Origin of the sequence: Candidatus Formimonas warabiya, from assembly GCF_002777255.1 — a bacterium.
Lineage (GTDB): Bacteria > Bacillota > Dehalobacteriia > Dehalobacteriales > Dehalobacteriaceae > Formimonas > Formimonas warabiya.
The window spans coordinates 2,768,086-2,825,756 of sequence record NZ_CP017634.1; the positions used below are offsets into that span (position 1 = coordinate 2,768,086).

Sequence of the window (57,671 nt, forward strand, 5' to 3'; positions counted from 1 at the left end):
CGACCGGCTGCTGATGGTGAACCACTTGCATCAGTTCCACTTCCCGGTGCAGCTGCCTTTTAGCGTCGCCCCGGTAAAACTTCGCTTCGTGACCCAGTTGCTCCAAAAGCCCCTTGTAGAAGTGCCGTGGGGTTAGCTTGGAATCGGAGATATAGAGCACCTTAAATTTTGCGGGGTTCAAGATTTCAGCGTAACAGCGGATGGTGGTTGTCTTTCCCGTCCCGCAGTCCCCGGTGATGACCGCAAACCACCGGCGTTCGGCGGCGTACTGCAGTCTGCCGAGCGTCTCTTCGAGTACAGGGGATTTATATAATTCCCCGGTCGGAATATCTCTGGAAAAAGGTACTTTCTCTAAGTTGTAAAAGGATTCAAACACGTCCTATTCCTCCTTTCCTACACGGCGAAAAGAGATAGCCTGGTTTTGACGGATTTGCCTTTCTTTATGCTTGAGTGTGGCTGCGCTTAAGAGCCTGGAGGAATCCACAGGCTTTACTCCCAAGTGCTCCGGCAATCCCGGACGCTTGCCGACACGTGCGCCGATGATCAGTTCTTTAGCTTGCCAGGGGGCATACCCTTGGTATTCGATCGTAAGTTCTGTAATATCCGCCGGATCATAGACGACATCCACGGTGCAGCCGATAAAATTGAGACCGACTTCATATTTTTTACTCATGAAGTTTATACAGCCGGACTTATCGACTTTCCGCCGTTCACTATGCAAGAAGGCGCTGGCTAAAACATCCGGCTCGATAAAGCGTAAAGGATGGCTGTCGCCTTGAAAGGCAGCCTGGGGGCTTAAGTTATTTTTTAAAGCGGTATGCGGTTTATTCTGGTAGCATTCAGAAAGCCAAATTTGAAATAATTCGTTAAGCCGGTCCAAGGTTTTTGGTTTTTCTAAGGCAGCTTCTTTCAAGAAAGAATCGACGGTCTGGTTGAATTTTTCAACTTTGCCGGTGGCCTCCGGCGAGTAGGGTTTGGCGTAAAGCAGGCGTATCCCCAGTTTGGAACAGGTCCGGGCCATCCATTTGGTCCTATATTGCTTACCGTTGTCTGTACTATTCCGAATTCGGAATAGTTTCGACTATGCCGAAGAAAAAACTATGCCGAAAGAATCCGGGGATGTCCTTACATCTGCGTTTCAACTCGAAACTTCGGCATAGTTTAGTAACTGCGATTTTGTGTCAACATCATCCTGTAAACAAATTTTTCAGGAGGTGTAGTAATGCACAAAACCAGGATCAAAAACCTAAAAGAGCTGACCAACGCGGTACTGACCGAAATGGGAAAGGCCCATTATTGCGACAGGTATATCAAACAAGTGAGAAGCACCTGCATGTTGCTGGAAAATATGGCTGACAGAATGGGTAAAAACACGCTTGACGACAAGCTTTCGCAAGCGTTTACCGACGATTCGTCGCATTTCAGGACGGGTGCGTACAGCGAATCCAGATTCAAGAGACACAGGCGGTGTATACACATTTTAAGAACATACCGGGACACAGGCACATCGGATTGGCCTTCGCTCCCCCATGGGCCTGTTCCCACCGGGTTGACCGCGCCGCAGTTCATTGAGGTGCATGCTTCATTCGTCCACCACATGAAGGAAGAAATTGGGCTAAAGAAGAATACGATCGACGGATACAAGCGCTTCGTTTATCACTTTCTCCTCTACTGCGAAGGGAACGGGTGCCACACAACAGGGGAAATTCAAAGCGGGGACGTTCTATCCTTTTTAGGAGTGTTGTGCAGGGATCGCTATCAACCCACCAGCATCGGCGCTCATCTTCCGGGCTTAAAGCTATTTTTTTCGATGAGCGAGTCAACGCGCCGACTTCTCGCGACCTTCCCCAAGGCCCCAAAACGGAAGAGGGAAATTATACCCGTGTTGGAAGAACACGAGCATGAGGCATTTGCGGAGTATCTGAAAACAGCAAACCTTTCAGCAAGGGACAGAGCTATCTGCTGGCTTACGTTCGAAACCGGTATGCGCGCCGTGGACATATGCAACTTAAAAATCTCCGATATCGATTGGGCAAACGATAGGGTTCATGTTACGCAACAGAAGACATCGAAGCCGTTAGAGCTCCCGTTGCGGGCCACATACGGAAACGCAATAGCAGATTACCTGCTGTACGAGCGACCATCATCAAACTCAATGCGACTCTTCCTTTCCAAGCAGGCTCCATTTAGACCCCTCTCCAGCCACGGTGCATACCGAGCAATCCTGTTGAACACATTTCGCGACGCCGGCATTTTTAAGCAGGGAAGGATCTGCGGCACAAGGTTTACCCGCCATAATGCAGCGTCCCATATGTTGAAAAACGGCGTCCCTCTTTACGACATATCGGCCGCACTCGGCCATGGTGACCCAAACAGCGTGGATACGTATTTAGCGACTGACGAGAATATGATGGCCCAGTGCTGCCTCCCAGGTCCTTGTGTGGAAGGGGGCGCGGACAGTGAATGACGCATCTACGGCACTTGACCGTCTGGCTGAGCAATTCCTCGCGTACAAAAGGGCGTTGGGGCGTAAGTACAAAACGGGTGAATATTATCTAAAAGCCTTTTTGACGTATGCTAACTCAAACAACCCAACCGCCCAAATCCCCACCAGGGAGCTTGTGTCCGGCTGGTGTGCCGGGGCGGTGGGCAATCCCGGCTGCCTGTACAACATGGCATGCGTTATCAGGGAATTCAGCAGGTACCTTGGCATGAGCGGATACGATAACGCGTATATCCTTCCGCCCAAACGGGGCGCGCGGTTGGAACCGCATCTGCCCCATTTCTTCGAGTCGGCCGAGATCAAGGCATTTTTTGAGCATTGCGATAAAATCCAAAAAAGGGGGGAATGGCCTGGGCGGGAATTGGTCATCCCAGCGATATTCCGTCTGTTGTATTGTTGCGGCCTCAGGTGCCGGGAAGCGCGTATGCTCCTGTACAATGACGTATGTCTTGACGGCAAGCACATTGATATCAAAGCGTCCAAAGGCTGCAGCAGGCGCATTTTCATCAGTGACGAACTGGCCGAGGTTTTGAAAAGATATGACAAGCGAATGTCCCGCATCATTCCTGACCGGGCGTATTTCTTTCCGAGGAATCAGCGTGAACCATACAAAGAAAGTTTTATCCCTGTAAACTTCAACAGAATTTGGAGGGGGGCACTCCCACATTTTCACTCGCCAATCAAGCCTCGCGCATTTGACTTTCGGCACCACTTCGCATATGCAAACCTGAACCGCTGGGCTGAGCAAGGCAAAGACGTCAACGTAATGTTGGCGTTTTTGATGAGGTATATGGGGCACGCAAATATTCAGAGCACACTGTACTATTTCCATTTTGTGCCCGAATACTTCGGGGCCTTCGCGCAAAAAGCGCAAGCGTTGGAATCCCTTGTACCGGAGGTGCCACATGAAGAACAGGACTGAAGACAGCGCCTTCTTTTGGAGCATTGCGGCTGAGTTCCTTAACAACTATCTTCCAGACGTCAGGAGGGCGAGTGGCAACACCGTGGAATCCTACAGGAATTGTCTAAACCGTTACGTTGACTATCTTGAGTCAGAAAAGGGCGCTAAGCGCAAAAACATCAGCTTCAAAATGCTTGACAGGGAAAACATCAAGGGATACATGTCGTGGATGCACAAAACCGCGCAACTCGCCCCAAAAACCTGCAACCTTAGGCTTACGGCATTGCACTCACTCTTGGAATACGCGTCACAGGAATGCACAGATATCACGCCTGTCTGCATAAGTTCAGGCACGATCAAAGGGGTAAGGCTGACGCAGGCACCCATTGAGTTCTTCGAACGGGAAGCCATGTCCGCCTTGATGGCAACTCCAGACATACGGAAAAAGCTTGAGCGAAGAAACCAGATGCTGCTCGTTTTTTTGTACGATACCGCAGCGCGCGTTTCGGAAGCGCTAAACGTCAGGTTGTGCGACCTGCACATAGACGCGTCCATACCCCATGTGACATTCTTTGGGAAAGGCCGGAAATACAGGAACGTCCCTCTGATGGATAGCACGATGGCGCATCTAAGGCGCTACCTTCGAGAGTTTCATAGGTACGAGCGTGAAAGTACTGGCGCGCCATTATTTTACGCCATGACACACGGGGAAGCGCATAGGCTATCCATTGATACCCCTGAGAAGATGATAAAAAGATATGCCAAAGAGTTGTCGGATACATGTCTGTCAATGCCGGGAAACGTTCACTGCCATATGATACGGAAAACCAGGGCCATGCATCTGTACCAGGAAGGTGTCCCACTGCCCCATATTCAGCAGCTTCTGGGCCATGAGGTTCTCTCCACGACGTCTGGTTTCTATGCTTTCGCAACGCTAGAGGCGCTTTCGAAGTCGTTGGAGAAGGCAAACCCTTCTGACATGAGCAAATTGTGGAAGGACAAGGAGTATTCGGAGAGACTTTACAGACTGTAGCAAAACTATGCCGAAGTTTCGAGTTGAAACGCAGATGTAAGGACATCCCCGGATTCTTTCGGCATAGTTTTTTCTTCGGCATAGTCGAAATAAACCGCCTCAGGCGCTCCCCATTTTTGGATGGCGTTTCGGAAACAATCCTCAACGATGGCCTGGTCTAAGGTTGGATAAAAGGCGCCATGTAGGACAAACCGGGTGGCGTCATCCAGAAAGGTGACTAAAAAGACTTGTTTCTTCGTGCCCCCCGGACCGATTGGCAGATAAGGACCGTACTTGATGTCGGAATGAATCAGCTGATTGCGAAAGCAGTGCTGGAATCTTCTAGACGCGCTGCCGCTTTCGGTATACATCCGCATTTGCCGGCTGCTGTAACCGCGCTCACAGAGTTTTTCTTGCAGGGTGGATCGTTTAATTTCTCCAGGTTTTACTCTGCCTTCCCATTCCAGGATCTGAATAATCTGAGCGATGCTGCGGCTGGGTACTTCCCGGCGCAAGAGTATAGCCTGGTCCAAAATAGCGGGCGCAATTACTTTAGATTCAAGTCTTCCCTTGCTTTTTGGCTTAAGCCCGGCGATTCCAAGACTAAGGTATCTTCCCAGATACCTGCGCAACGTCCTTTCTGAAATACCGGCTTTCTCACAGATATTGTTCTTAAGTTCCTGCACTTTTGCCGGGTCCAGTCCGCCTGCTAAAAGCGGCAGCACAAGCTGAACTCTGTTTAAGGCTATTTCTTCGGCTTTCTTCTGATCTTTCATCCGTAAACACTTCCTCTCTGGGCTTTTCTTCAAAGTCTAGCTCAAGGGTTTACGGACAAGAAGTCAGAACGGGTATGTAGCCATAAATTTGCATTGACAAGGGGACGGACAATTCTTTTAAGCCAACCGGGATCGCTTCCAACGTAATGTCCGATTCTTTGGTGGACAGACTGTGACAGGACGGACGGCTCTTTCACAGGATCCCCGCCCAGACGCAGAGATAAAGATCTAAGGCTTGCCAATAGATAAGGTAGCCGGCTATGAAACCATCTCTTCAACCGGTACAAGGTAGCGTTATCTGCAGCCGATTCTTCCTCTGTAAGCACTTTCTCAATGTCTGCAGAAGCATAACGCTTGTAAGGCACCAGACAATCCGGAAGTTCATGATGGATTCTGCTACAGCTTAAGCACCGAAGCCTGCGAATAATTAAAATCTTTGTTCCGCCATCGGGTGTATTTGATTTCCGCTTACGGCTTCCAATTACTTTATGATCATTACCGCAACAGGGGCAAGGGACAGATTCTGCACACCGGACATAAAAAAATGAGTTTGGGGATTTTCAATTAATTCATAATTTGTTACAATAACCATACATTGACTGGGGATGTCTCTGATGGTCTGCTGTAACAGATCACGTAAATTGGAGACATCCTTTTTCCTTTTCTGTAATATGGTCATTATATCCAGCAACTTCCGGTCAGGCAATACCGTCAGCTTTCGGTCTTTTTAGGCTAACGGAAACATTTAGCAAAGTGATTCTAAAAGGCTGAATATATCCCAATCTTGCACAATAGTTACTAAACGTCCTGATACCCCTCAAATATGTATTAACCGAAGTCTCTTTCATAGATTCCTTGCAAAGCCATATTAATTTTCCAATGGTGGCATCCGAATACCTGTTGTAGAGAAATAGAATTTGTCGGCTATCTCATTAAAATTTTAGACATAAAATAAACCACCTGACCTCTCAATTTTTACTTAAGAATCAGGTGGTCTAAAATGATGTTTCAAAAAAAAGAAAACCCTGAAACGCAGGATTTTCTAGGACTTGGTGGGCCATCACGGGCTCGAACCGTGGACACCCTGATTAAGAGTCAGGTGCTCTACCAACTGAGCTAATGGCCCATAAAATATGGCTGGGGCGGCTGGATTCGAACCAACGAAGTGCCGATTCCAAAGACCGGTGCCTTACCGCTTGGCTACGCCCCAATGAAATTATTTGGGGTGGATGAAGGGACTTGAACCCTCGGGTGCCGGAGCCACAATCCGGTGCGTTAACCGCTTCGCCACATCCACCGTATCAAAACTTCCGTGCCGCAAAAACAATATTAACAAACCAAAACTAAAATGTCAAGTCAACAATTGGAGCAAAATAAAGGGTCAAAAAAGCGCCTTCCAGCGCTTTTGCATTTTTCTGGCGCGCCTGAAGGGACTCGAACCCCTGGCACACGGATTAGAAGTCCGTTGCTCTATCCACCTGAGCTACAGGCGCATATAAAAAAACATCATGAAAATGATTGGAGCGGGTGATGGGAATCGAACCCACGTGACCAGCTTGGAAGGCTGGAGCTCTACCATTGAGCTACACCCGCACATTCTACGCTTCGACCGGACTGACAAAGACTAGTATAACTGAAACAGTTCCTTTGGTCAAAAACGATTTTTCCACCCCCAGAGACGATTCATCAGAATTAGGCATTCCATTCACCCTTTTACGCCTAATATCTCGTCCTTTCTAAGGATTTGAATTGCGAACTTTCCTGGCTGGAGGAAAAAATCTTTTTAATTTCCCATAAATTAAAGTATTTCCCGATCCAATCAGATTATACCGGACCTGATAACATTTTATGCAGTAAGGGCAGAGATGCTTTAAATGCTTTTCCCCGGTGGCTGATTAAATTCTTCTCTTCCATATCTAATTGAGCCATTGTTTTCCCGTATTCAGGCAGAAAGAACAAAGGATCATAGCCAAAACCGTTGGTTCCCGCCGGTTCCATAGCGATCAATCCCTCGCAGACCCCTTCACAAAAAGCCACTTGTCCGTCGGGCCGGGCTACGGCAATGGTGCAGCGAAACCTGGCTCTGCGACTGCTTGCCGGGACATTTTTTAACATTACCAATAATTTTTCATTATTTTTCTGATCATTTCTTTCCTCACCGGCAAAACGGGCCGAATAAACGCCGGGCAAACCTCCTAAGGAATCTACCTCCAGCCCTGAATCATCGGCCAAGGCCAATAATCCTGTTTCCTGCGCCGCAGCAAGCGCTTTCAGACGGGCATTATCCTGAAAGGTGGTGCCGGTCTCTTCCACCTGGGGAAGGTGGGGAAAATCACGCAAGGAAAAAACTTTCCAGGTGTAATCCCCTATTAAACTGACAAACTCGTTAAGTTTACCTATATTCTTGGTTGCTAAAAGGATTTCGCGCATTCATCTTCACCTGGTGATCCCAACTCCAAAATAAGCACTTTTTTTTGGGCATCAATCAGTTTATTGATCCCGTCTTCCGCCAGTTTCAGCAGCTGATCCATCTCATTTCTGGAAAAAGGATCTGCTTCTGCAGTGCCTTGGACCTCCACAAATTTTCCCGAACCGGTCATGACCACATTCATATCCACTTCCGCTTTGGAGTCCTCACTATAACATAAATCAAGCAACAATTCGCCGTTTACTTTTCCCACACTGGTCGCTGCCAACCAATCTGTGATGGGCAGCTCTTTCCAATGATACTCCTGTTTCAATTTGGTTAAAGCATCAACCAAGGCAATAAAACTACCGGTAATAGAAGTCGTTCTTGTGCCGCCGTCTGCTTGAATCACGTCGCAATCGATGTAAATGGTTCGTTCACCCAGTTTGGATAAATCGACCACCGATCTTAAGGACCGCCCGATCAGCCTCTGGATTTCATGGGTCCTTCCGGAAATTTTACCTTTTGCAGACTCCCGCACCGTTCTAATCTGAGTTGCCCTGGGAAGCATGGCGTACTCGGCAGTAACCCACCCCTGGGTACTCCCTTTTAGAAAAGGAGGTACCTTCTCTTCCACGGTAGCAGTACAGATTACTTTTGTCTCACCAATCTCTATAAAAACAGATCCTTCCGCATTCTTAATATAACCTCTGGATATTTTTACAGGCCTGAGCTGATCAGGCTGTCTTCCGTCTTCCCGCATGAACCCTGTCTCCTCTCATTGGGAGTATCTTTCCAAGCTTTAGTATAACATCAAAGATTCTCCTGGTAAAGCATGAGGAATAATGCAGAACCTGCGGCAGACTAACTATCGGTTAACTGAAAGGTTCCCACCGGGGGAACACTCAACCTCGCTAGTCTTTTTTATCCGCAGGTCCTAAATTTATTGTATCCTTTTTAAACATAAATATTTTAAAATAGTATATGTTGATACAATGTAAATTTTACCTGATTTTTAGCCCTTCCTGTGCCATAATTACCCGACCGTGAAAACCCTCCTCAGCTTCCCTCTTGATCACATTTAAATCATATTCCGGGAAAAAATGAGTAAGCATCAGCCGGCTTGCTTTGCTTTGAAAAGCAAGTTTTCCGGCCTCAGCCGCCGTTAAATGGCTGGCTTTGGCATAGTTCCGGTCTTTTTCCTGAAGACTGGCCTCGCAGATAACGAGGGATACCTGGCTGATAATATGGGGCAACTGTTCAAACCATGCTGTATCGGAAGTATATCCGTATTTTTTTTCTCCTTCCCAAACCACAAAACCATAGGTGACGATGGGGTGCCGGGTCTGGAAAGGGTGAAACTCCAACTGTCCCACCTGGAATTGAGATAATGCCTCTAAATCAATCAGTTCAAAGGCATCCTGACTTTTTTCTAAGGCCAGGAAATCAGGCTGAGGAGCAAAAGGGAGATATACTTTTAGCTTATCGCTCTTGCTCCCGGTTCTGAGAGCATACGCAATAGCATGGCGTAGGCAGTGGATATCCGCACAGTGATCCGGATGAAGATGAGATAGCACCACCGCATCAAGTTTACGAAAATCCAGATACCTTTGAAGCGCAGAAAATACGCCATGCCCACAGTCAAGCAGCACATTTATATCCCCGGAATTTACCAAATAGCCGGAACATGCTCCTCCGGCAGGAGGATACGGACCCCAACAACCTAAGACAGTGATTTCCACTAACATTCATTCCTTTCCCCGTACAAAATTGTCTGAAAGTCTCTGAAATGTTAATTGACATCAGCAGTTGGCATTGACCATTACGTGCGAGCATTCTTTGGCCTTTTTCCTTTTAATTTTCATTGTCCCCTTTCTTTTCATGAAACCTTTCCAAAAATGCAACAGCCCATAGCGCCGTTAAACTGAGGCTCTTTCGGAACAAGCACCTGTACTTTCAGTTCCCTTTGCACAATCTCTTTTATCGCCGGGTTAAAGGCAACGCCGCCGGTGAAGATCACGGGATCGCTGATCAGCTGACGCAGCATGGGCTTGACCCGGTTTACAATTGCCTGGTTAACTCCGGCAGCCAACCTGCTCACCGGTACTCCTTCAATTATTTTACCGATCAGTTCAGATTCTCCGAAAACAGCGCAAGTAGAGGAAAGTTCTACCGGGTCTTGATCATGTTTCCCTAATTCGTCCAAAGATATGCCTAAAACTTGGGCCATGTTTTCCAGAAACCTGCCGGAACTGGCGGCACACTTGTCATTTGTTTGGAAATCGATCATTTTCCCCTGCACCACTTTTACGACCTTGGTATCCTGTCCGCCCAGGTCCATTAAAGTAAAATTCTCACATCCGGTTTGAAAAGCCGCGCCCAACACATGGGCCTTAATTTCCGGAATCGCCGTGGCCCCCTCCACCTGAATGGTTAACCTGCCGTATCCCGTTGAAACGACTTTGGCGCATGGGGGGATGTGAAGTTTATCAAAATCAATGCGCAAATTTTCTCCCACCCGATGTCCATAGGTGCGGTAAAACTCAATGGTATCAAAACGGTAAAATTCCCAGCCCTGCTCCCCGTCCATGGCAATCTTCACATTTCTGCTGCCTAAATCGATCCCTAAAACCATCCCCTCACCTCACCATTTCCAGGAAGGCATCGATTCTCATTTTATTCCTGGCATCCAAAGGGCCGGGCCGGTCACCCTCCAGGCTCAACATAGGGCTATTTAATTTTGTCCGGAAGATGATATCCTCAATTTGGCGGAAGCAAAAGCTTTGGGTATAATGGATCAGCATATCCAAATCTCTTCGTTTACATTCCTGTCGAATATCGGCAACCCGATTTAAAACATGGTAAGGATACGTGTATTGGCGGTATTGTTCTAGTAAGTCCTCTGTATGAAAGGGCATAGAAAACTGCCGCTGCACCTCATTAAATACCACCCGGCCGCCTTTTTCCTCCAGATAATGGTAAAGATCAGTAATAATAGGGGGCACCCCCATAAAACCGATTCTAATTTTCTCTTGCTTCGGCGTTCTCTTTTTTGCTTCCCCAATGAAGTTTTCAGCTTCCTCCGCAAATGTATGGGGATTTCCATTAAAGTCACTGCAACTAACCTGGAAATAATGGTTTTCCCACCCGCTGACCAGGTTCTCCTCCCAGGTTAAACGGTCAATTTCCCACACAAGCCTTCGTACCTGATCCAGATCTTTCTTTGCCTTTCTTACCTCCTCCCAGCTAGTTCCTAACCTGTTCATTAATTTTTCTATTTGCAATTTCAACAAATCCTGATCCTGGTCAAAAGGAAAGGCAAAAGGAATAATTTCAATGCCTTCTAATTCCAGGGTTTCCATTAAAGCATGGGTATTGGAACAGTCCCCCTGGGTTACCGCAACCACTTTTTTAATATCGGGCACAGCTAAAACAGTTCCGTAAATCCCTTTAATCCACCCGCACAGATTGCGCGGATACCCGGCCATTTCTGCTTTTTCAATGGCCGCAGAGGTCTCCTGCCCCGTAATAAATACATTATTCAGATCTACCGGGATGCATCCTGCCGCATAAATGATTTCCACAGGAACGGTAGTTGTCATGCCAATTTTTTCTGTCAAATGATGCACCTCACCTTTATGTCTTAGAGTCCCCTTCTTAATATGTACCGATTTAGAAAAATAACTACCTGTTTTCGCTGCTTTGCTTATTTATTTAGTGAAAAGATATTTCTTTTAATTTCTATCCATTCGTCTCCGAAAAGAAATCTTTCAAGCCGTTGACAATGGATACGGCAACCTGATTTCTAAACTGCTCGTCCGAAAGCAAGACCTCCTCTTCAGAATTGGAAATAAAGGCTGTTTCCACCAGAATTGAAGGTACTGTGGTATACCTTAGTACCGCGTAGTTTTCTTCCCGGACTCCTAAATCTTTTCTCCCTAAACCCTCCAGCAGCCTGCTCTGAACCGCGGCGGCTAAACGCTGCCGGACTGCCCGCTGCTCCTCTAAACTGCTACCCACAGGAGCATAGAAATAAGTGGTAGTGCCGTTTAATGTCGCATTCAGGGATGCGTTGCAATGAATGCTGACAAAAACGTCGGCACATGCCTCATTGGCGATTTGGGGCCTGCCCTCCAAAGTCAGATTTTCCCTTCCCGGCCTGGTCAAAATTACGTTAAATCCCTCCCGGGTCAATAAATCGCCTACTTTTTGCCCAATGTCCAGCACCACATCACTTTCGTGAAGCCCGCCGGCGCCAATGGCCCCCGGGTCATAGCCGTCACCGGACTGGGAGATGCCATGGCCGGGATCGATCACAACGGTTTTTCCTGTTGGCCCGGAATAAGTCATATCACCAGAATAAGCAGTATTAATGGTAAGGGCACAGCCGTCCGGGCTCAAACCGGTCTGATAAGGAATCTCTTCGCTGAGATACACCACCAGCGCACTACAGTCTTTTTCCGCTTTGGCTTCTATCTTAGTAATGCCGCTTTCATCAATTGTTTCTGTATTTGAACCGTCCTTTAAAGCCCCGGCAAACTCCAAAAGGATTTTCGGCTCCCCGGCCAGTATCTTTTCAGAATACCCCAAGGGCTGGGTGCCCTGCACCGTAATTTTTATGCCCGAACCGGTTTTTGTCCAGTTCCAGCTGAGGGACTGGACATCGGTGCCTTCCGGCTGTCCCGGGGGAAGATCTTCCACCACTTCGCCCTGAATCCCCTGTTCCGCCGGGATATCGGTTGCTTCTTTTTCTGGGGCCGGCTCTACCAGCCAGCTTGCTATCCAGCCTTGACCTGTTGACCAGCTGATTTGATACCAGTCATTTTTTAGATCTATCGCTGTCACCTTCGTGCCCTGGGGAAAAGATGTTATTTTGGAAAAGGTTGTCCCTGGACCGGAACGCACATTCACCTGGGTTCCGTTGATCACCAATTCTCCTAATGCCGGATCTTTGGGGGATTCCGGATTTGACGACAGGAGTGCCGGTTTCACATAATCTTTGATCAGCCAACCGGTGGAACTATCGGACAGCTGAATTTTTAGCCAGCCCTCTTTTTCCTCAAGAACTGTGAACTGCTGTCCTGCCGTTGCCTGTCCAACTTTGGCAAAGGTTGTTCCCGGGCCGGATCTAATATTCAAAAGGCTTGTATCCACACTGACCGTTTGGGTCGCCAAAGCGGCCACGGGAGCGATGGCGCATATTATGGCAAACAGGATCAAAAACCAGAGCCTGAAAAAGCGGCCTTTTACTTTCCCTTTCATTATTGCCCTCCTAAAACCCACAAAATTCCAAAATAACTATTTCTCGCTTTTTTACGACTTTCCTCCTTAAAAATTCGAAATTTTGTATTTTTTGTATAAATACTAGAAAACTTGGCTTGCGCCAAGCCTCTGGTGACGGCGGAAGCCTTAGTTGCACTTATACTTTCAACCTTTTGAAACTTATAAATTCTGAAAGTACAAAAAAACTGAGCCTTTGGCCCAGCTTTTTTACCCTTATGCGGCAAGGATTTGTCTATAGGTGTTCCCGGATCCCGACAAGTCCTTTAGGATTTTCATATTTCTTGGTGCAATTTTGCTCCGTTATTACTTGTTTAGGATAATTTCCTCATTCCGTGCCATTGTGGTCGATACATCCAAATGACCGGCAATGGTTTCCACCGTTTGCCCATCAACCAATATTTGCACCTCTTTGACACTAGGAAACTGGGTGAGGGTATCGACGATGGAATAAACTGTCATTTCTTCACCGGTGGAACCTCCCGGATGATTCTTCACCAGTTCTCCGCTAAGGTCTACCACACATACCCCATCAGGGCGGACATTGATATCCAGGAGCTGGGTCCCTACCGGAATGGTAGGCAGGAGACCGGATTCCACACTCGGTCCGGCAATCAGTTCCTGCATGGCCGCCCTGGCAATGCCTTCTACTTTGGGGATGGTCCTCATTTCACATACCAGATGTTGTTGCGCCTCATCACTGAAATAAAGGGATATTTCTTTGGTCTCTCCGGAAAAAGTACCGTCCTGAGTCCCTGTCCCTTCGGGTTCTCCAGGATTTTCCGCAATTGGTGCCTCCCCGCCCTGTTTCCAGGCCTGAAGCCGATCGATAAGAGCACATCCTGCAGTAGCCGTAACCAAGATTACCAACAGTAAAACAAAACCGATGCCGAAGATATTTTGCTTCCCTTTGAGCAGCCTCATTTTGTTCTTCCCCTCCTCATACGACTTTCATTAATTTAATATGTGGATTTAATAATATGTATAGAGAAGGAGGAGTTTTTAGTACAAGGTTTTGAAAAAAAACAATAAAACTCTTGCCGCCGAACAAAAAAGCTTTACCCGCGATAGGTAAAGCCTTATTGTTCCACTCTTTTCACCGGTTGACCGTACATTTACAACGAATATACTTCTTCTCCCGATAATACTTTAATGTTGTTTTTTTGCAGGGCAGTTACGGCCTCGTCAATTTTTTCCACCCGAAAAATATTTAACGCTTCATGCCCTGATTGGCCTACAAAGGCATACAGGTACTCCAAATTAACACTCTCTTGATCCAATACTTCCAATACCCGGGCCAATCCACCGGGAGCATCAGGCATTTCAACAGCGATTACCTCCGTACTGCTCACAGTAAAGCCGTTTTCTTTCAAGGCTTGATAGGCCAGATCAGGCTTATCAACAATTAACCTGAGAATGCCAAAATCCGAAGTATCGGCAATAGAAAGTGCCCGGATATTCACACCGGCAGCAGCTAATAATTTGGTTACAGCAGCTAAACGGCCCCGCTTGTTCTCCAAAAATACGGATATTTGCTTAACCTTCATCTTGCATCCTCCTTTATTCAGACGAACGTATGCTCATTCCATGAGCCTGATAATTCATTGTCTCCCGTCTGGAGAAAAATGTCAATGCTAAATCACCCGTTTATCTGTAACTCTTTTTGCTTTCCCTTCACTCCGGGCCAGTGTTTTCGGTTCTACCAAGGTAACCTTGCAGGAAATTCCCAACACACTTTCAATTTCCTTTCGAATCACATGCTCCAGTTCCTCCAGCCGTTTGATTTCATCAGAAAACATTTGATCCGATACTTCCACCTGGACTTCCAGGGTATCTAAATTATTGATCCGGTCCACAATCAAATGGTAATTGGGCGTGGTATTGCCGATTTCCAAAAGGACACTTTCGATCTGGGAAGGAAAAACATTAACCCCCCTGATAATCAGCATGTCGTCACTCCGTCCGGTGATTCTGTCCATTCTGACATGGGTTCGTCCACAGGCACACTTTTCCACGTGCAGACAGGAGAGGTCTCTGGTCCGGTAACGAATCACAGGAAAACCTTCCTTGGTGATGGTGGTAAACACCAGTTCCCCCATTTCTCCGTAAGGAAGAGGCGCACCGGTTTCCGGATTAATAATTTCCGGAATAAAATGATCCTCCCAAACATGAAGACCGTTTTTGGCACCGCATTCCATAGAAACACCAGGTCCCATCACTTCACTTAAACCATAAATATCATGGGCGCTGATCCCTAATCTGCTCTCAATTTCTTTTCTTATCCCCTGGGACCAGGGTTCTGCCCCAAAAATTCCCACACGAAGTTTTATTTCATCCTTACTGATCCCCAATTCTTCCATTTCCTCCGCCAAAACCAGGGCATAGGAAGGCGTACAAGCAAGGGCGGTACTGCCGAAATCCCTCATAATCATAACCTGTCTCTTGTTATTCCCCCCAGAAGTCGGGATCACCGAAGCACCAACCTTTTCTGCCCCATTGTGGATACCTAGCCCGCCGGTGAATAAACCATACCCGTATGAGATCTGGATCACGTCCTGTTTGGTAACTTCTGCGCAGCCTAAGGACCTGGCGATCAGTTCGGCCCAGTTGTTCAGGTCCTGACGGGTATAGCCCACCACGATAGGCTTTCCTGTGGTTCCGGAAGAAGAATGGATCCGGACAATCTCACTTAACGGCACTGCGAACAATCCATAGGGATAATTATCCCGCAAGTCCGTCTTCACGGTAAAGGGCAGTTTTCTTAAATCCTCCAGGGATTGGATGTCCTCAGGCTCCACGCCCAGCTCCTGCATGGCTTTCCGGTAGTGGAGCACATTATGGTAACACCTTTCCACCATCTGCTTTAGTCGTTCCAACTGCAGTTGTTCCAGCTCTTCTCTTGGCATACATTCGCATTTTTCATTCCAATACATGCGTATCCCCCCATCACAAAACACTTATTATGATAAAAAACAGGTAAATTAAAAAAGCACTTTTCGTCTGAAGGGACGGAAAGTGCACCGCGGTACCACCCAAGTTGGTTAAAACCCACTCATTAAAGTACGGGATAACAGGTGCAAATAAAAAAACCTTTTGGCCTTAAGGACAAAAAGCTTATCACCACCTTACGGTTCAGCACAGCGTACTGCTATCCGATACCTGTTTTCTGTAACGGGAAAAATGCCCGACATAGGCTACACCTCGGAAAAAACGTCCGAGTTTCACCGTGCGGTTCGGGAGGGAATTTCGGTTAACTTAGCTTTAAGATGCTTTCAGTCTCCGGCACCTATTCCCTGTAAAAGTATCCATTAACTTACTTGTCTCCGTCATTACCTTTAATTTATGAAGTTAAAAACATTTTATCATAGAATTTTACCGCTTAGCAAGAAGGAAAAAGTAATTTTTTCACCTGCATGCTTAATTATACACGATTTAAGTTTCACAGAGATCATATGACTTCCCGAGGGACCCTCTATGATACCCTTGATGCGTTAGAGCATCCGATCTTTTTTATTTTATTTCTTGGCTCATTAAGTAATAGTCATGATATTTTTTCTCCGGCATTAAACCGAGCTCATCTTTCATGGTTTTTTCATAGGCTTGATACAATTTGATAAATGCTTCCGTATTGTGCGTATTCATGTAAAGCTCTAATAACATCCGGCAGCCTTCTTCTGTTAAAGGGTTATAGCGTAAAAGGCGCCTTAAAATGTTTTCTGCTTTGTTCATTTTATTTTTTTTCTGATAATAATCCGCCATCAACACCAATAATTCCTCATATTTTCGATCCAGATATTCTCTGATTTCATAAGCCCAAGAATAATCTTCCTCTTCCAGGAAACATCCCTTATACGATTCTATCACCTGGTGACATCGATCAATATTGTCCTCGTCAAGGGTAAGATTTTTGTGGAGAAAACGCAGCAACTCAATATAATCACAGGTCCCGTCATAAACCTCTAAACTATAATCTTCTTTCAGCAAGAGGATGGACCGGTCCACCCCAAAGTCCTCTAGATTCTTTCTTAGATAATACATGGTGACATAGAGGTTATTATGGGCTTTCTTCTCCTCAATACCGTGAAAAAGAACCGTGATCAATTCATTTTTGGTACACGTCTTTTCATGTTTATATAACAGATACAGAAAGAGTTCTTTTGTTTTATTGGTGCGCCATTTGAGAATCTCTTTCGTCTGACCGTTTTTGATGATTTCAAATTTACCAAAGCATTTAATAAAAATGGATTCCGTTGTTTTATGCAGTTCCCTTTTGATCGTGCATTGCTCCATGAGCCGGGCCATGGTCTTTTTAAAGCGTTCCCTGACAATAGGCTTTAAAATATAATCTACGGCATGCACATCAAAAGCCTGCAAGGAGAATTCATGGTGTGCCGTGACAAATACGATTTCCGTCTGTATGGCGATGTCCTGGATTTTTACGGCGAATTCCATCCCGTTGATGCCGGGCATATCAATATCGAGAAAAACCACATCCGGCTTTTTCGTTTCCATGAACTTAAGGGCTTCAATGGGATTCGTGTACATTCCCCAAATACTCACATCACGGTAACTGCTTAAAAAGTATTCTAATTCTTCCAGGGCAGGTATCTCATCATCTACCAACAGAACGGAAATCATGGTCGGCCTCCATTAGGGGTATTTCTATCAAAACAGTGGTCCCTTTACCAGCTTCGCTTTTGATGCTTAAGGTTTTTCCGTAGAGTTTTTTCAGCCTTTGATTGATATTTCTTAACCCCACCCCTTCTTGCGCCATATCACCATTCAGCAGGGACCTCAGCTTTTCTTCGGACATGCCGATCCCATTATCCCGAATATCGATGATGATGCTCTTTTCTTTTTCCGTAACGGATAAAATAATGGTCCCCCCCTCCGGTTTGGGGCGCAAACCATGAATCACCGCGTTTTCCACAATGGGTTGGACGATCAAGGGCGGTACGTTAATAGAAACATTTTCAATATGATATTGCACATGAAGCTTCCTGCCCCATCTGGCCTGTTCGATGGCAATATAAGATTGTACCAGGCTTATTTCTTTCTCCATGGGTACGGAATCTTCCAGATTGGTAAAGTCAAAGCAGCCTCTTAAATAATTGCTGAATTCCACCAGCAATAACCGGGCTCTTTCACTGTCCTTCCGTGAGATGGAGATAATGGTATGCAGGGCATTGTGGATAAAATGGGGTCGAATCTGGGAGTGCAGAAATTTTATCTCCGTTTTTATCGCCCGCTCCACAGATTTTTTCAGTTCGACCAGGGTTCGTACCCGGGCCCTCAATTCACCCGGTTCAAAGGGCTTGGCTAAAAAGTCGTTGGCGCCGGAATCAAATCCCATCAAGATGCTGTCGGTATAATTTCTTCCCGTTAACATCAGCACCGGTAAGATATAGCGGTCTTTTGTCTGCCGAATGATTCGGCAGACCTCGTAGCCCAACAGTCCGGGCAATACTAAATCTAATATCACCAGGCAAAGGTTGGGATTGGCCTGGATCATCTCTAAAGCCTGTTTTCCATGATGCGCTACAGCGATGGAATACCCTTCCCGCTTCAAGACACTCATGACCGCCTGAATGCTGGCATCGTCGTCGTCGACGATGAGAATTTCATCGGCCTTCCAAGTTAAATTCTCCGGAGGCTTGGACCAAACTAATTTAGGGTGAAAACGGGGAATGATCCCTGTGATTTCCCCATCTTCCTTCCTGATTCGGCCCTTGTAAATAGGCAGGGAAAAGCAAAACCGGGCCCCTTTGCTTTCCTCGGAGACTACAGAAATCTTTCCTCCATGCAATTCCACCAGGTGTTTTGTGATGGACAGCCCCAGGCCTGTACCACTGTAACTCCTGGTGCAGGGCCCCTCGATCTGATAGAAGGATTTAAAAATGTCCTCATATTTATCTTTGGCAATACCCCTTCCCGTATCTGCCACCGTGATTTTAACCAGGTCCTCCTCGACCCATAGGGAGGTGGTAATTTCTCCCCTTTCCGTAAACTTGAGCGCATTATCCAGGAGATTATAAAATATTTGTTTGATCCTATCCTCGTCTCCCCATACCGGGGGAAGGTTTTCCGGGACATGCCAGCGAAAAAGGATCCCCTTTTTCTGGTTCAGATGCTCAAAAACCACCATCATCTGTCGGACCAGATCCTGGAGCCGGAGACCTCTTTTGTTCAGTTTAATATCCCCATTCTTTAACTGGGAAACGTCCAGAATGTCATTGATTAAGTTTGACAGCCTCCGGGCAGAGATGCTGATCATGGCTAACTGCTCTTTTTGTTCCAGGGAAAGTTTTCCCGATACCCCTTCGCCAAGGGACTCGGCAATGCCAATGATGGCATTTAAGGGTGTTTTCAGTTCATGAGAAGTATTGGCTAAAAACTGATCCTTCAGTCTATCCAGGTCTAATAGTTTTTCCGAGCTTTCCCGCAGGGCTGCTTCGGCCTGCCGCTGTGCCGTTACATCCAGGATCGTGCCGAACATGCGTATCGGATGGCCTTCAGCATCCCGGTCCACCTCAATATCCACATTTACAATGCCCGCGCTGCCGTCAGGCCGGATGATGCGGTGTTCAATCTGCACCGGCTCCTTCCGGGTCAAGGCCTTTTCCACCTCTGCGTTCATCCGGGAAAGATCATCCGGGTGCACCAGTTTCTGGGCCGACTCGTACGTGACATCAAAATCGGCATCACCTGCATAAATGCGCCGGGTCTGGGGCGACCAGCACAATTCCTGCTTGGCGATATCCAGGGTCCAATAGCCCACTCCTCTGATGCGCTGAGCCCGCTCCAGCATCGCCATCGTCTCGCGTAAATCGCCCTCCATTTTTTTGCGCGTCCTAATATCTTTGAATAGGATGAGTACCGTGATCCCAAAAGAGATGAAAACACAAAATAGCTCTATCCGGGTGTGAAATAGGATGTAATTGAAGAAACTCAGCGCGCAAATGGTCAGAAGCGCAGCTCCTAACAATAATTTTTCCTTAGGAAGCAAATATGCGATTAAGTCCCTTCCCTTGATGGTCATGCCGTCACCCCTTCTGTGCAGGAAAAGAGATTATTAGACATACCCGCTTAGCTTTATTTGTTCTATAATTGGATAATACGACATTATTTGACAATTACCTTTAACAAAACTCTTCTTTTTTCTCCGACCGGATCCTACCCGCTTTTGGTCAAAAAAAACAGCCGGTAAAAGGCCGGCCGGCATCGTTTCTTTATTTTGGCTCCTTGTTACTTTAAGTGGCGCTTCTCATATTTTTTGTGCCGTCAAAGCTGAATATCATGGAGCGTCCCTCTAGAATCGTTTCTAAATGCACGGTTTTCCCCCACAGGTTGTAAACGTAGGGAAGGGTTTTTTCCAGGTAATAGGTATCCAGATCCACTCCTTCATGACGGTGCCGGATAAACAAATGCCCGTTACCCATATAATCTCCGTCTTCCACAACCAGATAGGGATTTCCCCCGTTTACCAGCTTGTTGACGATATCATCTCTTACCGTCTCCCAATCCGTATCCGTCACTTTCAACTGCTGTCCTTGTTTTTTAAATAAATAGAGATCCAATTCTTTGACTAAGTCCCGGGTGAGGTAGTTTCTGATGAAGGAAATATCATTTTCTGTTTCGCGCACCTCAAATATTTTCACCAATCCTTCGCCCCCCTGGCGGCCGAATTTTTCTCGCTCCTCCGGGGAAGGATGGTCCCACCGTTTTTCAATGTCCTCAAATATTTTCATACCCAAAAAATATGGGTTTAGCTGGGTGCGGCTGGTCTGCAGGACTCCGGCATGGAGCCGGGCAAAATCCAAAGCTTCTTCATCACCAAGGGCCATTTCCCGCAAGATCCTGGCATGCCACAAAGCGGCCCACCCTTCATTCATGATCTTTGTTTCCACCTGAGGCCAAAAGTAAAACATCTCCTCCCGCACAATCGACAAGACATCTCTTTGCCAGTCCTTCAAGCTATGGCTGTGCTTCATGATAAAGCCGATTAAATCCTTTTCCGGCCTGGGGGGGGTCTTTTCCTCTTCTTGAGGGGGGTCATCTTTTGCCGGCTCCCCAATGGCCCAAATATCTTCATAGGGACTTTCCCGCAGGGAGGATTTATTTTTGTTTTTATTTTTGTTTTTATCTTTGTCTTTTCTTTTTTTGATTTGATGAAAATCGATATGCTCCTGAATGGCCAGGGCCTGATCCAGCAATTTTTCCACTTCAAAACGGCCGTGTTCAAACTCGTATTCCCTCATGCGCTGGGCATTTACGGCCATGGTTTCCACCATATCCCGGTTCGTTTGGGCAAACCAGGCATTGTTCTTGAAAAAATCACAGTGGGCAAAAACGTGGGCAATCACCAGCTTATTCTGCACGAGGGAATTTCCTTCTAAAAGAAAGGCATAACAGGGGTTTGAGTTGATCACCAGCTCGTAAATGCGGCTTAAATTCAAATCATACATAGTCTTCATGCGAAAATAGGCCTTGCCGAAGCTCCAGTGGGTAAAGCGGGTCGGCATGCCATAAGCGCCAATGGTATAGAGGACATCAGCCGGACAAAGCTCAAAACGCATGGGAAAGAAATCCAAGCCGAACTTGGCCGCCTGTTGAGAAATTTCCTCAATCGCTTTTTCCAGTCGATAGAGTTCCGTGTCCACCGGTTTCTCCTTTCTCGGAAAAAAATTTTTTTAGAGCTGGATAAATCTCTTTTTTATTTTTAATGGTGACTGTAGTGAGATTTTCCGCCTGAATTCTTTGAAAAACAGAAAGCAAGGTGCTGTTTCGATAATAGGGACTGGCGATCTCTCCATAACCGAACAAATTGCACAGAGGCAGAATCTGGTTAATCAACCGGAGACAAAGTTCATTGTCCGAGGGCAGATTATCGCCGTCAGAAAAATGGAAAGGATAAATGTTATAGCGGTCAGGGGAATATCTCTGCTGAATCAAATCAAAAGCCAGTTGGTAGACAGAAGAGCATTTGGTACCCCCGCTTTCTCCCTTGGTAAAAAACTCTTCCTCGGAAACTTCTTTTGCTTGGGTATGATGGGCTAAAAATACGATTTCCACCTGATGATATTTGGTTCTTAAGAAGCGCACCATCCAGAAAAAAAAGGTGCGGGCAATATATTTTTCAAAGTTCCCCATACTGCCCGAGGTATCCATCATAGCCAAAACAACGGCATTGGATTCGGAGCTATACACAGTATCCCAGGTTTTAAAGCGCAGGTCATCTTTGATAATGTTATAATTGTTTGACCCTTCCCGGGCATTTCGCTTAATAGCTTCCAGGATGGTGCGTTTTTTATCGATGTTGCTCATAATGCCGGCTTTGCGGATATCCGTGAACCGGGTGGACACCACCTGGACATTTTGTTTTTCCTTTTGCCTGAGATTGGGCAGCTGCAAATCCGCAAAGACCATTTCCGCAAGCTCTTCAAAGCTGACATCGGCTTCGTAGTAATCGGCTCCCGGTTCCTCACCCGCTCCTCCGGTCCCCTGATCCCCGGAGGCGTCCCGGTCGGTCCCAATCACGTCTCCCGGCTTGCTCCCCCCTTCTCCCTGTCCGGCATGCTTCTGCTTATTGTAATTAAAGCGGAACCGGTATTCATCCAAAGTCCGGATGGGGAGCTTGGTAATTTTTTTGCCGTCGGACATGATCACACTTTCTTCACTGATAATATCGGCCAGGTTATTTTTGATGGCTTCTTTCACCTTTTCATTATGCCGCTGCTGGTCCAGTTCACCCTTCCGGTGCAGGGACCAGTTATCATGGGAAATGATCGAATGATCCGTCATCCCTCTCACCACTCTCATCGGTTTAGCAGGCTGCCGATATATTTCAAGGTTTCATTGGCACAAACGGGGCAGTAGCCGTGGTCACTGATCATTCTGGCCACAACCTCATTGATTCTTTTCAACTGTTCCGGATCCGGATTTTTTGCCGAAGTAGTAATTTTTACCACATCTTTCAGGTCCGCAAAGAGTTTCTTTTCAATGGCCTCTTTCAGACGTTCATGAGAATTGTAATCAAATCTTTTCTCCTTACGGGCATAGACCGAGAGCCGGATCAGAATCTCTTCCCGGAAGGTCTTTTTGGCATTTTCCGAAACACCGATCTGTTCTTCGACGGAGCGCATTAATTTTTCATCCGGGTCCATTTCTTCATCGGTAATGGGATCTTTTACCTTGACACTATTACAGTATGCTTCCACATTATCCAGGTAGTTCTCGAATAGTGCCCGGGCCGATTGTTCATAGGAGTAAACAAAGGCCCTTTGTACCTCTTTTTTGGAGAAATCATCAAATTCTTTCCGGGCAATGGCCAGGAAATTAAGCAGCCGCTCCTTTTCTTCTTTGGTAATGGACGGGTGCTGGTCCATACCGTCTTTCAGCGCCCGCATGATATCCAGGGCATTAATACACTTGGTGTCGGAATTGATCAAAGCGCTGGATATGCGATTGATCACATAGCGCGGATCCACCCCGCTCATGCCTTCTCCTTCGCTTTCTGTCTGCAGCTCTTTCAGGTCCTTCTGTTTGAAGCCCTCAATATCTTCCCCGTCATATAATTTCATTTTTTTCACCAGGTCTACGCCCACTTTTTTGGATTCCTTCAATCTGGACAAGACGGAAAAAACTGCCGCCGCCCGCAAGGCAAAGGGGGCAATATGAATGTCTTTTAAGTCACTCTGCCAGATCAGTTTTTCATATATTTTTACCTCATCGGTGACCCTTAAGTTATAGGGAATGGGCATCACCAAAATACGGGAGTGCAGCGCTTCATTCTTTTTGTTGCTGATAAAGGACCGGTACTCCGTTTCATTGGAATGGGCAATGATCATCTCATCCGCCGAGATTAAGGCAAACCGGCCCGCCTTAAAATTCCCTTCCTGGGACAGGCTTAAAAGATGATAGAGAAATTTTTCATCACATTTGAGCATTTCCTGAAATTCCATCAGACCCCGGTTGGATTTATTTAATTCGCCATCAAACCGGTAGGCCCGGGGATCCGACTCCGATCCATATTCCGTGATGGTGGCAAAATCAATGCTCCCCGTGAGATCGGCAATGTCCTGGGATTTGGGATCAGAAGGGCTGAAGGTGCCAATGCCCACCCGCTCTTCTTCTGAAAACAGAATCCGTTCCACTTCCACGTTTTCCACCTGGCCGTCAAATTTTTCCTGCACCATCATCCGGCAGGACGGGCAGAGGTTTCCTTCGATCCGGGTACCCAGCTCCTTTTCAAAATCTCCTCTTAAAGGACCGGGGATCAAATGCAAAGGCTCTTCATGCATGGGACAATTTTTGATAGCATAAACCGCCCCCTCTTCCGAACGAGTATATTTTTCCAGGCCCCGTTTCAGCATGGTCACAATGGTAGATTTTCCCCCGCTTACAGGCCCCATCAACAAGAGAATGCGCTTCCTCACATCTAAACGGCGCGCCGCCGAATGAAAATATTCCTCTACCAGGCGCTGAAGCACCGTATCCAAACCAAAAATTTCACTGGAAAAGAAATGATAATTTTTCCCATATGATGTTTCACCTACGCCGGCAGCCATAATCATATCATAAATACGGGTATGGGCTGTTTTTACCAGTTTGGGGTTCTTTTTTACCAACTCCAGATAGTCACGGAATGTTCCCTGCCACATCAAATTTTGCTGTTGGCGCCGGTACTCCTCCAAAGACTTTAGATAGTCCAATTTTTCCTCCCCCTTATTTTCAGTTGATTCCAGTCATGTTCCTTTCCCTTTACCTCTAACCGCCTTGTTATATTTATATGGTGTTCATGACCTAAAAAGAAGTTTTTCACACGATCCTTCTCCATACAGCATATTCCGAAACCCGGGATTCGGATCCTACGCTGAATCGAGGACTCCGGGGTACCAAAATAGCCCCCATTTTGTGATCGGTCAGAACTGCTTTGTGATCCATTAAATTGGGTACAATAACTGCGCATACCCGGGATCTGAAGGAGGTAAATACCTATGCTCACGGATCATGAGATCCACCTTCTCTCCACCGCTGTTGCGATTAAAGCTTCACCTACCAGCGATATCATACAGCTGACCGAAGAAGTGTTACAAAATTATCTCAAAGCAAAAAAAATCTTTACCGGTTCCCGTGTCCAATCGGAGGGATACGACGGTAACCTTGATTTTGATGATTTTTACCACTTTGATATGAAAAGCATTTAGGCAGACTAAATATCCCGGGTATGCCTTCTCTATTGAACAAGCACATAAAAATCAATAAAATAATTTTTTATAAAGGGGGATTGATGTCACAAAAATTTGGAGACGAACATAACCTGTACTATCAGAAAGGAAAGGGGGAGGGCTTTATGGGGTGTTGTAGACGAAGAGCACCGGTTCTTGCTGCAGAAACAGAAAATTGTCCGGTTTCTCCAGTCCGGGAAGACTGTTTCGAAGGCATAATCGACTTAATCATCATCCTGATTGTTCTTGAATTCCTGTGTTGCTGTGTTTTCTAAAGTACTTAAAAAATGGTTTAAATAACAGGGGCATCTTTTAAAAAGATGACCCTATTATTTTTTAATGGAGGTATATTTTCTCTCCCAAAATCCTTAAATAAGTATAATATTGCGCCAATTGGGTAAAAATGTAAATAATATTACAAGTTTATTAACTTGACTTCGGGGAGGTGAGTAAATGCCGTACATCTGCCCGCAATGCAAAAAGACAAAAAAATTGCCGGATTTTTGCTGTGGAACATCCATGGTTGCATCCGGGACATATTATTGTATGACCTGTGGAAATAAGTCCCTCAGTTCGGGAAATTGCTGCGGAAGCCCCATGGAGAAGTTGTAAATAAAGCGCCATTTGGCGCTTTATTTATTCCTTAAATTGAAGCAAGTTCTAAAACTTGGTAAGTGCTTTTCTTACCAAGTTTTAGAACTGCTAATACAGAGTGAGAACTGCAAATGCATGACTTAGTTGGCGTTTGACTCCCGCATATTTGGGGACATTCCGTTAGCGGTCAGGGGACACACCTCTTACAGAGGAATGTCCCCAATGAGTGTGTCCCCTGACCGCTGATGGCGGGAGTCCTACGCCAAGTTAGTCAGGTTAAAAATACAATTCCCATCCATGTTTAAAAATGTAACTTTATGACAACAATAAAGGTAAATAAAGTAGGAGGTTGCGCCATGAGCACCAAAGCATTACTAAAAACCTATATCAAACAAGGAAAAGAATATAAAAAAATGTTGCAGAAAGTTAACACAAACGGTAGACATACGTCAAAGATCAGTAAAATAGATGAAAAATTAAAAAAAGCCCAATGTGAATTGAGAAGTATGTACTAAAGAAGCCTATAAGGGCTTTTTTTATTGATATCCTTGATGTCCCGGTGTCTTTCACTGACATCGATGGCTCCATTGTTTGTTATCCCGGAAAATGACAGGCTACTTTGTGGCTGGGTCCGATTTCCTGAAGTTCCGGCTCTTGTTCCGCGCAAATACTTTTCGCTCTTCTGCACCGGGTGCGGAATCTGCATCCGGAAGGAGGATGCACAGGACTAGGGAGATCACCCGCCAAAATAATACGCTGTCTTTTTTCCTCTACATCCGGATCAGGTATAGGAATGACGGACAACAGTGCCCTGGTATAAGGATGAGCCGGAGTCTGATACAAATCCGCACACCGGGAAATCTCCACAATTTTACCCAAATACATTACAGCCACCCGGTTACTGATATGCTTTACCATAGCCAGGTCATGGGCAATGAATAAATAGGTCAATCCGAATTCCTGCTGTAAGTTTTCCAGCATATTCACTACCTGGGCTTGCACCGAAACATCCAGGGCCGATATGGGTTCGTCACAAATGAGGAACTGGGGCTCTACCGCCAAAGCCCGGGCAATGCCGATCCGCTGGCGCTGTCCCCCGGAAAACTCATGAGGAAAACGATTGCCGTGCTCAGGAAGGAGCCCTACTTTACCTAATAATTCATGGATTCTTTCCCTCCGCTCTTTACCTTTGGCCAGACAGTGGATGTCCAGGGGTTCTCCGATAATGTCCCCTACGGTCATGCGGGGATTAAGAGAGGCATACGGGTCTTGGAAGATGATCTGCATCTTCCTGCGCAAGAGAGGTGTCATCGCCCGCCGGTCTAAAATACTCCTTCCTTCAAACAGGACATTTCCTGACGTGGGTTCATAGAGCCTGATCATGGTCCTCCCTGTTGTGGTTTTCCCACAGCCGCTTTCTCCGACCAACCCCAGCGTTTCTCCGGGAAGGATATGGAAGGAAACCCCGTCTACCGCCCGGATCATTTGGTTCCCTTTGATGCGGAAATGTTTGCATAAATGTTGCACTTCCACCAAAGGATGCTTATTTTCCATGTGCCGTTGCCCCCTTTTCTACCGAAGGAGCCTGGGGGTGCTCCAGCCAGCATGCTACCCCGCGCTGGTACGCCAATTGGACAAACTGGGGTTCCTTTTCCCGGCAAATCACCATCCCGTAGGGGCACCGGGGAGCGAAAGCGCAACCGCCAGGGGGTTTAAATAAATCCGGAGGCTGGCCCCCTATGGAAGCCAGTCTTTGTTTTTTCATCTCATCCAAACGGGGTACCGATTTCAGCAAGGCCCAGGTATAGGGATGACGTGCCTGAAAAAACACTTCCCGCACCGAACCGGATTCCACAATTTTTCCTGCATACATGACGAGAATTCGTGAAGCCATCCCGGCCACCACACCCAGGTCGTGGGTAATCAGAATAATGGATGTGCCGGTTTGGTTTTTGATCTCCTTCATCAATTCCATGATTTGAGCCTGGATGGTTACATCCAGAGCAGTAGTAGGCTCATCAGCGATCAAAAGCTTGGGAGCGCCTGCCAGGGCCATCGCGATCATGACCCGCTGCCTCATCCCTCCGCTGCATTCATGGGGGTACTGCTTCACCCTCTTTTCCGGGTAAGGCAGCCCGACCAGGTTAAGCATTTCAATGGCTTTTTTCTCCGCATTCCGGCGGGATATTTTTCGGCCTAATGCCCATCCCTCCGTAATTTGCTTTCCGATCGTCATGGTAGGATTGAGAGCAGTCATGGGATCCTGAAAAATCATGCTGATTTCCCGTCCTCTCACCTTCTCCATGCCGTCTTCCGGCATACTGGTTAAATCCAATCCCTGAAAAAAGATCTTCCCTCTTTCGATCCGTCCCGGCGGATCCGGGATTAAACCCATGATCGCTTGCGCGGTAACGCTTTTCCCGCAGCCTGATTCCCCTACGATGGCAATAGCCTCTCCCGGGGACAGGTCAAAATTCACCCCGCGCACAGCCTGGATCTTGCCCCCATGGGTATGGAAGGATATGTGAAGTTCTTTTACTTCAAGCAAATTGTTCAACGCAATCCCTCCTTTAAAGGTCAGGGGACACACCTCTGTATCAGGCATTCCTATCCCGTCAGAGGAATGTCCCCAATTTATGTCAGGGGACACACCTCTATTCAAGAAGCAAGAAAAGAGATAAACAGTCTTGCCTCTTATCTCTTGCCTCTTGTATCGAAGGAATGTCCTCAATTTAAGGTCACTTGCGCAACCTGGGATCAAGGGCATCCCGCAGCCCGTCGCCAAAAACATTAAAGGCCAGCATAGTTACACTGATAAAAGTGGCGGGAAAGAACAACTGCCAGGGATAGGAGCGCATTCCCTGAATCCCTTCGTTGGCTAATGCACCCCAGCTGGCAATAGGCGCAGACACACCTAGGCCCAGAAAGCTTAACCAGGCTTCCGTAAAAATGGCGTCGGGAACAGACAAGGTGGCATAAACCACGATTGGCCCCAGCGTATTGGGGATGAGATGGCGGCAGAGAATTCTCCAGTTCCCTGCCCCCAAAGCCCGGGCTGCCGTCACATACTCCTGCTCCTTTAAGGCCAAAATCTGGCCTCTCACCAACCGGGCCATGGGCGGCCAATAAACCGCCCCCAGGGCAATAAAAATCGTTTTCAAACCCGGTTCCATCAGTACCATTAACAAAATCACATAAAGCAGGAAGGGAACGGCAGAGAGAATTTCTACGATACGCATCATGATTTCATCCACCCAACCGCCTGCCAGACCGGATATGCCGCCATAAACGGTGCCGATCAGGAACACAAGCAGTGCCGTGACGATGCCAATGGTGAGAGAAATCCGCGCCCCATACCAATTCCGGGTAAACAAATCACGGCCCAAGGCGTCGCTGCCAAACCAGTAGGTCCGGGCTTCCACCTGAAAGCCTCTCTCAGGCGCGATGGGCTGCGGGGAATAATCGACGACGTGAGATGTGCCGGTACCGTCCCTTTGGAGCTTCACATAAAAATGATATCCCGGGGGTTTGTTCTTGAGGGCTAATAACTGATCCGAATAAGAAAATGGCGTAAACCAGGGCCCGGTCAAAGCAAAAACCAGTAATATTCCCATCAGGATCAGGCCCGTCATGGCTAATTTATTTTCTTTCAACCGGCGCCAGGCGTCCTGCCCATAAGTAATACTCGGCCTTGCCATCATTTCCCCCTGGGCGGCATCAGGGCCGATCGGCCTAAAAAGGTCAGGAGAAAGCTGCTCCATGGGCTGTCACCTCTTTTCTTCCCCAAGCTTTACTCTTGGGTCAATCAAGGCATAGAGGATATCCACCAATAAGTTCATCCCCATTAAAAATGCGCTGTAAAATACCGTTGTGCCCATAATCATGGTATAGTCCCTGTTTTGGATGCTCGTGACAAAATATCTGCCTAGACCGGGAATATTAAAGATATATTCGATAATAAAACTTCCCGTAAAAATGGTGGCAACAAGAGGCCCAAGATAAGTGACCACCGGCATAACAGCGTTTCTTAGACCATGTCGGTAAATAATAGCTCCTTTCTTCAGCCCTTTCGCTTTTGCGGTCTTAATATAGTCCTGCTGCAAAACTTCTATTAAGCCGGACCGTATCAGACGGGCAATCGCCGCCATGGGCAAAAAAGACAAGGCCAGGGCAGGCAGAACCATTTGTCTCCAGGATCCCCACATGGCGGCAGGAAACCAGCGCAATTGATAGGAAAAAATATACATCAAAACGCAGGCCGTGATAAAGCTGGGCACGGAAAAGCCCAGGGTAGCGACAACCATAGCCAGGTAATCCTGAATTTTATTGTGCTTTAAGGCTGAGATCATCCCTAAAAAAAGTCCCAGGACGAGAGCCAAGCAGACAGAGACAAAGCCTAACTGGGCGGATACGGGAAATCCTTCGAAAATAATCTCATTTACCGTGCGGTTTTGAAATTTGAAAGAAGGGCCAAAATCAAATCTGGCCGCCCGGACCAAATAATCCCGGTATTGCACGAACAGAGGATCATCCAGGTGGTATTTTTCATTGATATTTCTTTCAATGGCTGCCGGCAGCTTTTTCTCCCGGGCAAAAGGCCCTCCCGGGAGCGCCTTCATGAGAAAAAATGTTAAGGAAACAATAAAAAACATGGCTAAAACCATCGCTCCCGTACGGCGCAGCAAATAGCGGGCCACATCTGTCCACCTCCCGGAATATGCCTTGCATAAAGAAAGCTTGGCTTACGCCGGTAATCCGCCTGCAAGCACAAGCTTCCCTCACATCCTGTCCTATAAAAAGATTATTTTTCTACATAAGCCCAGCGGAACTCCTGATAGGAGGACATGGTCGGGACAATCACACCCTTCACCCAAGGCTTATAAAGATTTTGATTGGTGTAGAAATAGATGGGCAGCACAGGCATCTCTTTCATTAAGATGGCTTCTGCATCATGCATCGCTTTGGAGCGTTCGGCAAGATCAGAACCGGACTTGGCTTTCTGAATCAATTGATCATACTCCGGATTGCTCCATCCTGTATAATAAATGGGCAAATCACTTGTGGCCCACATGTCCAAATAGGTCATGGCATCATTATAGTCCGGGGTCCAGCCCGCCCGGCCGATTTCAAAATCTCCTACGCGTACGGAGTTTTCATAAACACCCCATTCCTGGTTGGTCAGCTCTACAGAAATGCCCAAATTGGTTTTCCACATTTCTTGCAGGGCTTCCGCAATCTTTTGATTTGATTCCGAAGTGTTATACAAGATTTTCAGAGCAGGGAAGCCCTTGCCGTCCGGAAAGCCTGCGTCGGCCAGCAGCCTTTTTGCTTCGGTAACATCTTCTTTAAAGTAATCTCCCCCGTTCTGGCGGAAATCTCCCCCATTTACATCCACCACCGCATAGGGAACAAGCGCATAGGCAGGTTTTTCAAAAGCTTGGGTTACGTGATCAATCAGGTTCTGGCGGTTAATCGCCAAAGACAAGGCTCTGCGCACCCTGACATCCCCCAGGGGTTCCACATCCGTGTTGAATGCGTAGAAGTAGACCCCCAGGTCTGGATAAATACTGGCCTTTTTCTCTTCCAAAAGACGGCTGATCTCTGGGAGGGGAAGAGACTCTGCAATATCGATCTGGTCCGTATCGAACATGGTCAGCTGGGTATCCTCCGACTCCACCGTCGTGATCACCAGTGTCTCAAGCTTCACATCATCCGCCGCCCAATAATTTTCATTCTTTTTGAGCACTAATTGCTGCTGATGATCCCATTCCACCAGTTTAAAAGGACCATTGCCCACCAGACTTTCAGGCGCAGTATGCCAGTCTTGATTCCCTTCCACCACTTTTTGATCTACCGGATAAAGGTTGGGAAAGGAGGTTAAGCTTAAGAAATAGGGCGTCGGTGCTTTTAATTTTACTTCCAGCGTTTTATCGTCCAGCGCTTTTACGCCCACGTCATCAGCCTGGGCTTGTTGGGCGTTATATTCTTCTCCATTCACTAAATAATACAACTGGTAAGCATAATAATTGGCCATTTCCGGATCCAATAATCTTTTCCAGGCGTACTCAAAATCATGGGCCGTTACAGGATCACCATTGCTCCACTTGGCGTCTCTCAAATGGAAGGTATATGTAAGTCCGTCATCACTAATGTCCCACCTTTCGGCCATCCCGGGAATGGGCTGCTGTTTGGCATCCAGCCGGACCAAACCCTCAAACAAGGCCATTTGGATCGTGCTTTCCACCATCCCGGTGGCGGCCGCCGGATCAAGGGTCTCCGGTTCCGCACCTACATTATAGGTAATTTTTTGTTCTACCACCTGATTGTCTGAGGTCTCCGGAGTTTTACCCTGACTGCCGCACCCTGCCGTGAAAAGAGCTGCTGAAAATAAAGCCATGCCTAAGATGAACCAAAATTTTCTTTTCAACAAAAATTACCCCTCCCTCATTAAATGGATCTTGGTTTCCCCTCAGCTGAATAATCGTGATATAATTACCACAATTTTCTTTATTTTTTTACACACCCAGATTATGTTCGGCAAAAAATCACAAATTCCTGCCAAATTATCACTTGATGTAACATCATGATCCGGTATCCAGGTAATGAACGGCGCTTAAGGCAGCCACCTGTCCCTCGCCCACCGCTTTCGCCAATTGAAAAGGTTTTCCGGTGCAGTCTCCGGCGGCAAACAATCCTGGTAAATTGGTCTCCATGTTTTTATTCACTTGAATGGCGCCATCCAGTGCTTCCAGCCCCGGCACCAAACGTCCCGGCGACACCACCTCCCGAAAGAGGAAAACGCCGTCTACCAAAACCACGCCCTGGTCGGTCACAATCCGGTCGGCAAAACCATTTCCCCCGATCTCCACCGGTTTCGCATGATTGACAATGACATTTTGGGGCAGAGAGGACAAATCACCCTGGAACATGGGAAACAAAAGCACTTCTTGGCAAATTTCCGATAGATACTTCACCTCATCCAAACCGTCTTTACTGTATACCAGCATGGCTACCGTCTTTTTTCGAAAAAGGGGGCCGTCACAAGTGGCACAATAGCTGACACCTTTTCCCACGTATTCTTCCTCGCCTTTCAGGGCCTTGGCATAATCGATTCCAATCGCTACAATCACCGTGCGGGCACTGATATCCTCACTTCCGCATTGTACCGCGTACCCTTTTTCAACCGGGTACACCGCATCCACCCTTTTTTGTTCAACACGAATCCCCATATCTTGCACATGGCGGAGAAATTTTTCCCGCAGTTCCTTTCCCGTAAGGTGAAATTCTCCTAAATAGTTATCGATCCAAGGAGAGGTATGCATTTTCGGTGCACAAAAGTTTGTTCCCAATAAAATAAATTTTTTCTTTCTCACCTGGGCATTGAGCGCAGCGGACAATCCTGCCGGGCCGCAGCCGATAATGGCCATCTCATAGCTTTCCTGATTCATCGGAACACCTCCAGCCTTTTTTCTGGTAAACAAAAGTATTTTTTCCCTTTTTCTCTCGTTTAATCTCTGGTTGTCTTTCCTTACTTTACCCTGGCGAGACAACTTTTTGATGTATAATTCCCAATGAAAAATCCTTTTCCTTTTTTTATCGTCATATTTTTTATTTTTGTGATCATCAATAAAAAATAAGCCCAAAAAAGAAAGGACTACAAGAGAAAACTTGTAATCCTTTCCAGAGGTCACGATTTAATTTTTCAATTATTTCTCCTCGTACAACCCGCTTCTGTGGGCAGTCAAATATTTCATGCAAAATTCATCCTTGCCCAGTAAGGCCTGGGACGCATAAACAAAGCCCATCATGGTCTTATCCAGGGGATCCAGGATGTAGCCGTCCATGCCCATGGTCATGGTCTGGATCATGAAGACCTGGTTCAAGATTTTCCGGTTGGGTAAACCGTAGGAGATGTTGCTTAAGCCGCAGATGCCGTGAACTTTGGGATATTTTTGCTTGATCCCATAGATGGTGTCCAGGACTTCTAAACCGGCTTTGTCTCCCGTGCTCACCGGTTTCACCAGGGGATCCAGGTAGATGTCGTCTTCCGGTACCCCGGCGGCAACCATGTCGCCCACCAGCCTGTCGGCAATGCGGAGCCGGTCTTGGGCAGTTTCCGGCATCCCGGAGTCATCCATGCACAGGCCGACGATCTTAGCTTTGTACTTTAAGACAAAGGGCAGGACAGTGGCATAACGTTCTTTTTCTGCAGTGATGGAGTTAATCATGGGCTGGCCGTGCTTGCACAAGGAAAGTCCTACTTCCAAAGCCTTGGGGTTAGGACTGTCAATGCATAAGGGGGCACTTACCTGGGACTGCACGGTTTCTACCAACCAGGCCATGGTTTCTTCTTCATTGAAAACCATGGTGCCGCAGTTCACGTCTACGTAATCGGCGCCGGCATCTACCTGTTTCCGGGCCATGGCTTTGATGAAGGCGGCGTCTTTGTTCTCTACCGCCGGTTTGATCGCTTTCCGGCTGGTGTTGATCAGTTCTCCTACGATTAACATATTTCTCACTTCCCATTCCATTATTATATTTGGCATCCCAAAATGGGACATCGGGCTGTCCCCTATGTGATCCAAAAATACCCTCTAGTTTTATTTCCCTACTGCCAGAACCTGCTCCACCAAATCCACAACTTCCGTGGCATCCATGGCAAAACCATCCGCTTTGATGACATGAGCAAAGTCTTTTGTGGCAGGTCCTCCGCCGATAATCACCTTCACCTGATCCCTGAGACCATTCCGTTCCAGCTCCCTGATGGTTTCCGGCATCATGGGCAGCGTGGTTGTGAGCATGGCCGACATGGCCACAATCTCCGGCTGATAATCTTCTACCGCCAGGATAAAATCTTCCGGTAAAACATCCACTCCTAAGTCAATTACATCTAATCCGGCCCCCCGCATCATCATGACTACCAGGTTCTTACCAATATCATGCAAATCCCCCGCTACCGTTCCAATTACCACCCGCCCCCGAAGCGCCTGCTGCGGAGCCGATAAAATCGGCTTCAGCACATAAAGTCCCGCGTGCATCGCCCGGGAAGCAATTAAGACATCTGAGATGTAAATCATATTTTGCTTAAACTTGTCACTGATGACCTGCATCCCGGGTAAAAGACCTTTTTCCAAAATAGTCATCGGTTTAATGCCGTTTTCGATGGCGATTTGCGTCAACATCTTCACCCTGTTTGCCTGCCCATTCAGCAGTGCCTCCGTAATCAAATCAAGTTCCTCGGCCACCCGCGTGTACACCTCGATTTCTGTATTGTCACTATCGTCATAAAGCATTTTGTTTAAAGCGGCTGGGGGTAACCCCCTCTACTTTCTTGAAAACCCGGGTAAAATAGCCGGGATCTTCAAAACCGCTTTCCTCCGCAACCTGCATCACGTTGAACTGGGGGTTTTTTAGCATTGTTTTGGCTTTTTCCACCCGCACCTGGGCCAGATATTCCATCAAGGTACAACCGAAATTCTGTTTAAAAATTCTACTCAAATAGCATGGGCTGAGATACACGGCCTGGGCAATCTCATCAATGGTAAGCTTTTGGCGGAAGTTTTCCCGGATGTAATCCGCTGCCTTTTGGGTAGCCTGAAGGTTCTTCTGATCTTTGGATATTTCGATGTGGTCCATGTAGGTTTTGAGCATATTTTTTGTCCAGAGGCATATTTCATCTGAATCCTTTTTGTCCAACAGTTCCCGATACGATCTGGCGTTCAACTGCAAAACGTCATTCAGATCCGCGCCCCCGTCCACGGCAGCTCGGGAAATAATGACCAGCAGTTCGATAATCCTCGTCTTGAGGGTGTCAATATCCTCCATCTGTTTGCCGATAATATCGGCCAGTAAATGATCCAGCAGGTGCAGGGCTTCCTCCTGTTCAAAATTCCGCACTTTGGCTTTTAGTTCATATTCTTTCTCCAGGGAATAAAGACGCAGCGACCTGGACTCAATGGTACGGATTGCTACTTCCGCCCGTTTCCGGGCTTGGATTTCTTCTGCCAGCCGGGCCTGCTGGGAAGCGATTTTCCGTCTTTGCTCCAGAACGGTCAAACCACTTTTCATGATTTGGTTCGCCACGACAAATAATAAGTCCGCCGCTGCCTGCACTTTTTCACTGGACATGACATCCAGCTGGGCGGCGGCCCATTTCACGCCGGAAAAGTCTACGTCCAGCCCCTTCACCATTTCTTCAATTTCTTCCAGAAAGTAATCTTCCGGATCCCACATTAATACCTGGCCGCAAATGATGGAACCCACATATTCGTCCAAAAGAATAGGAGCGGCCCAGGCAATGAGCCCGGCATGGCACCGGAAGATATAAGGCTCTCCGTATTTTGCCGCTTCCCGTCCCGCCCGGGCGTATGAGCGGCGGCATTTATCAATGCCGGTGCCATCGGACCGGATCATCTGGCAGAAACGACAATCTTTGATCTCCTTTTCCGGGGAAACAAGGGTATTCCCTCCTATATCCACCAGAACCGCTTTTAACCCGGTAGATTTGGAAAAAGAGGATAACATTTTTTCCAAAAGATCCTTCTCAACTAACTTCCCCAACCATTGAGATTCCTCTATGACCATACTTTCCTGAACCACGTTGGTCACCTCCAACTTAGGTTTCCACATTGTTCAAATAGTAAAAGAGCTATTTTTCGTCCCTTCTTCGCATCGGTCCGGAAATTCTGTCAAAGGATACAACAATTGTCATTTTTTATATTATAGCAAAAAAAACTGGTAATTTTAAACTATTTTTTGGATTAGGGAGTTTACCAGTTATGATCAATGTGATTCAGCGGCGCATCAGGTTCTCTTGTCTCTTTCCTTAAGCGCCACTGAATATTGCATCTTTTATTTGTTTTAAAATACAGGTAATTTTCCCCCGCACCTCTCCTTACATGTCATATTTTTGGGGGTCAAATTTTTCTGTCGTATTGTTCTTGATCATCTCCGCCGTAAATTTAGCTTCATCATCAGGAACCGTGGACAACTGCTGCGCTAAAATATCCAGATATTTTACTTCCCGGTCGCTCACCATCAGTTTCCCTGACTGAATCCCTTCCTTCAGTTTTTCAATCGTAGCCGCGGCAGCGATCTTCGTTCTTTCAAAAGCAGTTTTCCCCTGCACAATCTGCTTGCTGATATCCAGAACCACAGCAGGATCCAAAATATAGGCATGGGGATCCAGATTGCTATCGGAGGCCACCATCACATCCCGATAGTCAAATGCCTTCCCCTGGTCTGTAAAGGTGTTAAACAGCCGGCAGTCATAGATCAGCTGTTCCATATAAACGGTAGGAGCCATGCCGCCCAGCATTCTCTGGTGTTCCACCGATTCATTGCTCCAGCAGTCACAAAGCGCGCCCACAATGTTGCCCACTTCGCTGGAATGGGCACAGGCACTGGTTCTTCCTTCCATGGAGATCGGCGTTCCGGTAATCGCTTTGATAAATACGCCTTCATAACCACAGTCTTTATCCGGCCCAACAGCGCCGCACTCCACGGCAACCATGGTGCGCACAGCCGCCATCACTCTGTCCACAGCGGCAAAAACCCGGGGAATAAAGTTTTTTCCCGCCAGTACCATGGCCGTATTGGCAAAACCACAAGCCGTATCCCCGGAGGGGACGGAATCGGTTTCTTGGGCAATCTTCACAATATTAGTCCAAAGAATTTCCATGTCTTTCGCGCCCACCACGCCCAAAGCAAACAGGGCCTTAGGCAGGTCGCAATTCATGACGGCGTCGTCATGAAGATTTTTGCCCCCTACAGACTCGATGGCGAGCAGGTCAGCCCCTGCTTCCCCGGATCCGCGGAAGGTCTCCATTACCTTATCCCAGTGTTCTCCATGATACATATGCACCAGATCTTTTCCTTCCCGAATATCCACGGGAGTCAGTCTCAACAGGCTCTTCAGGCCTTGACCCTCATATTCCCGCATGGTTTCTTTCACCACTTTGGCCACATCGATTCCCCATTGGGGATGAAACGTATGGGGAGGAAGGAGTTCAATTTCCACGATAATGCCGGGAGCGCTCAACTCTACAGCTTTTGCGCAAGCACCGGAGATCATGTCCTGATACTGGGCCAGTACCCTCTTCATGGTCGATTCATTGATCGTCATGGGGGGCAAGGTCACATTAAGCTCAGGATAGACGGTTCCGCCCCCGATGACCATGCCGTTTTTGAAGGCAACCGGTTTTTTCGCATATCCATAGACAAATTCACTTAAATCCTGGTAACTGACTGCGTCAAATGTAGTTTTTGCCATCATATTCCCTCCCAAAGATTTTATTTTTTAAGATAACAAATGATCCACCAACTCGGTAGCTGAAGCCGCATCCGGGGCAAAGCCGTCTGCCCCGATTTCATCCGCAAAATCTTGGGATATAGGAGCTCCCCCAATCACCACTTTTACTTTGTCACGCAGCCCTTCTTCTTTGAGCACCTCGATGGTATCCTTCATGGCAAGCATCGTCGTGGTCAAAAGAGCGGATAGGCCCACAACCTGGGCATGATGTCTTTTCACGGCAGCGGCAAAATCTTCCGGCGTGGTATCAACGCCCATGTCAATCACTTGATAGCCGGCACTTTCAAACATCATGGCAACCAAGTTTTTACCAATATCGTGCAGGTCCCCTTTTACGGTTCCGATCACCAGTGTTCCTTTGGAAGCAACTTCCCCGCCCAGCAATAAAGGCTTTACCAACTCCATCCCGGCATTCATAGCCCGGGCGGACATTAATACCTCCGGTACAAACATTTCGTTATTTTTAAAACGTTTTCCCACCACATTCATACCCGGAATCAAGGCATCATTAATAATCGCCCCCGGAGCCAGCTTTTCTTCAATCGCTTTTGTGGTCAATTCCTTTACTTTCTGATCATTCCCTGCGATTACCGCATTGCTTAAATCTTCTAACTTAACCACATCATTCCCTCCTTTACTTATCGTCCCAAAATTAATTTGCTAAAGAATAAATAAACAATTTCACTCCTTTCCCGCGAAAATGAGAGCATGGTGAACAACTTCATTGCCTTCTATTATTCTAAAAATCGGCTTAAGTTCCTAGGGAAGATCTTGCTATTCCTTGACATATCTTAACTTTGTCAAAAACGTAAATTACTGGAGAACCCTCTTTCCTCTTCCCGGGTCTTAACTGCACAGAAAAGTGCTATTTTTGATAAGAAAATCTATGGCGCTAAGGTAAAAATAACCTTATCATGAAGAGACAAGTTGTTGGTGAAAGGCCCATGAGACGAAGATGATAAGACTTGACACCTGATAAATGGGCAATTTATGAGGAGGGGAGTTTTAAATGGTTAGACTGGATATTGTTTCAGGTTTTTTGGGGGCCGGAAAAACAACATTTATCAGAAAAGTGATGGAGGCCTGTATCAGCCGCCGGGAAAAGATTGTCCTTGTGGAAAATGAATTTGGCCAGGTCAGTATCGACAGCGCCTTGCTAGAAACAGAGCACGTGAAGATCTATGAGCTGTTGCAGGGATGCGTATGCTGTACCTTGAAAGGGGATTTTTTTCAAACAATAAAAAATATCCTGCCCCAAAAACCGGACCGGATCATTTTTGAACCGTCGGGAATTTTTATTTTTAACGAGATTTTTGATCTCTTGAAAGATCCTGAGATTTCCTCCCAATGCTGTATCAACTCCGTGACGACAATTGTGGACGGCCAACATTTCTTCCAACAGAACAAGCGCTTTTCCCCTTTCTTTGAAAGCCAGATCTCCCATGCATCCACCTTAGTGCTGAGTAAGACACCATCTTTGAGCACCAAAGAAATCAAAGAGATCAGCGATGCACTGCGCCAACAAAACGATACGGCTTCCCTGGTCACCAAAAGCTGGGATGACTTTCTCTGTCATGAAATCATGCTGATCTTAGACGGCAATATTAAATATGCCCTTCCTAATTTATTGGACGAGATACCGGATTGCAGCACAGGGCATGGCCATCACAAACATGAATTTGAATCGGTAGGAGTCCGGACGGCAAAAATATTTGAGATCAGGGAGTTGGAAAATATCCTGGGCCAGTTTCCCCAAGCCCAGTTCGGAAATATCCTGAGGGGAAAAGGCATTATCAAAACGCCCGATCATTGTGTGGAATTCAGTTACGTCAATGGACAATATCACATATCCCAAAGCAAATCAACCATAGCAGGCATGGCCAGCTTTATCGGCATGGGCTTGAAAAAAGAAAAACTGCTCGCCCTGTTTGGATGACCCCTTTACTCTTTTTTTGCACATATCCAAAATATCACCTCATCCCTGGAGCCTCAAAAATCCTTTTTCCCAAAAACGAGGATGATCAGCAGGAAAAAAATCCATAATGTCAAATTTCTAAGAAATCTTGATAAAAATGGTACTTACTCTCCCGAACTCGTTGTGGAGAAAAAATACTGGAGAGAGGGCTTCCTGAAATGAAACCTGAAAAGATGATCAGAGATATTACCGGGAATACCGAGTCCTTCAACTTGGAGCACCGGGTGTTTAATATGTTCTCTTTTTTGTTGATCATAGTCTGTCTATTTTCCGGTGTGATGAATTATCTCCTGTCCTTGAATACGCCGGCTGTTTTGGCCCCTTTATTATACGGCATGGTCCAAATATATCTCTATTATCTGTCCCGGTTAAAACAGCACTATGAAATATCCGTTTTGGCCACCCTCATTTTCGCCATCTTTATTATTTCACCGACGATGTGGTTTTTTAACGGCGGCAGCTATGGCGCTTCTCAATATTCGATCATCGTCCTGGGCGCTGTCATTGCCGCCATTTGCACACGCCGTAAACGGGTTGTTTTTTTGTGCTGCTTTTTACTGGTGCTTTCTTCCCTGGTCACGCTGGAATATTATTTCCCCGGCACCATCCAATATTACCATTCTGCCCATGCCCGCTATCTTGATTTGTTAGTCGGCTTAAACAGTACCACCATTGCGACCTATCTGCTTTTTCTTGTTTACTCCGACAACTACCGTTCCGAGCATGAAAAAGTGCTAGAATATTCCAAAAAACTGGAAATCATGGCTGTCACGGACGGACTGACGGAATTATATAATCACAGCTACATTTTTTTACGGTTGGAGGAAGAAATAGCAAAAGCCAAAAGATATCAGAGGAAATTGTCCATTATTATGCTGGACATCGATTTCTTTAAAAAGCTCAATGATACTTACGGCCATCAATTTGGCGACCACGTTTTGTCCCGGATTTCCAAATGTTTAAAAGACAATTTGCGCACCACGGATATTATCGGCCGGTACGGGGGTGAGGAATTTTTGATCATCGCTCCGGAAACCGGCTCCCCGGAAGCCTTTGTGGCGGCAAACAAATTAAGGAAGCTGATCGAAAATATTATTTTTTTTCACCATGTCCAGGTGACCATCAGCATGGGCATCGCGGAATGGAAAAATGATACCTCTCAGCAATTGATAGAAAAAGCCGACAAGTGCCTCTATATGGCGAAAAAGCACGGCCGAAACAAAATTGAAATGCTGGATCACTAGGCCACAATATCCCTGAATATCAGAATAATTAAAGCCTGCAAACCCTTTGTTTGGGTTACAGGCTTTTTCTTTTCTATTCCCACTCAATCGTGGCCGGCGGTTTGGTAATATCATAAACCACCCCGGTTTACTTGCCTTGCTTTATTTACACGTATTATAATACGTGTTATAATAAATCAACAGGAGGGAATGAGGATGAAGTCATACTCTTCCAGAGAAATTATAAAAATATTAGAAGATGACGGATGGTATGAAGTCGGATGTGTTGGCGATCATCACCAGTTTAAGCATCCAACAAAACCTGGAAGAGTAACGGTAACGCATCCCGTCAAAGATATACCGATAAAAACTCTAAAAAGTATTATGAAGCAGGCAGGCATCATACTAGAATAAGCTCAAAGGAGATTGATTTGTATGAAAGATTATTATATTTTTCCTGCATTATTTGAATATGCTAGTGACGGCATATCTATTGAATTTCCTGATTTACCAGGTTGTCTACCTTGTGCCGGGAACACAGAAGAAGCAATTAAAAATGCGAAAGAAGCTTTAGCGCTTCATTTATGGGGAATGGAGCAGGACAATGAATTAATTCCCGAACCAACACATATTCATGAATTGCATTTTTCCGGAAATCAAATTCCTGTTTTAATTGAAGTTGTTATGCCTGTATACCGTGATGCAATAGAAAATACTTCTGTAAAAAAGACTCTAACTATTCCCCAATGGTTAAATCAATTAGCCGAAAAAAATAAAATTAATTTTTCCCAAACTCTCCAAACAGCCCTAAAAAAGCAGTTAAATATTGTGGATCACCCGCGTAATATTAAAAAGCAGCCTTAATGGCTGCTCTTTGTTTCACGAGACCCAGGCTTTGCACTGTTGCCACATACATGCATCTTCGGCTTCTTTATCGATAAATTTTTGATATAAATATTTTCCTTTATTTATAAAAGGTAATACTTTATTTCATCAATAATTTCTTTGATATTGGCTAATAATAGTGCTATAGTACACCAAGAGGTGATTATATTGACGAACGCACAGAAGATTAAGATGGCGCTTGCGTTCATTGGTAAAAGCGAAGCATGGTTAGCAAAAGAAATCGGCTCAACGCCACAAGCCTTTAACCAGCGAATGAAAACAGACAAATTCTCAACAGTGGAGCTTGAAGGGATCGCCAAAGTGCTGGGAGCTGTTTATTCTTCCTCTTTTGAGTTTCCTGACGGGACAAAAATATAATAGGGGGATGGCAAAATGACCATATATGATAAAATCGACCGTTGCCATAAGGCGATTCGTGAGGTGCGCCCCTTTGAGGGGCATATGCTGAAGCAGTTGAAGGATTACTATCGCATTGGGCTTACATGGTCAAGTAATGCCATTGAGGGAAATACCCTCACCATGAGCGAGACAAAGGTGGTGCTTGAAGACGGCCTGACAATTGGCGGTCGGCCTCTCCGGGATTTTTACGAGACGGTGGGCCACGGGGAAGCCTACGATTTTATGCTTACCCTGATTGGAGAGCGACACATCACTGTGAAGGACATCAAAACCATGCATCGTCTATTCTACAAAAACATTGACGAGGTAAATGCCGGTACATGGAGGAAGGAGAGCATTATCGTCTCCGGCTCTGAGTATGTGTTCCCCAGGCCAGAGGAGATTGAGGAGCAAATGCAGAAACTAGAAAAATGGGGAAGGGCTGAACGGAACAATTACCATCCCGTAACCTTTGCCGCGCTGCTGCATCTGAAGTTTGTATCAATTCACCCATTCATTGACGGCAACGGCAGAACGAGCCGTCTGATCATGAATTTGGCGCTGATACAAGACGGTTATCAGTTGGCAATTATTCCCCCTGTGCTCCGTCCAGAATACTACGACACCATCAGGCAGTATCAGAATATAGGTAAGTCGGAGCGGTTCTGTAACTTCATTGCCGAGCGGGTGTACGAAACGCAGAAGGAGATCATGCGGTTGCTGCATATTCCTTTTCCTGAAATGGTATCGGATAAACAAGCGGGCATCCTTCCGAATGATCTTCATTCCCTGGAAAATGCCTCAAAAGCAGATAAAAATCCCGAAAACCCGGAATAATGGTGCCATTCTGCTGCCATAATCAATAATTAATGCCTGCGAACCATTTGTTTATCTGGGTTACAGGCTTTTTCTTTTCTATTCCCACTCAATCGTGGCCGGCGGTTTGCTTGTAATATCATAAACCACCCAGTTGATTTCGCGTACTTCGTTTACCCGTTGATATTATTGGACTTTTCTTAGTGGTGGTTTAGATTTCCCACCGAATATAATGGACTAAGAAAACTAGACAACAAAACAGCCTGATTTAAAGTGTATAATGAGGTATGCGAAAAACATTTACAGGAGAATTTAAAGCCAAGGTTGTACTGGAAATTCTAAAGGAAGAAAAATCCATATCCCAGCTTGCTGCCGAATATGAAGTACATCCAAATCAGCTGTCTAGTTGGAAGAAAGAAGCAATTGAAGGGCTCCCTCAGATACTTGCAGATGGACGCAGGAAGGATGACGAAAAAGAAGATCTAAAAAAGCAAGTGCAAGATCTGTATACCCAGCTTGGAGAGGTCACCGCCCAATTCAATTGGCTTAAAAAAAAATCTGGGATCGACCCTGCCAAGAAGTGAACGGATTGCCCTTGTAGATTTTGACGATCCCGAAATGTCCGTTTTTGTGCAAGCTCAAATGCTTTCTCTCAATCGGAGCAGTCTTTACTATAAACCAGTTCCACCATCAGAAGAGGAAATTCGGCTTAAGCATGCCATTGACGAAATTTATACTAAATCACCCTATTTCGGTTCGAGAAGTATTACGACGGTCTTAAAACGAGAGGGACACTTGGTTAGTCGGTCAACGGTTCAAAAATATATGCGTGAAATGGGCTTGGTTGCAATACATCCTGGTCCTAACCTCAGCAAAAGAAACCATGAACATAAGGTTTATCCATACCTACTTAGAAATATTACCGCCAGTTATCCAAACCATATTTGGGGAACTGATATTACCTATGTCCGCTTACGACGCGGCTGGCTTTACCTTGTAGCATTTCTGGACTGGTATTCACGTTACGTGGTTTCATGGGAATTAAGTGATAACCTTGAAGTTGATTTTGTTCTTTCCGCATTGGAAGCAGGTCTAAAAATCGGAAAACCTGTAATTGCCAATAGCGATCAGGGTAGCCAATTTACATCCAGACGATATATAGATACGCTGATAAATAGTAGCATCCAAATTAGCATGGACGGAAGAGGCCGGGCATTAGATAACATTTTCACAGAACGATTATGGAGATCTGTTAAGTACCAAGAAATATATATTAATGATTATGCAAGCCCTAGAGAAGCCAGGTATGGTATTGGAAGATATCTTGAAAGCTACAACACATACCGGCCACACCAAGCATTGAAGGAACTTACTCCGGCAGAAGTTTACTTTAAAAAATGACTTCTTAAAACCCTGGAAGGGCTCTGCCCCTCCAAACCACCCCGCCCTCGCCGGGAGGCAACCGGTCTGTTATGAACAGACCGGAAACAAAAGGGTCTTGCTGATCAACATGTCAAGGGCAAGCAGCTTCGCTGTCGGCAAAGCCGACCCTTGACATAATATCTAATCCAGTGGAAATAATTAACGGAATTACCAATACGTTTTTAAATAAACTTACAATTATATACAATTATCAAGGAGCGAAAGGTGGTGTGAATACACCTTAAACAGGGTCAAAAAATTGTCTTGACAAAGTAGTCCACCATAGAATGGCGGTTAAGATTGCCAACTTTTAAGAATATTATACCACTAATCTTTTGTTGTAAATTAAGCAGGTTACTCAATTCACGAATCAGATTTTTTGATAGATTTCGTTCTCTCTCAAGGCCAAAAGCGCCCTCCCTTTCGGTGGACACTTTTACACTTTAAAGATTATCTTTTTAATATGCTTACTGTTTTAAGTCATACCAATAAGCAGAAATCATTCCATCTTTTGCAGTGTAAGTCACTGATAGCACATCATCATAGAAAAAATAATCGTCATCATCAGATTTTGTACCATATTTATCTGACCATACTACTATAGTTGCATTACAATTATAATATTTACCACATTCATAAGCCATCTGTCCCAGAACTTCCCAAATTGCATCTCTTTCTTCCTCATTCGCATTTACCAAAAAGTCAATATCTTCTTGATCATTTATGTAAATGTATATATAAGGATACCTAGAATAATAATCACTTGATATGCCTATATAATCCATTCTTGCTTTATCAATAATTAGAGTATGCTCACCAATTTGCACCTCTTTGGGAATATTTTCATCCACATATTGGTCTAATTTTATAATGTTTTGTTTTGTTATTTCTACCGTTCTTGTTATTGAATTCCAATTAACATTGGCATAAGCTATTTCTGCAACAAAACGCAAAGGTACATAAGTTACCTCATTAATAAATTGAGGAGCTACGTCCAAATTAACTGTATAGCTTCTGTTTACAAGCGCTTCTTTATTGCCTATTTGCATTTCTAAACAAGTCGGCAGTTTCCCAGAAATATGTTGCGTTTCAATACTTTGCGTGGAAGAATCATATTGTACATAAAAATCAAGCGCTTCAAAAATCTTACGCATTGGGATCAATACTTTTCCATTAGATTCAATAGGTTTTGCTTCACCAGAAAAAAATGTCAATTGCTTTCCGTCTATAGTAATCTTAATATCCTGTGTTGCATATGCATAACTGCTAAAAATAAAGGTAATACCTAAAACTAGAATAAGTGAAAGTAATTTTTTAATGATAAGTATCCCTCCCTTATAAAATAGATAAAGATTAGTGTTAAAAACCCTTCTACTAAACATTTTTTTAATATCATTTTTTTGTTTAGGCAAATCAGTTTATACTCTAAGTTATCCCCCTTTTATTTCCACATCAAGCACCAGACTCCTTCAATATAAAAAAATACCTCATTTCATTTATAATAGCTTGTCCAACATTTTACATTTGTAAGGGTGTAGCTGAATTAGCGAAATAGTTTTTGCCGCTCAAAGGATGTTATTGGCAATTAGTGGAATATAATGGTGTTATAGTTGTTCCCTTTTATTTTAATTAGTAAATGTTTCTGAGGGATGATGATAAATATTTGGAGAAATCAACTTGTCAAGAAAATATAAAAGGAAACTAGAAATCTTTAAAGATCTTCAAGAGGATAATTTTCTAGATAAAATTTTAGACTATAAACCACCAAAGCCAAGATTAGAAGGATGGATTTGTCTTATCATTGGATTAGCATTTCTTCTGTTTGTGATTTTTACATTTATGGTGGTATTAGACAGTTAAAAATAGACAGCCAAGAAAAAATGCACAAGCAAAAGCTTCACAAGAAACATAAACATTGATATTTGATTTTTTTGAAATATCTCGATTTGTCTAACAGGACTTTTATAAATGAATTTTCTGAGATTTGGCTTATGGCAAGCGGAAAATTGATATGTGGTACCTAAGAAGATTTTTGAAGGCTTGTGGGGCTAATTTGGGAGAGGCTGAATAATAATCCGTGTAAATGTCAATAATCTCCATATAAACAAAACGGAGGTTATTAAAATGAGACAGTCAAAAAACATTCTCACTGAAAAGGAAATGGAACTGGTAAGCCTGCTGATGCAGGACTGCCAAAGCACGGGAGATATTCAGTCAAAATTAAAACGTCTTTTTGCCGGAACAATCGAACAGATGCTGGAAGCCGAGATGGAAGAGCACCTGGGTTATGAAAAAAACAGCATTGAGGGGAACAATTCCGGCAATAGCCGCAACGGCTACAATCACAAGACGATCATAAGCGATTATGGAGAGAGTGAAATTGCCGTGCCCCGGGACCGAAACGGCGAGTTTGAGCCGAAAGTCCTCGAAAAGCGGCAGACCAGGACGGATGAAATCGAGCAGAAAATCATGGCTATGTATTCCAAGGGGATGAGCCAACGCGACATTGAGGACAATCTGCGGGAGATTTACGGGGCGGAGATATCGCAGATGCTGATTTCCAAAATAACGGACAAAATCCTGCCGGAAGTGAACGAGTGGCAGAACCGGCCGCTGGAGTCGGTCTACCCGGTCGTCTACTTTGACGGGATTATGTTCAAAAGCCGCAAGGACAGCCAGATCATCAAGAAATGCGTCTACTCGGTGCTGGGCATTGATATGGACGGCCAGAAGGACATCCTGGGCATCTGGATCAGCGAAAACGAGGGCGCAAGCTTTTACGCGTCAATCTGCTCCGATCTGAAAAAGCGCGGCGTGCAGGATATTTTCATTGCCTGCCACGACAACCTAAAAGGACTTGGCGAAGCCATAAATGCGGTTTTTCCAAGGACAGAGCAGCAGCTTTGCATAGTCCATCAGATCCGCAATTCCACTAAATTCGTGCAGTACAAGGACAGGAAGGAAATCTGCACTGGCCTGAAGAAAATCTACGGTGCAGTAAACCTTAACGATGCAGAGTATGCAAAGGAGGAATTCAGGGAACAATGGGACAGGAAGTACCCGTCCATTCTGCGCTCCTGGGATGCCAACTGGGCAGAGCTCACCACGTTTTTCAGCTATCCCGAACAGATCCGGCATTTGATTTATACGACAAATGCGGTGGAAGCGTACCACAGAATGGTACGGAAATTTACGAAGACAAAATCCATTTTCCCCACCGACGACTCGATCCGGAAAGTGGTATTCCTGTCGGCTAAGGAAATCACAAAAAAGTGGACTCAGCCGTCAAGGGACTGGGCAATGGCATATAGCCAGATTATGATATTCTTTGCAGACAGGATTACGGCGTAAGGTCTTGAGGGCTCTGCCCTCAAACTCCCGAGGTTTATCCGCTCAGGGCTTACCGATGAACAGAAAAACGGCGAACAATAAGGATCGCCGTTCATCGTATAAGCCGCAGCAGGCGTTGGGGCGCTCCTCAGCGTTGCCCGATTTATGCTGCAATAATATTATTGTCAAATCTTTGGATGATTATTCCATTTACACTAAAAAATATTCACACCCATTTGGAAGGATTATGGGCATGGAAAAGGGTAGGTATTGGTTCCTACTCTTTTTATATTTTCATTTATTTGATTTTAATTCAATTCTGGTTTTATTATTGCCACTAAAGTTTTCTAATGCACAGAACCCGTCAAAGTTATAACGCAAATCCTCTCCATACAGATTATAGTAGTGATTGACCATTTTAAGCGTACTGTGCCCTAAAATCTTTTAAGGGAAAAAATATTTCTACCATTTAATATCCGCATTTTGACAGATGTGTGTCTAAACAAGTGAAGAGAATATCTATTTACCCCTCTTTTTTACAATATTTCGTTATCCCCATTTGCAAGGTTGTTCTTGGCAAATACTGCCCGAAATTCATTATTTGCATTGTTTTACATATTGATCTCTTAAATCCAGGTAACACAAGTTTGCCTCCTTCACCAATGTTTTTCGTTTTAAACCATCTTTTATCTTCATTCTTTACTAACTCCTATTATTTTTTATAAGTTGGCAAACAAGGATTGATGGTTAAGACTTCCCAAAAATTGAGTAGAAATCTTAACCACCAAAACCTTTAAAACCTATTAAAAATCCTTAAATATCAACATTCCTAAGTTTTCCCTTATTCCCACTCAATCGTGGCCGGCGGTTTGCTGGTAATATCATAAACCACCCGGTTGATTTCCCGTACTTCGTTCACAATCCGGGAAGAAATTCTCTCCAGTAAATCATAGGGTAACCGGGCCCAGTCTGCGGTCATGGCATCGTCACTGGTCACGGCGCGCAGCACGATAGGATACTGGTACGTCCGCTCATCTCCCATTACCCCTACGCTTTTCATGCTGGGAAGCACGGCAAAGGATTGCCAGATCTCCCGGTACAGCCCCGCCTTTTTTATTTCCTGAAAAATGATCTCGTCGGCTTCCCGGAGCACATCCAGTTTCTCCTTCGTGACATCCCCCAATATGCGAATCGCCAGACCCGGTCCCGGGAAAGGCTGGCGCCAAATAATATCTTCCGGCATGCCCAATTCCAGACCGAGCAGGCGCACCTCGTCTTTAAACAAGGTATTTAAAGGCTCAATCAGCTTAAACTGCATATCTTCCGGCAATCCGCCCACATTGTGATGGCTCTTGATCACCGCCGCTGTCTTGGTCCCGCTTTCGATCACGTCCGCATATAAGGTACCTTGGACCAGGTAGTCAATCTGGCCCAGCTTTGCGGCTTCTGCCTCAAAGACCCGGATGAATTCGGCGCCGATGATTTTTCTTTTTCTTTCCGGGTCCGACACAGAGGCTAATCTGGTCAAAAATCTTTCCTCTGCGTCCACATATCTTACATTCATCTGGAACCGGCCGGAAAAAGCCTCTTCCACCTTTGCCCTTTCATTTTTCCGCATCAATCCATGGTCCACAAAAACACAGGTGAGCTGGTCACCAATGGCCTTGTGTACCAATACTGCCGCTACGGCGGAGTCGACACCGCCGGAAAGGCCGCAGAGAACTTTTTTGTCACCTACCAGTTCCCGGATTTTTGCCACTTCTTCCTCAATGAAGTTTGCCATCGTCCACTCTCCGGAGCAGCCGCACACGTCATAAAGAAAATGCTTCAGTATTTCCATTCCTCGAGGGGTATGTTTTACTTCCGGGTGGAACTGGACCCCGAACAGCTTTTTTTCCAAGTTTTCCATGGCGGCAACTGGCGAGTGGGCCGTTTCTCCTGTTACGAGGAAACCCAGGGGAGGAGCCTCTACATAGATCCCATGACTCATCCAGCATTGCATTTCACAGGCTAGATCTTGAAACAGCCGGCCCCTGGAAGCAGTTTTCAGTTGGGTCTTCCCATACTCCCGGGATTCGGCGGGTTTTACGACTCCACCCAAATCATGGGCCATTAACTGCATGCCGTAACAAATCCCCAAAACCGGAATGCCTAATTCATAAATCTCCCGGTCAACTCTTGGCGCCCCCTCCACATAGACGCTGGAGGGTCCCCCAGAAAAAACAATCCCTTGGGGCTGTTTATTCTTAATCTCATCAAGAGGGGTATCATAAGGGATCATTTCACAATATACATTGCATTCCCTGATCCGGCGGGCGATCAGTTGGTTGTACTGTCCCCCGAAATCCAATACCAGCACGAGCTGATGGTTTTTTTTATTCTCTTCAGACACGTTCCATCTCTCTCCTTTATCAGAATTCAACTTTTTTCCAGCAAGACTAATCTTTTTGATATGCTTCGGGTTTCAATACCGCTACATAGGGAATATTCCGGTACTTTTCGTTGAAGTCAAGGCCATATCCTACCACAAATTCATCCGGAATATCATAGCCGTTATAGTCTGCCTCCAATGCTACCTTACGCCGGGAAGGCTTGTTTAAAAAGGTACATATTTTTAAACTGGCCGGCTTTCTGGCCTTTAAAATCTTGACCAAATAACTTAAGGTCAGTCCGGTATCAACAATGTCCTCCACAATCAGCACATTTCGACCTTCAATGTTGGTTTCCAAATCCTTTAAAATGCGCACGGCTCCGGACGACTCTGTGGATTTGCCGTAGCTGGATACCTCCATAAAATCAATCTGCAAGGGCAGCTTGATTTTTCTCACCAGATCACCCATAAAAACCACAGATCCTTTTAAGATTCCCACAACAAGTATCTCTTTGCCTTGATAGTCCTGGGAAATGGCTTCACCCATTTCCTTGATTTTTGACTTTATTTCTTTTTCCGTCACGAGTACCTTTTTCAAATCTTTTTTCAAAGCGAAGCCTCCCCAAGTTTTTTAAGCTAAGCTGATGTAGTTCGGTAAAATTGAACCAAATTCCTGCCCGGTATGAAAAATTTGTATCATCAAAGACATATTATCTTTCATTTCTTAGTAAATATATCTTGAAGTATCAAACAAGGGGGAAAAAACATGCCCGAAATCAAAACAACATGGAAAAAACATCTTCGGCCCAGAAATATTTTAGGTCTGATCTTCATTATATTAATTGCCCTTTCCATCACGGTATATTTACAGTCAACCATGAAAATTGTTCCCGAGGAAGTGCTGCAATCTTCCATTTCCAACACCTTAGCCGCCAATGCCTACCGTTTCCATACCAAATCTACCATTACCATCGAGGGCGAGAATAAGGTGTTCAGCGATATCAGCGGGGAAAGAGCCGATGCCGACACCTTTCATGTGACCGGCTCCATGCTGGGAACCAGCATTAATGTTTTCCAGATCAAGGACACCACTTACCGGATGGATCCGGTTACCCAGAAATGGATTATTACCGAGAACAATTCCCTGCTTCGGGAATCCTTGCTCATGGCCGAACTCAATCCCCTGTCCAATTTTTATTTTAAGGAATTGATCTCCGCTACCTATTTGGGAAAAGAAAAAATAAACCGCCGGAATATGTACAAAATAGAATGCGTGCCCCGGATCCAAAACAAATGGCTGGATGGGTATTTTAAAAACCTGAAATATACCATTTGGATCGATAAAAAGGACCGGTTCATCAAAAAGGCTCAGGTAACGGCCCTGTCCAAAGAAAAAGAATCCAGCAGCCTTACCGTAGACGTAGAATTGTTTGATTATAACAAAAAGATCGAGATTAAAGCGCCGGTGCTATAAATGGGAGCCGATGGAATTAAAAAATGAGCAGCCATCAAGGCTGCTCATTTTTTAATTCCTTTACATCATTCCCGGAGGCATGCCGCCGGGCATTCCACCAGCATGGGCTTCTTCCTTTTTGGGAATATCGGCCACTACGGTTTCCGTTGTCAGCAGCATGGCAGCAATGGAAGCCGCATTCTGCAGGGCGGAGCGGGTTACTTTCGCCGGATCCACAATACCGGCTGCAATCATATCTTCAAATTCCCCGGTAGCAGCATTAAAGCCAATCCCTTTTTGGGCAGCTTTCACTTTTTCTACAACGACAGCGCCTTCCGCACCGGCATTATAGGCAATCTGCTTCAGAGGCTCTTCCAAAGCTTTCTTAATGATGTTCACTCCGGTCAGGACATCTCCTTCGGCCGCAACAGCATCCACAGCATCAAGGACATTAATTAAAGCGGCGCCACCACCGGATACAATGCCTTCTTCTACAGCAGCTCTCGTTGCGGATAAAGCATCTTCAATACGCAGTTTCTTTTCCTTTAATTCGGTTTCCGTAGCAGCACCAACTTTAATCACGGCTACGCCGCCGGCCAATTTGGCCAACCGCTCCTGAAGCTTTTCCTTATCAAATTCAGAAGTGGACTCTTCATACTGTTTTCTAATCTGGGAAACCCGGGCCTCGATATCGGCAGAACTTCCTGCCCCATCAATGATCGTGGTGTTTTCTTTACCAACTTTTACCTGACGGGCTTTACCCAGCATATCCAGGGTCACGTTTTCTAATTTTAAGCCTACTTCTTCAGAAATAACCTGTCCACCGGTGAGAGTGGCAATGTCACCTAACATCGCTTTCCGGCGGTCACCGAAACCGGGGGCTTTCACGGCGACACAGGTAAAGGTGCCTCTTAGTTTATTTACGATCAAGGTAGGCAGCGCTTCCCCTTCTACATCTTCTGCCACAATCAGCATTTGTTTTCCGGACTGAACCACTTTTTCCAGCACAGGCAAAATATCGGCAATGGCGGAAATTTTCTTGTCGGTAATCAGTATGTAGGGATCATTTAATACTGCTTCCATTTTATCGGTATCCGTGATCATATACTGGGAAATATATCCTCTGTCAAACTGCATCCCTTCTACTACTTCATGGGTGGTTTCAAAAACTTGGCTCTCTTCAACGGTGATAACCCCGTCGTTGCCCACTTTATCCATGGCATCGGCAATCAAAGTGCCGATTTCCGGATCGTTGGCAGAGATAGAAGCCACCTGGGCAATAGCCGCTTTATTTTCTACTTTTCTCGCATTCGCTTTTAATTCCACGAGTGCAGCAGCCACAGCCTTCTCAATCCCTTTTTTCAGGAACATGGGGTTGGCTCCCGCGGCCACATTTTTCATACCTTCCCGGATAATTGCCTGGGCAAGGAGGCAAGCGGTGGTGGTACCGTCACCGGCCACATCGTTGGTTTTGGTAGCGACTTCTTTCACCAACTGGGCACCCATGTTTTCAATGGGATCTTCCAATTCGATTTCTCTGGCAATGGTGACACCGTCATTGGTAATCATGGGAGAACCAAACTTCTTTTCCAATACAACATTGCGGCCTTTGGGGCCAAGGGTTACTTTTACGGCATTTGCTAAAGCATTAACCCCTTTTTCCAGGGCATGACGCGCATCTTCCCGAAAAACGATTTGTTTTGCCATTTCAATTTTCCTCCTCTACGAAAATTATTTCTCAACAATGGCCAGAATGTCACGATCACCGTTTAAAATTAAATATTCTTCCCCGTCCTTTTTCACTTCGGAGCCGGAATACTTGGAATAAATAACCCGATCGCCAACTTTTACTTCCAGAGCAGCCCTGCTGCCATTCTCCAATACTCTTCCCGGACCAACTGCAATTACTTCTCCTTCTTGCGGTTTCTCCTTTGCAGTATCGGGCAAAACAATGCCACTCTTGGTTTTTTCTTCTGAAGCCAGTACTTTGACGACCACACGGTCTCCCAACGGTTTGATGTTCATTGCTGTACCTCCTTCATTCATATAAATTAATTTTAACTTTTTATTGTTAGCACTCACCTAAGACGAGTGCTAATATCCAATAATTATAATATAAAGGGCAGCATAATATGGCAACCTTGTAATCTCCCCGTTTTTGGCTAAAATTAGGCAATTACATAAATAATAGCCATAATATCTTCGTTTTTCTCGTCAATTCTTTCATTATCATTTGTGACTATTCAGGAAGAATTACCCTCCTCAAAAGTTATTTCCACTTGAGGCTCGGTTTATGCGCCTCAAGCAAAAAATTCCCAAGAAACCCCACTAGCAGTCGTCTTTTGATACTGATTCCGGGTACCGGTTAGCAAAATCCGGAAGACACTATCCCCCCAAGGCGGACATCATTCTCTCCTGAGAACCTAAATGATGCTGATCCGGTTTTAAACTAATTACCTGCTGGACAATCCTTCTGAGCTTTTCTTCACTTTCTCCGTCTCTCAATAAATCAAAACAATTGACATAATTTTCTCCATGGAGGCAAGGATAAATTCTGCCGTCAGCAGTCAAGCGGATCCGGTTGCACCTATGGCAAATATGCTTGCTAATGGCACTGATAAATCCCACTGTCCCTTTAAATCCTTCAAACTGCCAGACTTGGGCCGGACCACTTCCGGTAACCTGGGCCGGGGCCAGCAGTCCAATTTTTTTCATCCGCTCCATGGTTTCATCTGTACTTACAAAACTGTCCTTGCCCCAGATCGTGCAGGTCCCTACAGGCATCAGCTCAATAAAGCGCACATGCAGGGGCAAGTCTTTGGTCAGGCGGGCTAAGTCTGTTACCTCGTCTTCATTAAATCCCCTTACCACAACGGCGTTAAGCTTTACCGGGTCCAGTCCCGTCTCAAGAGCAGCATGGATTCCCTCAAAGACTTTCTTCAAATCTCCCCCCCGGGTAATCCAGGTGTACTTTTCCGCGTCCAATGTATCCAGGCTGATATTTACCCGGGTAATCCCCGCCTCTTTTAACTGGGCAGCCACCGGTTTCAGCAACTGGCCGTTTGTGGTGATGCTAATTTCCTTGAGATTTAGCAGGCTTAACTTTTCAATAAAATGCAGCAGTCCTTTTCTTACTAAAGGCTCCCCCCCGGTAATCCTTACCCGGTCGATGCCTTCCTCAACAAAAACTTTTACCATCCGGTGCAGTTCTTCCCAGCGCAAGATATGCTCATGGCTTTTGAGGTCCACTCCTGTTTCCGGCAGACAATAGCGACAGCGTAAATTGCACTTGTCCGTAACGGATATTCTTAAATAATTGATCTTCCTCTGATACCTATCCATTAGCATGTTCCGTTCCCCCATCTCATTTTCCGCTATCCCGTAAATTCTTCCTCCAGGTACCCTCTCTGACGGGCAAATGTTCCCTGCCCCATGGGCTTCACCGCGCTTTATCGCCATTATACCACCGCTAATGCCTGCATGGGCACTGGAAAGATAGGCCAACCCTTTTTCTCTAAAAGATTCCCTTTGATATCCTCACACCTGTCATGACTTCCGGTTACCGGATTCGGTCTGGGGCGGTTTATCGGCTATCTTCCTAGAAAACCCTTTCATACTTAAAAACATCCCAACTGGCATTCTCTTATTTTTATCCCCAATTCATCCGCGGCAGCTCCAATAAGGAGTAAAGACACCCCTAATTCTTTTCCTAAAGCATGGGCCTCTGCACAAATCAGCTTGCCGTCTTTAGAAGCCTCCTTGACTGCCTCAAGTATTTCCTGTGGTATTTTTTCCATAGACTTAACCTCCTTTTAAATGTTAGGGGACACACCTCTATTTTGGGTATTCCTCTCCCGTCGGAGGAATGTCCCCAATTTATGTTAGGGGACACATGTTCCAAATTATAAAAAACACCCGAAAGGGTGTCTTCATTTACCAAGTTACTCCTTTCCAAGTACGGAGACAATGCTGTTTCCCGCATTACCCGTTGGCCGAGGCCAGCCCTATTAACCCAGCGTCTGCCTTTAGAGTTAATAGTTCGGAGGTTAGAGTTATTCTACATTTATCCGTAAAATCCTTTAATTACATGTTTCCTTTCCCAAGCACGGTCCCATTCCTGCTAATCCGGGCAAAATAATGGTAAAAGTAGTTCCTTTCCCTACCGTGCTCTCTACCTCAATCCGTCCGCCATGGTCACGGATGATGCGGAAACTGACCGAAAGCCCCAAACCGGTCCCCTCTTCCTTCGTCGTAAAAAAAGGTTGGCCAATCTGTTCCAGAGTATCCCGGTCCATGCCTACTCCGGTATCGGAAATAACAATGCGGGCTTCATTGAAATGAAAATCATAGCAGGTTTTTACCTTGATCATGCCTTCCCGGGGAATGGCGGCTAAAGCATTGGAAAACAAATTGATCAGCACCTGTTTGATCTGGGATGCATCCAACGTGATCAAAGGCATCTTCATCCCATATTCTTCTTCAATGGCCACATTTCTCAAAATTGCTTCACTGTTTACCAGCAGCACCACATCCCGCACCAAGCTGTTTAAATCTTTCTTTTCAAATTTGATTCCGGCCGGCCGGGCCAGCTGGAGAAACTCCCGAATAATGGTATTTACCCGCTCGATCTCACTAATGACAATACCGGTATAGGTACATATTTCATCATTGTCCCGGTTCTTTTCCTGCAATAATTGGGCAAAACCTTTTACTGATTGGAGCGGGTTTCGAATCTCATGGGCAACACCGGCAGCCATTTGTCCCACCGTAATGAGGCATTCGTTCTTTTGCACCTGTTCTTCCAGAAGTTTGGACAAAGTAAAATCAGAAAAAGTAAGTAATACACCGGCTGTTTTATTCCCCTCCGCTTTCAGAAGAAATGTCGAACATTTCATCGTCCCCGGGTGGCCGCTGATCACCGCCGCCAATTCCACTCCATCATATGAAATGCCCCGGCCTAAAGTATCTCCCATCAGAGAAAAAAGAGAATGCTGATGCTCCAGAATTACTTTTCGATGCTTTATCTCCTGATAATGCTTTCCCAAAGCCTGATCCCTTTTTATGCCAAGAAATTCCTCTGCCGCAGCATTCACAAAAGTAATCACACCTCGGGCATCCGCGCAGATCATACCTAGGGAAACATAATTTAAAACATTGCTGAAACACTGTCGATACCTCTTTTCCCTTTTCGTGAGGTACCGGGATATGAAATAGCGCAGCAATAACAGTACTGCCCCCCAAAAAACAACCAAAAGCAAAGTTAAATAACTGCTCCTTACCAACCCGATCATCCCCCTGGAGCTGATCCAATTTTCCCTTATCCTATTCGCGTAAGTTGGATTTATTCCTTTAGTAATAATCCTACACAATTCGGGAAATAGAAAGACCAACACTTAATTTGAGGGTTTTTGGTGTTTGGAGTCAGTTAAGGAAAGTCACCTTTGCCGGTAATACTCCTTTTCTTCCGTGAAAACGGCATCCATGGGAATATCATATTGATCCGGAATCAAGGCCTCTACCATCTGTAATTCAAAGGCTACGGCGATTTTAGGCGTATTTTCTTTTAACTGGGGTAAAAAGCGATCGTAATATCCCACCCCATATCCCAAACGATTACAAGAGAGATCAAAGGCCACACCGGGCACGATCACAAAATCTATCCCACCGGGCCCCACCGGACGTAGTTTTTCCGGCTTCGGTTCTAAGATACCCCAGGTTCCCGGCTGGAGGTCCTCCTCTATACTTTTTAATTCAGATGGAATCAAAGCCGTGCGACAGGCATCACAC

The 57,671-nt window shown here is 45.7% G+C and carries 50 protein-coding genes, 5 tRNA genes, 3 pseudogenes and 1 riboswitch (2 of these 59 only partly in view); of the genes and pseudogenes, 14 read left to right on the forward strand and 44 right to left on the reverse strand.

What is annotated here, in order from left to right:
• Window positions 1-376, reverse strand: the start of a protein-coding gene (locus tag DCMF_RS12795; RefSeq protein ID WP_148134783.1) for an ExeA family protein. It extends 425 nt beyond the left edge of the window; 376 of the gene's 801 nt are visible here — the first part of the coding sequence; the start codon lies at window positions 374-376; the stop codon falls past the left edge of the window.
• 3 nt (window positions 377-379) lie between these two features.
• The gene (locus DCMF_RS12800) at window positions 380-1,021 is read right to left on the reverse strand and encodes a Mu transposase C-terminal domain-containing protein (protein ID WP_148134784.1); all 642 of its coding nucleotides are present in this window, start codon (window positions 1,019-1,021) and stop codon (window positions 380-382) included.
• A 201-nt stretch (window positions 1,022-1,222) separates the two neighbouring features.
• Between DCMF_RS12800 and DCMF_RS12805 the strand changes: the two genes are divergently transcribed.
• Genes DCMF_RS12805 through DCMF_RS12815 form a run of 3 tightly spaced genes read left to right on the forward strand, consistent with a single transcriptional unit; the run spans window position 1,223 to window position 4,437 of the window.
• Window positions 1,223-2,467, forward strand: a complete 1,245-nt coding sequence (locus DCMF_RS12805) for a tyrosine-type recombinase/integrase (RefSeq protein WP_148134785.1) — start codon at window positions 1,223-1,225, stop codon at window positions 2,465-2,467.
• Complete coding sequence (locus DCMF_RS12810; protein WP_148134786.1) at window positions 2,460-3,425, forward strand: tyrosine-type recombinase/integrase; 966 nt, start codon at window positions 2,460-2,462, stop codon at window positions 3,423-3,425. The genes DCMF_RS12805 and DCMF_RS12810 overlap by 8 nt, the downstream gene beginning before the upstream one ends.
• Window positions 3,409-4,437 (forward strand): tyrosine-type recombinase/integrase, encoded by a 1,029-nt coding sequence (locus DCMF_RS12815; protein WP_148134787.1) that lies wholly within the window; start codon window positions 3,409-3,411, stop codon window positions 4,435-4,437. Before DCMF_RS12810 ends, DCMF_RS12815 begins: the two co-directional genes overlap by 17 nt.
• Window positions 4,438-4,508: 71 nt before the next feature.
• Here the strand turns inward: DCMF_RS12815 and DCMF_RS12820 are convergent.
• The 21 genes and pseudogenes from DCMF_RS12820 to DCMF_RS12920 form a co-directional block, all read right to left on the reverse strand.
• Window positions 4,509-5,192 (reverse strand): annotated as a pseudogene (locus tag DCMF_RS12820) (helix-turn-helix domain-containing protein); the annotation flags it as partial.
• Window positions 5,193-5,233: 41 nt separating this feature from the next.
• A pseudogene (locus DCMF_RS29680) lies at window positions 5,234-5,692 on the reverse strand (DUF6431 domain-containing protein); the annotation flags it as partial.
• Window positions 5,693-6,242: 550 nt separating this feature from the next.
• Window positions 6,243-6,318, reverse strand: a tRNA-Lys gene (locus DCMF_RS12830).
• Between the two features lie 8 nt (window positions 6,319-6,326).
• A tRNA-Gln gene (locus tag DCMF_RS12835) sits at window positions 6,327-6,402 on the reverse strand.
• A gap of 11 nt (window positions 6,403-6,413) precedes the next feature.
• A tRNA-His gene (locus tag DCMF_RS12840) sits at window positions 6,414-6,489 on the reverse strand.
• Window positions 6,490-6,608: 119 nt separating this feature from the next.
• Window positions 6,609-6,685 (reverse strand) — tRNA-Arg (locus DCMF_RS12845).
• A 26-nt stretch (window positions 6,686-6,711) separates the two neighbouring features.
• Window positions 6,712-6,785: transfer RNA gene (locus tag DCMF_RS12850), tRNA-Gly, on the reverse strand.
• 231 nt (window positions 6,786-7,016) lie between these two features.
• Window positions 7,017-7,622, reverse strand: a complete 606-nt coding sequence (locus DCMF_RS12855) for an XTP/dITP diphosphatase (protein ID WP_148134788.1) — start codon at window positions 7,620-7,622, stop codon at window positions 7,017-7,019.
• Window positions 7,604-8,362 (reverse strand): ribonuclease PH, encoded by a 759-nt coding sequence (gene rph / locus DCMF_RS12860; RefSeq protein WP_148134789.1) that lies wholly within the window; start codon window positions 8,360-8,362, stop codon window positions 7,604-7,606. The genes DCMF_RS12855 and rph overlap by 19 nt, the downstream gene beginning before the upstream one ends.
• 241 nt (window positions 8,363-8,603) lie before the next feature.
• Window positions 8,604-9,347 (reverse strand): MBL fold metallo-hydrolase, encoded by a 744-nt coding sequence (locus DCMF_RS12865; protein ID WP_148134790.1) that lies wholly within the window; start codon window positions 9,345-9,347, stop codon window positions 8,604-8,606.
• A gap of 131 nt (window positions 9,348-9,478) precedes the next feature.
• Window positions 9,479-10,234, reverse strand: a complete 756-nt coding sequence (locus tag DCMF_RS12870; RefSeq protein WP_148134791.1) for an acyl-CoA dehydratase activase — start codon at window positions 10,232-10,234, stop codon at window positions 9,479-9,481.
• 4 nt (window positions 10,235-10,238) lie between these two features.
• Window positions 10,239-11,201, reverse strand: a complete 963-nt coding sequence (locus DCMF_RS12875; RefSeq protein ID WP_148137888.1) for a 2-hydroxyacyl-CoA dehydratase family protein — start codon at window positions 11,199-11,201, stop codon at window positions 10,239-10,241.
• Between the two features lie 139 nt (window positions 11,202-11,340).
• On the reverse strand, window positions 11,341-12,861 hold the full coding sequence (locus tag DCMF_RS12880) for an N-acetylmuramoyl-L-alanine amidase (protein ID WP_148134792.1): 1,521 nt from the start codon (window positions 12,859-12,861) through the stop codon (window positions 11,341-11,343).
• Between the two features lie 324 nt (window positions 12,862-13,185).
• A complete protein-coding gene (locus DCMF_RS12885) occupies window positions 13,186-13,803 on the reverse strand; it encodes a GerMN domain-containing protein (RefSeq protein ID WP_148134793.1) in 618 nt (205 codons plus the stop codon).
• A gap of 191 nt (window positions 13,804-13,994) precedes the next feature.
• Window positions 13,995-14,426 (reverse strand): ACT domain-containing protein, encoded by a 432-nt coding sequence (locus DCMF_RS12890; protein ID WP_148134794.1) that lies wholly within the window; start codon window positions 14,424-14,426, stop codon window positions 13,995-13,997.
• 87 nt (window positions 14,427-14,513) lie between these two features.
• On the reverse strand, window positions 14,514-15,812 hold the full coding sequence (locus DCMF_RS12895) for a phenylacetate--CoA ligase family protein (RefSeq protein ID WP_148134795.1): 1,299 nt from the start codon (window positions 15,810-15,812) through the stop codon (window positions 14,514-14,516).
• Window positions 15,813-16,389: 577 nt separating this feature from the next.
• Window positions 16,390-17,517, reverse strand: coding sequence for a response regulator (locus DCMF_RS12900; protein ID WP_148134796.1), 1,128 nt, complete (start codon window positions 17,515-17,517; stop codon window positions 16,390-16,392).
• Window positions 17,492-19,717, reverse strand: coding sequence for an ATP-binding protein (locus DCMF_RS12905; RefSeq protein WP_214659314.1), 2,226 nt, complete (start codon window positions 19,715-19,717; stop codon window positions 17,492-17,494). The genes DCMF_RS12900 and DCMF_RS12905 overlap by 26 nt, the downstream gene beginning before the upstream one ends.
• Window positions 19,718-20,129: 412 nt before the next feature.
• Window positions 20,130-21,539 (reverse strand): SpoVR family protein, encoded by a 1,410-nt coding sequence (locus tag DCMF_RS12910; RefSeq protein WP_148134798.1) that lies wholly within the window; start codon window positions 21,537-21,539, stop codon window positions 20,130-20,132.
• Window positions 21,502-22,680, reverse strand: a complete 1,179-nt coding sequence (gene yhbH, locus DCMF_RS12915; protein ID WP_148137889.1) for a sporulation protein YhbH — start codon at window positions 22,678-22,680, stop codon at window positions 21,502-21,504. The genes DCMF_RS12910 and yhbH overlap by 38 nt, the downstream gene beginning before the upstream one ends.
• A 14-nt stretch (window positions 22,681-22,694) precedes the next feature.
• A complete protein-coding gene (locus tag DCMF_RS12920; RefSeq protein ID WP_148134799.1) occupies window positions 22,695-24,590 on the reverse strand; it encodes a PrkA family serine protein kinase in 1,896 nt (631 codons plus the stop codon).
• A gap of 285 nt (window positions 24,591-24,875) precedes the next feature.
• Between DCMF_RS12920 and DCMF_RS12925 the strand changes: the two genes are divergently transcribed.
• Both DCMF_RS12925 and DCMF_RS29240 read left to right on the forward strand, forming a co-directional pair.
• The gene (locus tag DCMF_RS12925) at window positions 24,876-25,085 is read left to right on the forward strand and encodes a hypothetical protein (RefSeq protein WP_148134800.1); all 210 of its coding nucleotides are present in this window, start codon (window positions 24,876-24,878) and stop codon (window positions 25,083-25,085) included.
• Between the two features lie 971 nt (window positions 25,086-26,056).
• Window positions 26,057-26,215 (forward strand): hypothetical protein, encoded by a 159-nt coding sequence (locus DCMF_RS29240; protein ID WP_214659315.1) that lies wholly within the window; start codon window positions 26,057-26,059, stop codon window positions 26,213-26,215.
• Window positions 26,216-26,294: 79 nt separating this feature from the next.
• Here the strand turns inward: DCMF_RS29240 and DCMF_RS12930 are convergent, their stop codons facing one another.
• The 11 genes from DCMF_RS12930 to DCMF_RS12980 all read right to left on the reverse strand — a co-directional run bounded on the left by DCMF_RS12930 (window position 26,295) and on the right by DCMF_RS12980 (window position 38,631).
• Window positions 26,295-27,254, reverse strand: a complete 960-nt coding sequence (locus DCMF_RS12930) for an ABC transporter ATP-binding protein (RefSeq protein WP_148134801.1) — start codon at window positions 27,252-27,254, stop codon at window positions 26,295-26,297.
• The gene (locus DCMF_RS12935; RefSeq protein ID WP_148134802.1) at window positions 27,244-28,257 is read right to left on the reverse strand and encodes an ABC transporter ATP-binding protein; all 1,014 of its coding nucleotides are present in this window, start codon (window positions 28,255-28,257) and stop codon (window positions 27,244-27,246) included. The genes DCMF_RS12930 and DCMF_RS12935 overlap by 11 nt, the downstream gene beginning before the upstream one ends.
• A gap of 181 nt (window positions 28,258-28,438) precedes the next feature.
• Entirely contained in the window at window positions 28,439-29,461 is a 1,023-nt protein-coding gene (locus tag DCMF_RS12940; RefSeq protein WP_148134803.1) for an ABC transporter permease, read from the reverse strand.
• A gap of 6 nt (window positions 29,462-29,467) precedes the next feature.
• Window positions 29,468-30,397 (reverse strand): ABC transporter permease, encoded by a 930-nt coding sequence (locus DCMF_RS12945; protein WP_148134804.1) that lies wholly within the window; start codon window positions 30,395-30,397, stop codon window positions 29,468-29,470.
• 104 nt (window positions 30,398-30,501) lie between these two features.
• Window positions 30,502-32,127 carry a peptide ABC transporter substrate-binding protein gene (locus tag DCMF_RS12950; RefSeq protein WP_236860267.1) on the reverse strand — a complete coding sequence of 542 codons (1,626 nt, stop codon included), beginning with the start codon at window positions 32,125-32,127 and terminating at the stop codon, window positions 30,502-30,504.
• A gap of 154 nt (window positions 32,128-32,281) precedes the next feature.
• Window positions 32,282-33,148: an NAD(P)/FAD-dependent oxidoreductase gene (locus DCMF_RS12955; RefSeq protein WP_148134805.1), complete on the reverse strand. Its 867-nt coding sequence runs from the start codon at window positions 33,146-33,148 to the stop codon at window positions 32,282-32,284.
• A gap of 258 nt (window positions 33,149-33,406) precedes the next feature.
• Window positions 33,407-34,210 carry a methyltetrahydrofolate cobalamin methyltransferase gene (locus tag DCMF_RS12960; RefSeq protein ID WP_148137891.1) on the reverse strand — a complete coding sequence of 268 codons (804 nt, stop codon included), beginning with the start codon at window positions 34,208-34,210 and terminating at the stop codon, window positions 33,407-33,409.
• A gap of 90 nt (window positions 34,211-34,300) precedes the next feature.
• Window positions 34,301-34,945 carry a cobalamin B12-binding domain-containing protein gene (locus tag DCMF_RS12965; RefSeq protein WP_335582410.1) on the reverse strand — a complete coding sequence of 215 codons (645 nt, stop codon included), beginning with the start codon at window positions 34,943-34,945 and terminating at the stop codon, window positions 34,301-34,303.
• 37 nt (window positions 34,946-34,982) lie between these two features.
• Window positions 34,983-36,299 (reverse strand): PocR ligand-binding domain-containing protein, encoded by a 1,317-nt coding sequence (locus tag DCMF_RS12970; RefSeq protein ID WP_236860268.1) that lies wholly within the window; start codon window positions 36,297-36,299, stop codon window positions 34,983-34,985.
• Window positions 36,300-36,594: 295 nt separating this feature from the next.
• Window positions 36,595-37,974: a methyltransferase MtaB domain-containing protein gene (locus DCMF_RS12975; protein WP_236860269.1), complete on the reverse strand. Its 1,380-nt coding sequence runs from the start codon at window positions 37,972-37,974 to the stop codon at window positions 36,595-36,597.
• 24 nt (window positions 37,975-37,998) lie between these two features.
• The gene (locus tag DCMF_RS12980; RefSeq protein ID WP_148134807.1) at window positions 37,999-38,631 is read right to left on the reverse strand and encodes a cobalamin B12-binding domain-containing protein; all 633 of its coding nucleotides are present in this window, start codon (window positions 38,629-38,631) and stop codon (window positions 37,999-38,001) included.
• A gap of 388 nt (window positions 38,632-39,019) precedes the next feature.
• Between DCMF_RS12980 and DCMF_RS12985 the strand changes: the two genes are divergently transcribed.
• The 6 genes from DCMF_RS12985 to DCMF_RS13010 all read left to right on the forward strand — a co-directional run bounded on the left by DCMF_RS12985 (window position 39,020) and on the right by DCMF_RS13010 (window position 43,329).
• Window positions 39,020-39,946 carry a CobW family GTP-binding protein gene (locus tag DCMF_RS12985; RefSeq protein WP_148134808.1) on the forward strand — a complete coding sequence of 309 codons (927 nt, stop codon included), beginning with the start codon at window positions 39,020-39,022 and terminating at the stop codon, window positions 39,944-39,946.
• A gap of 197 nt (window positions 39,947-40,143) precedes the next feature.
• Entirely contained in the window at window positions 40,144-41,229 is a 1,086-nt protein-coding gene (locus tag DCMF_RS12990; RefSeq protein ID WP_148134809.1) for a diguanylate cyclase, read from the forward strand.
• A 195-nt stretch (window positions 41,230-41,424) separates the two neighbouring features.
• Window positions 41,425-41,622, forward strand: a complete 198-nt coding sequence (locus DCMF_RS12995; protein ID WP_148134810.1) for a type II toxin-antitoxin system HicA family toxin — start codon at window positions 41,425-41,427, stop codon at window positions 41,620-41,622.
• A gap of 21 nt (window positions 41,623-41,643) precedes the next feature.
• Window positions 41,644-42,072 (forward strand): type II toxin-antitoxin system HicB family antitoxin, encoded by a 429-nt coding sequence (locus DCMF_RS13000; RefSeq protein WP_214659317.1) that lies wholly within the window; start codon window positions 41,644-41,646, stop codon window positions 42,070-42,072.
• A 189-nt stretch (window positions 42,073-42,261) separates the two neighbouring features.
• The gene (locus DCMF_RS13005; protein ID WP_148134811.1) at window positions 42,262-42,471 is read left to right on the forward strand and encodes an XRE family transcriptional regulator; all 210 of its coding nucleotides are present in this window, start codon (window positions 42,262-42,264) and stop codon (window positions 42,469-42,471) included.
• Window positions 42,472-42,486: 15 nt separating this feature from the next.
• Window positions 42,487-43,329: a Fic family protein gene (locus DCMF_RS13010; protein WP_236860270.1), complete on the forward strand. Its 843-nt coding sequence runs from the start codon at window positions 42,487-42,489 to the stop codon at window positions 43,327-43,329.
• A 78-nt stretch (window positions 43,330-43,407) separates the two neighbouring features.
• Here the strand turns inward: DCMF_RS13010 and DCMF_RS30335 are convergent.
• Window positions 43,408-43,485, reverse strand: a pseudogene (locus DCMF_RS30335) (GMP synthase (glutamine-hydrolyzing)); the annotation flags it as partial.
• A 110-nt stretch (window positions 43,486-43,595) separates the two neighbouring features.
• On the opposite strand from DCMF_RS30335, the gene DCMF_RS13020 reads away from it, so the two are divergent.
• Window positions 43,596-44,709 (forward strand): IS3 family transposase gene (locus DCMF_RS13020; RefSeq protein WP_148133300.1). Its coding sequence is split into 2 segments (ribosomal slippage): window positions 43,596-43,865 and window positions 43,867-44,709, totalling 1,113 coding nucleotides; the frame shifts between segments, so codons are not numbered across the junction.
• Between the two features lie 488 nt (window positions 44,710-45,197).
• Here the strand turns inward: DCMF_RS13020 and DCMF_RS13025 are convergent.
• The gene (locus DCMF_RS13025) at window positions 45,198-46,142 is read right to left on the reverse strand and encodes a copper amine oxidase N-terminal domain-containing protein (protein WP_148134812.1); all 945 of its coding nucleotides are present in this window, start codon (window positions 46,140-46,142) and stop codon (window positions 45,198-45,200) included.
• A gap of 748 nt (window positions 46,143-46,890) precedes the next feature.
• On the opposite strand from DCMF_RS13025, the gene DCMF_RS13030 reads away from it, so the two are divergent.
• Window positions 46,891-48,081, forward strand: a complete 1,191-nt coding sequence (locus tag DCMF_RS13030; RefSeq protein WP_148137747.1) for an IS256 family transposase — start codon at window positions 46,891-46,893, stop codon at window positions 48,079-48,081.
• Window positions 48,082-48,901: 820 nt separating this feature from the next.
• Here the strand turns inward: DCMF_RS13030 and guaA are convergent.
• On the reverse strand, window positions 48,902-50,452 hold the full coding sequence (gene guaA / locus DCMF_RS13035) for a glutamine-hydrolyzing GMP synthase (RefSeq protein ID WP_148134813.1): 1,551 nt from the start codon (window positions 50,450-50,452) through the stop codon (window positions 48,902-48,904).
• 46 nt (window positions 50,453-50,498) lie between these two features.
• Window positions 50,499-51,041 (reverse strand): hypoxanthine phosphoribosyltransferase, encoded by a 543-nt coding sequence (gene hpt / locus DCMF_RS13040; RefSeq protein ID WP_148134814.1) that lies wholly within the window; start codon window positions 51,039-51,041, stop codon window positions 50,499-50,501.
• A gap of 156 nt (window positions 51,042-51,197) precedes the next feature.
• On the opposite strand from hpt, the gene DCMF_RS13045 reads away from it, so the two are divergent.
• A complete protein-coding gene (locus tag DCMF_RS13045) occupies window positions 51,198-51,905 on the forward strand; it encodes a hypothetical protein (RefSeq protein ID WP_148134815.1) in 708 nt (235 codons plus the stop codon).
• 60 nt (window positions 51,906-51,965) lie between these two features.
• Here the strand turns inward: DCMF_RS13045 and groL are convergent, their stop codons facing one another.
• The 6 genes from groL to DCMF_RS13075 all read right to left on the reverse strand — a co-directional run.
• The gene (gene groL, locus DCMF_RS13050; RefSeq protein ID WP_148134816.1) at window positions 51,966-53,591 is read right to left on the reverse strand and encodes a chaperonin GroEL; all 1,626 of its coding nucleotides are present in this window, start codon (window positions 53,589-53,591) and stop codon (window positions 51,966-51,968) included.
• 24 nt (window positions 53,592-53,615) lie between these two features.
• Window positions 53,616-53,909, reverse strand: coding sequence for a co-chaperone GroES (gene groES, locus DCMF_RS13055; RefSeq protein ID WP_148134817.1), 294 nt, complete (start codon window positions 53,907-53,909; stop codon window positions 53,616-53,618).
• A gap of 360 nt (window positions 53,910-54,269) precedes the next feature.
• The gene (gene moaA / locus DCMF_RS13060) at window positions 54,270-55,343 is read right to left on the reverse strand and encodes a GTP 3',8-cyclase MoaA (protein WP_335582411.1); all 1,074 of its coding nucleotides are present in this window, start codon (window positions 55,341-55,343) and stop codon (window positions 54,270-54,272) included.
• Between the two features lie 158 nt (window positions 55,344-55,501).
• Window positions 55,502-55,681 carry a hypothetical protein gene (locus DCMF_RS13065; protein WP_148134818.1) on the reverse strand — a complete coding sequence of 60 codons (180 nt, stop codon included), beginning with the start codon at window positions 55,679-55,681 and terminating at the stop codon, window positions 55,502-55,504.
• Between the two features lie 131 nt (window positions 55,682-55,812).
• Window positions 55,813-55,941, reverse strand: a riboswitch (molybdenum cofactor riboswitch).
• A gap of 22 nt (window positions 55,942-55,963) precedes the next feature.
• On the reverse strand, window positions 55,964-57,166 hold the full coding sequence (locus tag DCMF_RS13070) for a two-component system sensor histidine kinase NtrB (protein ID WP_214659318.1): 1,203 nt from the start codon (window positions 57,164-57,166) through the stop codon (window positions 55,964-55,966).
• Between the two features lie 153 nt (window positions 57,167-57,319).
• Window positions 57,320-57,671: the 3' portion of a 5-formyltetrahydrofolate cyclo-ligase gene (locus tag DCMF_RS13075; RefSeq protein ID WP_148134820.1), read on the reverse strand. 221 nt of this gene lie beyond the right edge of the window; 352 of the gene's 573 nt are visible here — the last part of the coding sequence; its start codon lies off the right edge, out of view; the stop codon is at window positions 57,320-57,322.

What these genes read in the sequence shown, in the direction of transcription:
- DCMF_RS13010 (WP_236860270.1), top strand. Translation starts at nt 42,487, where the DNA reads ATGACCATATATGATAAAATCGACCGTTGCCATAAGGCGATTCGTGAG.
- DCMF_RS12925 (WP_148134800.1), top strand. Translation starts at nt 24,876, where the DNA reads ATGCTCACGGATCATGAGATCCACCTTCTCTCCACCGCTGTTGCGATT.
- DCMF_RS12990 (WP_148134809.1), top strand. Translation starts at nt 40,144, where the DNA reads ATGAAACCTGAAAAGATGATCAGAGATATTACCGGGAATACCGAGTCC.
- DCMF_RS12895 (WP_148134795.1), bottom strand. Translation starts at nt 15,812, where the DNA reads ATGTATTGGAATGAAAAATGCGAATGTATGCCAAGAGAAGAGCTGGAA.
- groES (WP_148134817.1), bottom strand. Translation starts at nt 53,909, where the DNA reads ATGAACATCAAACCGTTGGGAGACCGTGTGGTCGTCAAAGTACTGGCT.
- DCMF_RS12940 (WP_148134803.1), bottom strand. Translation starts at nt 29,461, where the DNA reads ATGGAGCAGCTTTCTCCTGACCTTTTTAGGCCGATCGGCCCTGATGCC.
- rph (WP_148134789.1), bottom strand. Translation starts at nt 8,362, where the DNA reads ATGCGGGAAGACGGAAGACAGCCTGATCAGCTCAGGCCTGTAAAAATA.
- DCMF_RS12905 (WP_214659314.1), bottom strand. Translation starts at nt 19,717, where the DNA reads ATGGAGGGCGATTTACGCGAGACGATGGCGATGCTGGAGCGGGCTCAG.
- DCMF_RS12855 (WP_148134788.1), bottom strand. Translation starts at nt 7,622, where the DNA reads ATGCGCGAAATCCTTTTAGCAACCAAGAATATAGGTAAACTTAACGAG.
- DCMF_RS13045 (WP_148134815.1), top strand. Translation starts at nt 51,198, where the DNA reads ATGCCCGAAATCAAAACAACATGGAAAAAACATCTTCGGCCCAGAAAT.
- DCMF_RS12900 (WP_148134796.1), bottom strand. Translation starts at nt 17,517, where the DNA reads ATGATTTCCGTTCTGTTGGTAGATGATGAGATACCTGCCCTGGAAGAA.
- moaA (WP_335582411.1), bottom strand. Translation starts at nt 55,343, where the DNA reads ATGGCGATAAAGCGCGGTGAAGCCCATGGGGCAGGGAACATTTGCCCG.
- DCMF_RS12985 (WP_148134808.1), top strand. Translation starts at nt 39,020, where the DNA reads ATGGTTAGACTGGATATTGTTTCAGGTTTTTTGGGGGCCGGAAAAACA.
- DCMF_RS29240 (WP_214659315.1), top strand. Translation starts at nt 26,057, where the DNA reads ATGAGCACCAAAGCATTACTAAAAACCTATATCAAACAAGGAAAAGAA.
- DCMF_RS12805 (WP_148134785.1), top strand. Translation starts at nt 1,223, where the DNA reads ATGCACAAAACCAGGATCAAAAACCTAAAAGAGCTGACCAACGCGGTA.
- DCMF_RS12960 (WP_148137891.1), bottom strand. Translation starts at nt 34,210, where the DNA reads ATGTTAATCGTAGGAGAACTGATCAACACCAGCCGGAAAGCGATCAAA.
- DCMF_RS12930 (WP_148134801.1), bottom strand. Translation starts at nt 27,254, where the DNA reads ATGGAAAATAAGCATCCTTTGGTGGAAGTGCAACATTTATGCAAACAT.
- yhbH (WP_148137889.1), bottom strand. Translation starts at nt 22,680, where the DNA reads ATGACGGATCATTCGATCATTTCCCATGATAACTGGTCCCTGCACCGG.
- DCMF_RS12975 (WP_236860269.1), bottom strand. Translation starts at nt 37,974, where the DNA reads ATGATGGCAAAAACTACATTTGACGCAGTCAGTTACCAGGATTTAAGT.
- DCMF_RS12955 (WP_148134805.1), bottom strand. Translation starts at nt 33,148, where the DNA reads ATGAATCAGGAAAGCTATGAGATGGCCATTATCGGCTGCGGCCCGGCA.
- DCMF_RS13000 (WP_214659317.1), top strand. Translation starts at nt 41,644, where the DNA reads ATGAAAGATTATTATATTTTTCCTGCATTATTTGAATATGCTAGTGAC.
- DCMF_RS13065 (WP_148134818.1), bottom strand. Translation starts at nt 55,681, where the DNA reads ATGGAAAAAATACCACAGGAAATACTTGAGGCAGTCAAGGAGGCTTCT.
- DCMF_RS12815 (WP_148134787.1), top strand. Translation starts at nt 3,409, where the DNA reads ATGAAGAACAGGACTGAAGACAGCGCCTTCTTTTGGAGCATTGCGGCT.
- DCMF_RS12870 (WP_148134791.1), bottom strand. Translation starts at nt 10,234, where the DNA reads ATGGTTTTAGGGATCGATTTAGGCAGCAGAAATGTGAAGATTGCCATG.
- DCMF_RS12865 (WP_148134790.1), bottom strand. Translation starts at nt 9,347, where the DNA reads ATGTTAGTGGAAATCACTGTCTTAGGTTGTTGGGGTCCGTATCCTCCT.
- DCMF_RS12880 (WP_148134792.1), bottom strand. Translation starts at nt 12,861, where the DNA reads ATGAAAGGGAAAGTAAAAGGCCGCTTTTTCAGGCTCTGGTTTTTGATC.
- DCMF_RS12885 (WP_148134793.1), bottom strand. Translation starts at nt 13,803, where the DNA reads ATGAGGCTGCTCAAAGGGAAGCAAAATATCTTCGGCATCGGTTTTGTT.
- DCMF_RS12800 (WP_148134784.1), bottom strand. Translation starts at nt 1,021, where the DNA reads ATGGCCCGGACCTGTTCCAAACTGGGGATACGCCTGCTTTACGCCAAA.
- DCMF_RS12995 (WP_148134810.1), top strand. Translation starts at nt 41,425, where the DNA reads ATGAAGTCATACTCTTCCAGAGAAATTATAAAAATATTAGAAGATGAC.
- DCMF_RS12890 (WP_148134794.1), bottom strand. Translation starts at nt 14,426, where the DNA reads ATGAAGGTTAAGCAAATATCCGTATTTTTGGAGAACAAGCGGGGCCGT.
- DCMF_RS12875 (WP_148137888.1), bottom strand. Translation starts at nt 11,201, where the DNA reads ATGACAACTACCGTTCCTGTGGAAATCATTTATGCGGCAGGATGCATC.
- DCMF_RS13030 (WP_148137747.1), top strand. Translation starts at nt 46,891, where the DNA reads ATGGAACTGGTAAGCCTGCTGATGCAGGACTGCCAAAGCACGGGAGAT.
- groL (WP_148134816.1), bottom strand. Translation starts at nt 53,591, where the DNA reads ATGGCAAAACAAATCGTTTTTCGGGAAGATGCGCGTCATGCCCTGGAA.